The sequence below is a fragment of the Streptomyces sp. NPDC004667 genome (genome assembly GCF_040609475.1).
Classification (GTDB): Bacteria; Actinomycetota; Actinomycetes; order Streptomycetales; family Streptomycetaceae; genus Streptomyces.
The window spans coordinates 1-46,311 of sequence record NZ_JBEXKC010000063.1 but is presented as its reverse complement, the minus strand read 5'-3'; the positions used below and the strand labels follow the sequence as shown (position 1 = coordinate 46,311).

Annotated in this window: 40 protein-coding genes; 28 read left to right on the top strand and 12 right to left on the bottom strand. The window is 72.6% G+C overall.

Annotated features, from left to right (window positions below; translation table 11 throughout):
• Positions 1 to 281: 281 nt before the first annotated feature.
• Genes ABZW32_RS28600 through ABZW32_RS28585 form a run of 4 tightly spaced genes read right to left on the bottom strand, consistent with a single transcriptional unit; the run spans position 282 to position 3,886 of the window.
• Positions 282 to 962 carry a response regulator transcription factor gene (locus tag ABZW32_RS28600; RefSeq protein WP_356221107.1) on the bottom strand — a complete coding sequence of 227 codons (681 nt, stop codon included), beginning with the start codon at positions 960 to 962 and terminating at the stop codon, positions 282 to 284.
• The gene (locus ABZW32_RS28595) at positions 959 to 2,137 is read right to left on the bottom strand and encodes a histidine kinase (RefSeq protein ID WP_356221105.1); all 1,179 of its coding nucleotides are present in this window, start codon (positions 2,135 to 2,137) and stop codon (positions 959 to 961) included. The genes ABZW32_RS28600 and ABZW32_RS28595 overlap by 4 nt, the downstream gene beginning before the upstream one ends.
• Entirely contained in the window at positions 2,134 to 2,823 is a 690-nt protein-coding gene (locus tag ABZW32_RS28590) for a glycerophosphodiester phosphodiesterase (protein ID WP_356221102.1), read from the bottom strand. The genes ABZW32_RS28595 and ABZW32_RS28590 overlap by 4 nt, the downstream gene beginning before the upstream one ends.
• Positions 2,824 to 2,860: 37 nt before the next feature.
• On the bottom strand, positions 2,861 to 3,886 hold the full coding sequence (locus ABZW32_RS28585) for an adenosine deaminase (protein WP_356221100.1): 1,026 nt from the start codon (positions 3,884 to 3,886) through the stop codon (positions 2,861 to 2,863).
• Between the two features lie 108 nt (positions 3,887 to 3,994).
• Here ABZW32_RS28585 and ABZW32_RS28580 point away from each other — a divergent pair, with 108 nt between their 5' ends.
• A complete protein-coding gene (locus ABZW32_RS28580) occupies positions 3,995 to 4,711 on the top strand; it encodes a DUF4190 domain-containing protein (RefSeq protein WP_356221097.1) in 717 nt (238 codons plus the stop codon).
• A gap of 30 nt (positions 4,712 to 4,741) precedes the next feature.
• Here ABZW32_RS28580 and ABZW32_RS28575 read toward each other — a convergent pair whose 3' ends face one another.
• Both ABZW32_RS28575 and ABZW32_RS28570 read right to left on the bottom strand, forming a co-directional pair.
• Positions 4,742 to 5,161, bottom strand: coding sequence for an NUDIX domain-containing protein (locus ABZW32_RS28575; protein WP_356221095.1), 420 nt, complete (start codon positions 5,159 to 5,161; stop codon positions 4,742 to 4,744).
• Entirely contained in the window at positions 5,158 to 5,715 is a 558-nt protein-coding gene (locus ABZW32_RS28570) for an NADAR family protein (RefSeq protein ID WP_356221092.1), read from the bottom strand. The genes ABZW32_RS28575 and ABZW32_RS28570 overlap by 4 nt, the downstream gene beginning before the upstream one ends.
• Positions 5,716 to 5,897: 182 nt before the next feature.
• Between ABZW32_RS28570 and ABZW32_RS28565 the strand changes: the two genes are divergently transcribed.
• The 8 genes from ABZW32_RS28565 (at position 5,898) to ABZW32_RS28530 (ending at position 15,652) form a co-directional block, all read left to right on the top strand.
• On the top strand, positions 5,898 to 7,412 hold the full coding sequence (locus tag ABZW32_RS28565) for a gamma-aminobutyraldehyde dehydrogenase (protein ID WP_356221110.1): 1,515 nt from the start codon (positions 5,898 to 5,900) through the stop codon (positions 7,410 to 7,412).
• Positions 7,413 to 7,458: 46 nt separating this feature from the next.
• Positions 7,459 to 8,709 carry a spermidine/putrescine ABC transporter substrate-binding protein gene (locus ABZW32_RS28560; protein ID WP_356221089.1) on the top strand — a complete coding sequence of 417 codons (1,251 nt, stop codon included), beginning with the start codon at positions 7,459 to 7,461 and terminating at the stop codon, positions 8,707 to 8,709.
• 83 nt (positions 8,710 to 8,792) lie between these two features.
• Positions 8,793 to 9,941 (top strand): ABC transporter ATP-binding protein, encoded by a 1,149-nt coding sequence (locus ABZW32_RS28555; protein ID WP_356221087.1) that lies wholly within the window; start codon positions 8,793 to 8,795, stop codon positions 9,939 to 9,941.
• Positions 9,938 to 10,867 (top strand): ABC transporter permease, encoded by a 930-nt coding sequence (locus ABZW32_RS28550; protein WP_356221084.1) that lies wholly within the window; start codon positions 9,938 to 9,940, stop codon positions 10,865 to 10,867. Before ABZW32_RS28555 ends, ABZW32_RS28550 begins: the two co-directional genes overlap by 4 nt.
• A complete protein-coding gene (locus ABZW32_RS28545; protein ID WP_356221081.1) occupies positions 10,867 to 11,673 on the top strand; it encodes an ABC transporter permease in 807 nt (268 codons plus the stop codon). Before ABZW32_RS28550 ends, ABZW32_RS28545 begins: the two co-directional genes overlap by 1 nt.
• A 30-nt stretch (positions 11,674 to 11,703) precedes the next feature.
• Positions 11,704 to 13,122, top strand: coding sequence for an FAD-dependent oxidoreductase (locus ABZW32_RS28540; RefSeq protein ID WP_356221079.1), 1,419 nt, complete (start codon positions 11,704 to 11,706; stop codon positions 13,120 to 13,122).
• 169 nt (positions 13,123 to 13,291) lie between these two features.
• Positions 13,292 to 13,765, top strand: a complete 474-nt coding sequence (locus tag ABZW32_RS28535) for a hypothetical protein (RefSeq protein ID WP_356221076.1) — start codon at positions 13,292 to 13,294, stop codon at positions 13,763 to 13,765.
• Positions 13,766 to 13,852: 87 nt separating this feature from the next.
• The gene (locus ABZW32_RS28530; RefSeq protein ID WP_356221073.1) at positions 13,853 to 15,652 is read left to right on the top strand and encodes a glycoside hydrolase family 18 protein; all 1,800 of its coding nucleotides are present in this window, start codon (positions 13,853 to 13,855) and stop codon (positions 15,650 to 15,652) included.
• On the opposite strand, the gene ABZW32_RS28525 is transcribed toward ABZW32_RS28530, so the two are convergent.
• Both ABZW32_RS28525 and gabT read right to left on the bottom strand, forming a co-directional pair.
• A complete protein-coding gene (locus tag ABZW32_RS28525) occupies positions 15,637 to 16,182 on the bottom strand; it encodes a phosphatase PAP2 family protein (RefSeq protein WP_356221071.1) in 546 nt (181 codons plus the stop codon). The genes ABZW32_RS28530 and ABZW32_RS28525 overlap by 16 nt on opposite strands.
• 412 nt (positions 16,183 to 16,594) lie before the next feature.
• Positions 16,595 to 17,929, bottom strand: coding sequence for a 4-aminobutyrate--2-oxoglutarate transaminase (gene gabT / locus ABZW32_RS28520; RefSeq protein WP_345174631.1), 1,335 nt, complete (start codon positions 17,927 to 17,929; stop codon positions 16,595 to 16,597).
• A 237-nt stretch (positions 17,930 to 18,166) separates the two neighbouring features.
• Here gabT and ABZW32_RS28515 point away from each other — a divergent pair, with 237 nt between their 5' ends.
• From ABZW32_RS28515 to ABZW32_RS28465, 11 genes are all read left to right on the top strand, one after another.
• Positions 18,167 to 20,533, top strand: coding sequence for an ATP/GTP-binding protein (locus ABZW32_RS28515; RefSeq protein WP_356221068.1), 2,367 nt, complete (start codon positions 18,167 to 18,169; stop codon positions 20,531 to 20,533).
• 109 nt (positions 20,534 to 20,642) lie between these two features.
• Positions 20,643 to 22,223, top strand: coding sequence for a PucR family transcriptional regulator (locus tag ABZW32_RS28510; RefSeq protein WP_356221066.1), 1,581 nt, complete (start codon positions 20,643 to 20,645; stop codon positions 22,221 to 22,223).
• A gap of 167 nt (positions 22,224 to 22,390) precedes the next feature.
• Positions 22,391 to 23,836 (top strand): aldehyde dehydrogenase family protein, encoded by a 1,446-nt coding sequence (locus tag ABZW32_RS28505; RefSeq protein WP_356221063.1) that lies wholly within the window; start codon positions 22,391 to 22,393, stop codon positions 23,834 to 23,836.
• Between the two features lie 169 nt (positions 23,837 to 24,005).
• Positions 24,006 to 25,958: an acyl-CoA dehydrogenase family protein gene (locus ABZW32_RS28500; RefSeq protein ID WP_356221061.1), complete on the top strand. Its 1,953-nt coding sequence runs from the start codon at positions 24,006 to 24,008 to the stop codon at positions 25,956 to 25,958.
• 62 nt (positions 25,959 to 26,020) lie between these two features.
• Positions 26,021 to 27,337 carry a hypothetical protein gene (locus tag ABZW32_RS28495; protein ID WP_356221058.1) on the top strand — a complete coding sequence of 439 codons (1,317 nt, stop codon included), beginning with the start codon at positions 26,021 to 26,023 and terminating at the stop codon, positions 27,335 to 27,337.
• A 12-nt stretch (positions 27,338 to 27,349) separates the two neighbouring features.
• The gene (gene dxr, locus ABZW32_RS28490) at positions 27,350 to 28,612 is read left to right on the top strand and encodes a 1-deoxy-D-xylulose-5-phosphate reductoisomerase (RefSeq protein WP_356221056.1); all 1,263 of its coding nucleotides are present in this window, start codon (positions 27,350 to 27,352) and stop codon (positions 28,610 to 28,612) included.
• Positions 28,609 to 29,910 (top strand): site-2 protease family protein, encoded by a 1,302-nt coding sequence (locus ABZW32_RS28485; protein ID WP_356221053.1) that lies wholly within the window; start codon positions 28,609 to 28,611, stop codon positions 29,908 to 29,910. Before dxr ends, ABZW32_RS28485 begins: the two co-directional genes overlap by 4 nt.
• Before the next feature lie 175 nt (positions 29,911 to 30,085).
• A complete protein-coding gene (gene ispG, locus ABZW32_RS28480; protein WP_356221051.1) occupies positions 30,086 to 31,243 on the top strand; it encodes a flavodoxin-dependent (E)-4-hydroxy-3-methylbut-2-enyl-diphosphate synthase in 1,158 nt (385 codons plus the stop codon).
• Positions 31,244 to 31,380: 137 nt separating this feature from the next.
• Positions 31,381 to 32,226, top strand: coding sequence for a GNAT family N-acetyltransferase (locus ABZW32_RS28475; protein ID WP_356221048.1), 846 nt, complete (start codon positions 31,381 to 31,383; stop codon positions 32,224 to 32,226).
• Between the two features lie 98 nt (positions 32,227 to 32,324).
• A complete protein-coding gene (locus tag ABZW32_RS28470; RefSeq protein ID WP_356221046.1) occupies positions 32,325 to 32,930 on the top strand; it encodes a GNAT family N-acetyltransferase in 606 nt (201 codons plus the stop codon).
• A 9-nt stretch (positions 32,931 to 32,939) separates the two neighbouring features.
• A complete protein-coding gene (locus tag ABZW32_RS28465; protein WP_356221043.1) occupies positions 32,940 to 34,652 on the top strand; it encodes a proline--tRNA ligase in 1,713 nt (570 codons plus the stop codon).
• Positions 34,653 to 34,670: 18 nt separating this feature from the next.
• Here ABZW32_RS28465 and ABZW32_RS28460 read toward each other — a convergent pair whose 3' ends face one another.
• Genes ABZW32_RS28460 through ABZW32_RS28445 form a run of 4 tightly spaced genes read right to left on the bottom strand, consistent with a single transcriptional unit; the run spans position 34,671 to position 37,599 of the window.
• Positions 34,671 to 35,585, bottom strand: a complete 915-nt coding sequence (locus ABZW32_RS28460) for a slipin family protein (protein WP_356221042.1) — start codon at positions 35,583 to 35,585, stop codon at positions 34,671 to 34,673.
• 43 nt (positions 35,586 to 35,628) lie between these two features.
• Positions 35,629 to 36,531 (bottom strand): aminoglycoside phosphotransferase family protein, encoded by a 903-nt coding sequence (locus tag ABZW32_RS28455; RefSeq protein WP_356221041.1) that lies wholly within the window; start codon positions 36,529 to 36,531, stop codon positions 35,629 to 35,631.
• Positions 36,532 to 36,547: 16 nt separating this feature from the next.
• The gene (locus ABZW32_RS28450) at positions 36,548 to 37,006 is read right to left on the bottom strand and encodes a ferritin-like domain-containing protein (RefSeq protein ID WP_356221038.1); all 459 of its coding nucleotides are present in this window, start codon (positions 37,004 to 37,006) and stop codon (positions 36,548 to 36,550) included.
• A complete protein-coding gene (locus ABZW32_RS28445; RefSeq protein WP_356221036.1) occupies positions 37,003 to 37,599 on the bottom strand; it encodes a hypothetical protein in 597 nt (198 codons plus the stop codon). The genes ABZW32_RS28450 and ABZW32_RS28445 overlap by 4 nt, the downstream gene beginning before the upstream one ends.
• 156 nt (positions 37,600 to 37,755) lie before the next feature.
• On the opposite strand from ABZW32_RS28445, the gene rimP reads away from it, so the two are divergent.
• The 8 genes from rimP to ABZW32_RS28405 form a co-directional block, all read left to right on the top strand.
• Positions 37,756 to 38,268: a ribosome maturation factor RimP gene (rimP, locus tag ABZW32_RS28440; protein ID WP_356221033.1), complete on the top strand. Its 513-nt coding sequence runs from the start codon at positions 37,756 to 37,758 to the stop codon at positions 38,266 to 38,268.
• A gap of 2 nt (positions 38,269 to 38,270) precedes the next feature.
• Complete coding sequence (nusA, locus tag ABZW32_RS28435; RefSeq protein WP_356221030.1) at positions 38,271 to 39,353, top strand: transcription termination factor NusA; 1,083 nt, start codon at positions 38,271 to 38,273, stop codon at positions 39,351 to 39,353.
• 143 nt (positions 39,354 to 39,496) lie between these two features.
• Positions 39,497 to 39,784 carry a YlxR family protein gene (locus tag ABZW32_RS28430; RefSeq protein WP_356221028.1) on the top strand — a complete coding sequence of 96 codons (288 nt, stop codon included), beginning with the start codon at positions 39,497 to 39,499 and terminating at the stop codon, positions 39,782 to 39,784.
• A gap of 148 nt (positions 39,785 to 39,932) precedes the next feature.
• A complete protein-coding gene (gene infB, locus ABZW32_RS28425; protein WP_356221025.1) occupies positions 39,933 to 43,043 on the top strand; it encodes a translation initiation factor IF-2 in 3,111 nt (1,036 codons plus the stop codon).
• Between the two features lie 188 nt (positions 43,044 to 43,231).
• Entirely contained in the window at positions 43,232 to 43,525 is a 294-nt protein-coding gene (locus tag ABZW32_RS28420; RefSeq protein ID WP_219671569.1) for a DUF503 domain-containing protein, read from the top strand.
• Positions 43,526 to 43,558: 33 nt separating this feature from the next.
• Entirely contained in the window at positions 43,559 to 44,011 is a 453-nt protein-coding gene (gene rbfA, locus ABZW32_RS28415; protein ID WP_030227571.1) for a 30S ribosome-binding factor RbfA, read from the top strand.
• A complete protein-coding gene (gene truB / locus ABZW32_RS28410; protein WP_356221023.1) occupies positions 44,008 to 44,916 on the top strand; it encodes a tRNA pseudouridine(55) synthase TruB in 909 nt (302 codons plus the stop codon). Before rbfA ends, truB begins: the two co-directional genes overlap by 4 nt.
• A gap of 277 nt (positions 44,917 to 45,193) precedes the next feature.
• The coding region (locus ABZW32_RS28405) for a trypsin-like peptidase domain-containing protein (protein WP_356221020.1) at positions 45,194 to 46,311 on the top strand (1,118 nt) is incomplete at its 3' end.

Below are 46,311 nucleotides of genomic sequence, written 5' to 3'. Positions count from 1 at the left end.
GACCCGGCCGTCCGCGACCGCCGGGGCAGCCGCCGGCGCCCCGGCCGCATGGGCGGCGACCGCCGGGCCGGACACGATGCCCAGCACCAGGGCGGCCGCGATCAGCGTGCGAGTGCGTGTACGTGACTTCATGATGGTGATCCCCCTGTGTGCGAGCCGCGGGACCCGCTGCCCCGACGTCTCCAATGGTGCTGTTCACAGGGGTGGTTGCGGATCACCGATGAGAGGGGTCTTCGCCGGTACGACAACTCACCGGCGCGGGGGAGCCGACACGCCGTCCCTCACTCTCCAGAGGGAGAACCGGCCGCGATCAGACCCGTCTCGTACGCGCAGATCACCGCCTGGATCCGGTCGCGCAGACCCAACTTCCCCAGCAGGTTGCCCACGTGCGACTTCACCGTGTGCTCGCTCACCGTCAGCGCCGCCGCGATCTCCGCGTTCGACAGCCCCCGCCCCAGGTGCAGCAGCGTCTCCCGCTCCCGGGCCGTCAGCACCTCCAGACGGTCCTCCGACAGGGCCCGCGCACCCGCCGGCCGGGCCGTCGCCGCCGTGTACTCCTCGATCAGCCGCCGCGCCACCGAAGGCGCCAGCAGGGACTCGCCCGCCGCCACCACCCGGACCGCGTGCACCAGATCGTCCCGCCGCACGTCCTTCAGCAGGAACCCGCTCGCCCCCGCGTGCAGCGCCTCGTACACGTACTCGTCCGAGTCGAAGGTCGTCAGCATCACCGTCCGGCAGGCACCGCCCGCCGAGATCCTCCGGCAGGCCTCGATCCCGTCCAGCACCGGCATCCTGATGTCCAGCAGTGCGACGTCCGGCGCGAGCCGGGCGACCGCCTCCACCGCCGCCGCGCCGTCCCCCACCTCCGCCACGACCTCGATGTCCTCCTGGACGTCCAGGATCATCGCGAAACCGCTGCGCACCAGCTCCTGGTCGTCGGCCACCACCACACGGATCGTCATGTCCCCACCTCCAGCGGCGAGGTTACAAGGACCACCCGCACCGAGAACCCCCCGTCGGGCCCCGGGCCGCACCGGGCCGTCCCGCCGTGCGCCGCCGCCCGCTCCCGGATCCCGATCAGCCCGTGCCCGCCGCCCGCCGGGCCCGCCGGGCTCCCGGCCGGCCCGCGGCCGTCGTCCGTGACCGTCACCGTCAGGTCCCCCACCCCGTACTCCAGGCGTACGTCCACCGTCGAGGCCCCGGCGTGCTTGACCACATTGGTCAGCGCCTCCTGCACCACCCGGTGCACCGTCGCCTCCAGCGCGGCCGGCAGCCCGCGCACCTCGCCCGTCCGCTCGTAGGAGACCTTCGGCCCGCTCGCCCGGACCCGGTCCAGCAGCGCCGGCAGCCCCGCGATCCCGGGCTGCGGCGCACGCGGAGCCGCCTCGTCCGTCCGCAGGACCCCCAGCATCGCCCGCAGTTGCACCATCGCGTCCCGCCCCGTCTCGGCGATCGCCTCGAAGGCCGCCTCGGCCCGTTCCGGGGCCCGGCGCACCGCCACCGGACCCGCCTCGGCCTGCACGATCATGATGCTGACCGCGTGCGAGAGGACGTCGTGCATCTCCCGCGCGATACGGGCCCGTTCGCGCGCCGCCGCCTGCTCCGCCTCGATGCGGTTCGCCCGCTCCAGCTGCTCCGCCCGCTCCAGGGCCGCCTCGGTGTACGCCTGCCGGGTGGCCTGCAGCCGCCCCAGCGCGAACGCCGCCCCGAACACGAACAGCGCGAACAGCAGCTCCCGCGCCGTCTGCGTGTTGAGCGCGACCGAACCGAAGATCACCACCGTCGCGACCGCGCCCGTGACCAGCCGCACCCGCTCCGGGCAGTGCAGCGCGATCGTGTAGAGGGCGATCAGCCCTGCGTACGGCAGCGGCTGCCCGGGCCCGTCCAGCGCCAGCCGGTACACCGCCCCCGCCGCGACCACCCCGGCCAGCGCCAGGACCGGGGCCCGGCGCCGCCACACCAGCGGCAGGTTGCCGAGCGTGGTCAGCAGGTACGCCGCCCAGGTCGCGGGCGACTCCCGCGGGTCGCGGGGCACCACGAACGGAATGGTCGTGGCCACCTGCACCAGCAGCGTCAGCCCCAGCTCCCGCAGGCGCGGGTCCGCCCTGCGGACCCGCTCCCCCCAGGTCCGTATCACCGGCCGGACTCGGCCCGGACCGCGGTCAGCGCGTCCACCCTGTTCGTGGTGATGGAGTCCACGCCCGCCGCGGCCAGGGCGCGCATCGACCGCTTGGTGTCCGCCGTCCAGGCCGACACCAGCAGCCCGTCCCGGTGCAGGGCGTCCGTGAGCTCCCGGTCGAGAAGCCCGAAGCGGTAGTTGAGCCAGCGGGGGGCGACCGCGTCGATCAGCACCCGGCGCGGGGGCGAGAGGGTGGTCCAGGTCAGGGCGATCTCCGCGCCCGGGTCGGCGGCGCGGACCGCGAGCATGGTGTCCGGCCCGGCGCAGTAGTACGTGCGCTCGCGCGCCCCGCACTCGCGCACCAGGCCCACGACGGTCCGTACGGTCTCGGCCGTGGCGCCCGGCAGGTCCAGCATCAGCCGGCCGGACCCGGCGGTCGTCAGGGCCTCGCGCAGGGTGGGGATCCCGCCCAGCGCGAGCTCCTTCAGCTGTGCGGCGGTGACCTCGTCCAGCCGCAGGTCGTGGCCCCACAGTCGCTGGAGGGTCTCGTCGTGGAGCAGGACCGGCACGCCGTCGCGGGTCAGCCGTACGTCGACCTCCACCGCGTCCGCCCCGCGCGCGAAGGCGGAGCGGACGGAGGCGAGGGTGTTCTCGCGGACTCGGTAGGGATCGCCGCGGTGACCGACGGCAGTCAGGGTGTTCATGCCCCCATTCTCGGGGGACGCCGCGTCCGACGGGACGTCAGCGGGCCAGCCAGTCCGCGGTGTACGCGTCGATCTCCGCGCTGAGCTTCTCCTTGCCGGCCGGGTCCAGGAAGGAGGCCTCGACGGCGTTCTTCGCGAGCTGCGCCAGTCCGCGCTCGTCGAGGCCGAGGAGGCGGGCGGCGACCGCGTACTCGTTGTTGAGGTCGCTGCCGAACATCGGCGGGTCGTCGCTGTTGATGGTGACGAGCACGCCCGCGGCGACCATCTCCTTGACGGGGTGCTCGTCGAGGTCCACGACGGCGCGCGTGGCGATGTTGGAGGTCGGGCAGACCTCCAGCGCGATGCGGTGCTCGGCCAGGTACGCCAGCAGCTCCGGGTCCTTGGCGGCGCTCGTGCCGTGGCCGATGCGCTCGGCGCCCAGCTCCCGGACGGCGTCCCAGACCGTCTCCGGGCCGGTGGTCTCGCCGGCGTGCGGCACGCTGCGCAGGCCGGCGGCACGGGCCCGGTCGAAGTAGGGCTTGAACTGCGGGCGGGGCACGCCGATCTCGGGGCCGCCCAGGCCGAAGGAGACCAGGCCCTCGGGGCGCAGGTCGACGGCGAGGCGGACGGTCTCCTCGGCGGCTTCCAGGCCGGCCTCGCCGGGGATGTCGAAGCACCAGCGCAGGATGACGCCCAGCTCGGTCTCGGCCGCCTTGCGGGCGTCCTCGATGGCCTCCATGAAGGCGTGCTCGTCGATGCCGCGGCGGGTCGAGGAGTAGGGGGTGATGGTGAGTTCGGCGTAGCGGATGTTCTGCCGGGCCATGTCGCGGGCGACCTCGAAGGTCAGCGTGCGCACGTCGTCGGGGGTGCGGACCAGGTCGACGACCGAGAGGTAGACCTCGATGAAGTGGGCGAAGTCCGTGAAGGTGAAGTAGTCCGCGAGGGCCTCGGGGTCGGTGGGGACCTTCGAGTCGGGGTGGCGGGAGGCGAGCTCGGCCACGATGCGCGGCGACGCCGAACCGACGTGGTGGACGTGGAGTTCGGCCTTGGGCAGCCCCGCGATGAAGGGGTGCAGGTCGGGCATGGGGTGCCTCCGGGAGGACTCTGGTGCGGGCAGGTCGGCTTCATCGTAGGCAGCCCGGGGCGTGTCGGTGGCAGCGCTTAGCATGGCCGTACGAGAGGGAGGCGCCGTATGACCGACCAGAGCCCTGAGCCGAGGGACCCGTGGGCCCCGCCCGAGAGGTCCGCGGCGGAGCCGGGCAAGCCGGCCGGGGCGGCGCCGGTGACGCCCCCCGTGCCGCCGGTGTACCCGGGCCCGGCCGCGCCCGCCGTTCCACCGGCCCACGAGCAGGATCCGTCCGTGCGGCCGCCGGGGTTCCAGGGCGCGCCGACCCCGCCCGCGGCGTCGCCGTACGCGCCGCCCCCGATATCCGCGCCGACGGCCACGCCCGCCTACGGCTACCCGGCCCAGCCGGACCCGGCGGCCTACGCGTACCCCGGCCCGCCGCCGCCCGTCCAGCAGGGCTACCCGGGCTATCCGGGCTACCCCGGCTACCCCGGTTATGCCGGGTACCCGGCCTATGCCCGGCCCGCCTCCAACGGCTTCGGCGTCGCCGCCCTGGTGCTCGGCATCCTCGCGGTGGTCGGCTGCGTGACCATGTTCGGGTCGATCGCCCTCGGCATCGCGGCCGTCGTCCTCGGCGCGCTGGGCCGGGGCAAGGCGAGCCGCGGCGAATCCACCAACGGCGGGATGGCCCTGGCCGGGATCATCCTCGGCGGGGTCGGCATCGTGCTGGGCATCGGCATGACCCTGCTGGTCTTCTTCGGCCCCGCCCTGGACGAGTCCGGCGGCGGCCAGGACGGTCCCTCGGTCTCCCGGACCGACGACCAGCCCCGCGAACGCGTCTGACGCCCCGCACCGCCCCGCCGCCCCCGCGGCTCAGGGCGCGGCGGCGGACAGGAGGGTGGGGACCATGTAGGGGCCGTCCGCGCCGGTCCGGGGGAGGGGGACCCAGGTCAGGCCCACCATCCGGGGGCAGTCGCACTCCAGCTCCGGATCCACCCCCAGCACCGGATCGCCGGCCGCCACCTCCACCCGGAAGCAGGTGGTCCAGCCGGAGGGGTACGGGGCCTCGTAGGCGTGGCGCACCGACAGGGCCCGCAGCCCCGTCTCCTCGGCGACCTCGCGCCGCACGGCCGCCTCCAGGTCCTCCCCGGGCTCCACCCCGCCGCCCGGCAGGGTCCAGTACTCCGCCCCGTCGTGCCGGCCGGACGGCCCCCGCCCCCGCTCGCGCACCATCAGCACGCTGCCGCCGCGCACGATGACGGCCGCCACCCGGCGCCGCTCCGCCGCAATCACCGCGCGTCCCCCTCCCGCAGCCGCTCCCGCGCCTCCATCAGCGCGAAGCCCAGCAGGTTCAGCCCCCGCCAGCGTGCCGGATCCAGGGCGCGCTCGTCGTCGGCGGCCAGTCCGATGCCCCAGATCCGGTCCACCGGACTCGCCTCCACCAGCACCCGGTTCCCCGTACCGAGCAGGTACGCACGCAGCGCCGGATCGGAGCCGAACTTGTGCACGCTGCCCTCCACGACCAGCGCGAACCTCTCCCGCTGCCACACGGTCTCGTCGAAGCCGCGCACCAGCCGTCCGGCCTTCTTCGCCGCCCCCGGACTCCCGGCCTCCAGCGCCGCCCGCTCCGCCTCCGCGTCCCCGAACAACCGCGCCTTGCCGGCCATCATCCAGTGCTCGGCCGTGGCGTACCGGACATCACCCACAGTGAAAGCGGACGGCCACCACTGGCTCAGGCAGCTCGGACCGAGCCGTCCGTCGGCCTGCGGCCGGTGCCCCCAGAAGGGCAGGTACTTCAGCCGTTCACCACGGCTGACCTGCCCGATCAACTTGTCGGTCATCTCCATGCACGCGAGTCTTGCAGTCACCACTGACACTTCGTACGGGATTTCGGTCGTGCCTCGACACATGGTCGACCGATTCCGTCGCGTAATCAAAAGGCAACAACGGAATCACTTGGCGGAGGCGAACGCCTCTGCCAGGATCGGCACTCAATTCGAGCTGTAGCTACGGAGAGCGTGAGAGCGTGATGGGTAACCGCTTCCAGGTTAAGGACCGCTTCGCAGACGGCGCGCAGTACATCGACGGCCGGCTCCGCCCCGGTACCTCGGGTCGCTCGCACACGGTGGTCGACCCCGCGACCGGCCAGGAGGTGCTCACCTACGAACTGGCGGGCACGGCGGACGTGGACGAGGCCGTCGCCGCCGCCAAGCGGGCCTTCCCCGCATGGTCGGCCGCGACCCCCGGGGAGCGTTCGGATGCGCTGCACCGGCTGGCCGGCGTGCTGGCCGAGCAGGCGGAGGACTTCGCGTACGCCGAGTCCCTGCAGTGCGGCAAGCCGGTCAAGCTGTCCACGGAGTTCGACGTACCGGGGACCATCGACAACACCGCCTTCTTCGCGGGCGCGGCCCGTCACCTCCAGGGCCAGGCGGCCGGCGAGTACTCCGGGGACCACACCTCCTACGTACGCCGCGAGGCCATCGGGGTCGTCGGCTCCATCGCCCCCTGGAACTATCCGCTCCAGATGGCCGCCTGGAAGATCCTCCCGGCCATCGCCGCGGGCAACACCATCGTCCTCAAGCCCGCCGAGCTGACCCCCCTGACCTCCCTGATGTTCGCCCAGGCGGCCAAGGAGGCGGGCATCCCCGACGGCGTGGTCAACATCGTCACGGGCGCCGGGCGGGACGCGGGCGAGCACCTGGTCGGCCACCCCGACGTGGTCATGACCTCCTTCACCGGCTCCACCGCCGTCGGCAAGCGGGTGGCCGAGATCGCCACCGCCACCGTCAAGCGGCTCCACCTGGAGCTCGGCGGCAAGGCCCCCTTCCTCGTCTTCGACGACGCCGACCTGGAGGCCGCCGCCCACGGCGCCGTCGCCGCCTCGCTCATCAACACCGGCCAGGACTGCACCGCGGCCACCCGCGCCTACGTCCAGCGCCCCCTGCACGACGCGTTCGTCGCCCGGGTCGCCGAGCTGATGGAGAGCGTCCGGCTCGGTGACCCCTTCGCGCCCACCACCGACCTCGGCCCGCTGGTCTCGCACGCCCAGCGCGACCGGGTCGCCGCCTTCGTCGAGCGCGCCCGCGCGTACGCCACGGTGGTCACCGGCGGCGAGATCCCGGGCGGCGAGCTGGCGGGGGGCGCCTACTACCGGCCGACCCTGATCTCCGGCGCCGCGCAGGACAGCGAGGTCGTCCAGTCCGAGATCTTCGGCCCGGTCCTGGTCGTCCTGCCCTTCGACACCGACGACGAGGGCCTCGCGCTGGCCAACGACACCCCGTACGGGCTCGCCGCCTCCGCCTGGAGCCGGGACCTCTACCGGGCGAACCGCGCCACCCGAGAGCTCAAGGCCGGCTGCGTGTGGGTCAACGACCACATCCCGATCATCAGCGAGATGCCGCACGGCGGCTACAAGGCCAGCGGCTTCGGAAAGGACATGTCCACCTACTCCTTCGAGGAGTACACGCAGGTCAAGCACGTGATGTTCGACAACACCGCGGTGGCGGCCAAGGACTGGCACCGCACCATCTTCGGGGACCGATAACAGCCACCGCCCGACCAGCGGCACACCTCCCGAAAGGCCACAGCCAATGGAGCAGCTCGACCCCGACCGCCTCTCCGCGGCGCAGCTCGCCGCGATGCGGCGCAGTCTCACCAGCGGGCGCGGCGCCCTCACCCGCCGCTCGCTGCTGCGCGCTTCCGGCATCGGGGCGCTCACCCTCGGCGGCCTCTCCGCCCTGACCTCCTGCGGCATCCCGCCCGCCCGGCGCGAGGACGGCGCCGCGGCCGCCTCCGCCGACCACTCGGAACAGGAGAAGGTGCTCAACTTCTCCAACTGGACCGAGTACATGGACACCAGCGAGGACGAGAAGTCGCGTCCCACGCTGGAGGAGTTCGGCAAGCGCACCGGCATCGAGGTCAAGTACACCGAGGACATCAACGACAACGTCGAGTTCTTCGGCAAGATCCGCCCGCAGCTGGCCGCCGGCCAGGACACCGGGCGCGACCTGATCGTCGTCACCGACTGGCTCGCCGCCCGGATCATCCGCCTCGGCTGGGCGCAGAAGCTGGACCCCTCCCGCCTTCCGCACGCCTACGCCAACCTCTCGCCGCAGTTCCGCAGCCCCGACTGGGACCCGGGCCGCTCCTACAGCTATCCCTGGACCGGCATCTCGACCGTCATCGCCTACAACTCCAAGGCCACCGAGGGCAGGAAGGTCGATTCCGTCACCCAGCTGCTCGACGACCCCTCCCTCAAGGGCCGCGTCGGCTTCCTCACCGAGATGCGCGACAGCGTCGGCATGACCCTGCTCGACCAGGGCAAGGACCCGGCGAACTTCACCACCGCGGACTTCGACGGCGCCATCGGCCGCCTCCAGAAGGGCGTGGACACGAAGCAGATACGCCGCTTCACCGGCAACGACTACACCGCCGACCTCGACAAGGGGGACCTCGCGGCCTGTCTGGCCTGGGCGGGCGACGTGATCCAGCTCCAGGCCGGCAACCCCGACATCAAGTACGCGGTCCCGGCGGCCGGGTACATCACCTCCAGCGACAACCTGCTGGTCCCGGCCCAGGCCCGGCACAAGGCCAACGCCGAGAAGCTCATCGACTACTACTACGAGCTCCCGGTGGCCGCCCGGCTGGCCGCGTTCATCAGCTACGTCTGCCCCGTCGACGGCGTCAAGGACGAGCTCGCCAAGATCGACCCCGCGCTCGCGGAGAACACGCTGATCGTCCCGGACAAGGCGATGACCGCCAAGTCCCACGCCTTCCGCTCCCTCAGCAGCGAGGAAGAGACGGCGTACGAGGAGAAGTTCACCAAGCTCATCGGAGCCTGACCCACCGCTCCGCCCCTCCGCCAGACCCCTCCACCCCCCGCGCTCCCGCACCCTTCCGACGACACCACCGAAGGCCGCGACCCATGACTGACAAGACCGCGAGCGGCGACGTCCGCCTCGCCGGGATCAGCAAGCACTACGGATCGTTCACCGCCGTGCACCCGCTGGACCTCACCATCCCCCAGGGCTCCTTCTTCGCCCTGCTCGGCGCCTCGGGCTGCGGGAAGACCACCACCCTGCGCATGATCGCCGGTCTGGAGGAGCCCTCCACCGGCACGGTCAGCCTCGGCGACCGCGAGGTCACCCACCTGCCGCCGTACAAGCGCCCGGTCAACACCGTCTTCCAGAGCTACGCGCTGTTCCCGCACCTGAGCATCTACGAGAACATCGCGTTCGGGCTGCGCCGCCGCGGCATCAAGTCCGTCAAGAAGCAGGTCGACGAGATGCTGGAGCTGGTCCAGCTCGGCCAGTTCGCCCAGCGCAAGCCCCACCAGCTCTCCGGTGGCCAGCAGCAGCGCGTCGCCGTCGCCCGCGCCCTGATCAACCACCCCCAGGTGCTGCTCCTCGACGAGCCGCTGGGCGCCCTCGACCTCAAGCTGCGCCGCCAGATGCAGCTGGAGCTCAAGCGGATCCAGACCGAGGTCGGCATCACCTTCGTGCACGTCACGCACGACCAGGAGGAGGCCATGACGATGGCCGACACGGTCGCGGTGATGAACGGCGGCCGGGTCGAGCAGCTGGGCGCCCCCGCCGAGCTGTACGAGAACCCGCGGACCACCTTCGTCGCGAACTTCCTCGGCACCTCCAACCTGATCCAGGCCTCGGTCGAGTCCGCGGGCACCGACATCGTCGTCTCGGCCTCCGGCAGCACGCTGCGCCTGCCCGGGCAGCGATGTTCGACCACGCCCCGCGCGGGCGGAAAGCTGCTGGTCGGAGTGCGCCCCGAGAAGATCTCCCTGGTCCACGCGGACGAGGAGCACACCATCGCGGCAGGCCGGAACAAGATCACGGGCCGGATCGCCGACTCCTCCTTCATCGGCGTCTCCACCCAGTACGTCATAGACAGCCAGGTCTGCCCGGAGCTGGAGGTGTACGCCCAGAACATCGAGCGCGACGCCCGCCTCGTCCCCGGCGCCGAGGTCGTACTCCACTGGAACCCGGAGCACACCTTCGGCCTGGACGCCGCCATGGACATCGACGCCGGCGTCGAGACCGTCGAGGAGAGCGCGTGACCGCCGTCTCCGCGCCGCCCCGGGAGGCCGCCGAGGCCGAACCCCCGGTGCACAGGGCGTCCCTGCGCAAGCGCCTGATCCCGTACTGGCTGCTGCTCCCCGGCATCCTGTGGCTGCTCGTGTTCTTCGTGCTGCCGATGATCTACCAGGCCTCCACCTCGGTGCAGACCGGTTCGCTCGAAGAGGGCTTCAAGGTCACCTGGCACTTCCAGACCTACTGGGAGGCCTTTGGCGACTACTACCCGCAGTTCCTGAGGTCCCTGCTCTACGCGGGCACCGCGACCGCGCTGTGCCTGCTGCTCGGGTACCCGCTGGCCTATCTGATCGCCTTCAAGGCCGGCCGCTGGCGCAACCTCCTGCTGGTGCTGGTCATCGCCCCGTTCTTCACCAGCTTCCTGATCCGCACCCTGGCCTGGAAGACGATCCTCGCCGACGGCGGTCCGGTGGTCGGCGCCCTCAATGCCGTCGGCTTCCTCGACGTCACCAGCTGGCTCGGCATGACCGAGGGGGACCGGGTCCTGGCCACGCCGCTCGCGGTGGTCTGCGGCCTGACGTACAACTTCCTCCCCTTCATGATCCTGCCGCTCTACACCTCGCTGGAGCGCATCGACACCCGCCTCCACGAGGCGGCCGGGGACCTGTACGCCCGGCCCTCCACGGTGTTCCGCAAGGTGACCTTCCCGCTGTCGATGCCGGGCGTGGTCTCCGGGACCCTGCTCACCTTCATCCCGGCGAGCGGTGACTACGTCAACGCCGAACTGCTCGGCTCGACGGACACCCGGATGATCGGCAGCGTCATCCAGTCGCAGTACCTGCGCATCCTCGACTACCCGACGGCGGCCGCGCTGTCCTTCATCCTCATGGCCATCGTGCTGATCATGGTGTCCATCTACATCCGCCGTGCGGGGACGGAGGACCTGGTCTGATGAACAAGCCCCTTGGCTGGCTCCGCCGCAACTTCGTGGTCATCGCGGGACTCGGCACGCTCGCGTACCTGATCCTGCCCAACGTCGTCGTGACGGTCTTCTCCTTCAACAACCCCGCCGGGCGCTTCAACTACGCCTGGCAGGAGTTCTCGCTCGACGCCTGGAAGGACCCCTGCGGGGTCGCCGACCTGTGCGGCTCCCTGTCGCTCTCCCTCCAGATCGCCTTCTGGGCCACCATCGGCGCGACCGTGCTCGGCACCGCGATAGCCTTCGCGCTCGTGCGCTACCGGTTCCGGGCGCGGGGCGCGGTCAACTCGCTGATCTTCCTGCCGATGGCCATGCCCGAGATCGTGATGGCGGCGTCCCTGCTCGCCCTCTTCCTCAACATGGGCATCCAGCTGGGCTTCTGGACCATCCTGATCGCCCACGTGATGTTCTGCCTCAGCTTCGTCGTCGCCGCGGTCAAGGCGCGCGTACTGTCGATGGACCCGAGGCTGGAGGAGGCCGCGCGCGACCTCTACGCCGGACCGGTGCAGACGTTCCTGCGGGTCACCCTGCCGATCGCCGCCCCCGGTATCGCGGCGGGTGCGCTGCTGTCCTTCGCGCTCTCGTTCGACGACTTCATCATCACCAACTTCAACTCGGGCAACACCGTCACCTTCCCCATGTTCGTGTGGGGATCGGCCCAGCGCGGTACGCCCGTCCAGATCAACGTCATCGGTACGGCGATGTTCGTCATCGCGGTCCTGGTGGTGCTCGCCGGCCAGTGGGTCGGCAACCGCCGCAAGAAGGCACAACCGAACTAATCAGTTCAGTTCCGTAGGGAGTTGGAAGCCATGGCCCCAGTCGCCATGCGTAGTGTTGCGAAATCCCTCTCCGAGGCGAAGCCGGTCGCGTACTGGCTGGACGACCCCGGCAAGCCGGCCGCCGAGCCGGCGCTCACCTCCGACGAGCGCTGCGACCTGCTCGTCGTCGGCGGGGGCTACAGCGGGCTGTGGACCGCTCTGATCGCCAAGGAGCGCGACCCCGGCCGGGACGTGGTCCTGATCGAGAGCAAGGAGGCGGGCTGGGCCGCCTCCGGCCGCAACGGCGGCTTCTGCGCGGCCTCCCTCACCCACGGGCTCGCCAACGGCATGGCCCGCTGGCCCGGCGAACTCGCCAAGCTGGAGGAGCTGGGCGCCCGCAACCTCGACGAGATCGAGGCGGCGGTCGCCCGCTACGGCATCGACTGCGACTTCGAGCGCACCGGTGAGATCGACGTGGCCACCGAGCCGCACCAGGTCGAGGAACTGCGCGAGCTCCACGAGGAGGCGCGCAGGCTCGGCCTCGCGGACGGCTCCGAATGGCTGGACCGGGAGGCGCTGCGTGCCGAGATCGACTCCCCGACCTTCCTCGCGGGCCTGTGGGACCGCGAGGGCGTCGCGATGCTCAACCCGGCGAAGCTCGCCTGGGGCCTCAAGCGGGCCTGCCTGGAGCTGGGCGTGCGGATCTACGAGAACACGCGCGGCCTGAAGATGTCCTCCGTCGGCGCCGGGATGGCCGTCACCACCCCGTACGGCACGATCCTCGCCCGCCGGGTCGCGCTGGGCACCAACATCTTCCCCTCGCTGGTCAAGCGGATCCGTCCCTTCACGGTCCCGGTGTACGACTACGCGCTGATGACGGAGCCGCTGAGCGAGGAGCAGCTGGCCTCCATCGGCTGGAAGGGGCGCCAGGGCCTGGGCGACAGCGCCAACCAGTTCCACTACTTCCGGATCACCAAGGACCACCGGATCCTCTGGGGCGGCTACGACGCCATCTACCCGTACCGGGGGAAGCTCGACTCCGAGTACGACCACCGGCCCGAGACCTACCTCAAGCTCGCGGAGCACTTCTTCACCGCGTTCCCGCAGCTGGAGGGTCTGAAGTTCAGCCACGCCTGGGGCGGGGCCATCGACACCTGCTCCCGCTTCTCGGCCTTCTTCGGCACGGCCCACTCGGGCCGGGTCGCCTACGCGGCCGGTTTCACCGGGCTCGGCGTCGGCGCCACCCGCTTCGGGGCCGACGTGATGCTGGACCTGCTGGACGGGGTGTCCAGCGAGCGGACGCGGCTGGAGATGGTGCGCAGCAAGCCGATGCCGTTCCCGCCGGAGCCGTTCGCCTGGACCGGGATCACCCTCACCAAGTGGTCGCTGGCCCGGTCCGACGCCCGGGGCGGCCGCCGCAACCTCTGGCTGCGCACCCTGGACCGCTTCGGGCTCGGCTTCGACAGCTGACGCCCGGACCCGCCGCACGCCCCCGGCGCACGCCCCGGCGCACATCCGCGCGCACCGTGTGACCCGCTTCACCATGACGGAGTAACGGAACTCGCGTCATACCGTCGCCCGGCCCCGCTCTCTCCCGGTGAGAACCCTTCACCGAGCAGGAGAGAACGGAGGCCGGGCGATGACGTTCCCGGGGGCCAAGGCGGCAGTGGAATGGCTGGTATCGGTGGCGCCGGATCCCGACGCCTGCCGGTGGGAATGGGAGCGGGGCCCCCTCGGCGTCGCACTCCTGCCCGCCGGACGGAGCTGGGACGTGCTGATCCTGCCGGGGGAGCTGGGCCGGGCCACCCTCGACGTACTGCACCTGCTCACCGGCCGGCCCGGTCCGGTGCTCGCGGACCGCGACGACGCCCGGGTGGGCTTCTTCGTACCCCCGGGGACGGCGTCGCGCTGGCTCGGCACGGGCGTGCGCGGCGCCGGACGCGGGACCTGGATCGCGGTCCCGCACCCGGTCCGGGAGGCGGACGGAGTGCGCTGGCTGGTGGTCCCGGACGGGGAGGGGACGCTCACCGACCCGGTGGTGCTGGAGCTCGCGATGCACGAGGCGGTGGGGCGGGTCCTGGCGGGGGAGGGCGGTGAGGACCGTACCCCTTGACAAGGGGATTGGTCTGGACCATCTTGGGCGCCGCCGTCGCTCCCCGCCAGGGGCCCGGCTCCGTCCCCCCATGTTCCGGAGGCAGTTGTGCGCAGAGTGCTCCCCCTCCTCACGGCCGCCGCCCTGGCGGTGGCCGGACTCCTCACCTCGGGCCCGCCCGCCGCGGCCGCCGACGCCGACCTCGTCCGCAACGGCGGCTTCGAATCCGGCCTCGACGGCTGGAGCTGCTCCGGCGCGTCCGGAGCCGTCGTCACCGCACCCGTCCACGGCGGGAGTTCCGCCCTCAGGGCCACCCCCGCCGGGCAGGACAACGCCCGCTGCTCCCAGACCGTCACCGTCAGGCCCGACTCCGCGTACACCCTCTCCGCCTGGGTGCAGGGCGCGTACGTCTACCTCGGCGCGAGCGGCACCGGCACCACCGACGTCTCCACCTGGACCCAGACCCCCGGCGTCTGGAAGCAGCTCACCACCGGCTTCCGCACCGGCCCCGCCACCACCTCCGTGACCGTCTACACCCACGGCTGGTACGGCCAGGGCGCCCACCTCGCCGACGACCTCACCCTGATCGGACCCGACCCCGGCCAGCCCCGGCCCCCGGCCGCCCCCACCGGCTTCACGGGCTCCGCCGCCTCCGCCTCCACGGTGGCCCTGTCCTGGACGGCGGCCACCGGCGCCACCTCGTACCGGGTCCACCGGGACGGCGCCGCCCCGCTGACCGTCACCGCCACCTCGGCCACCGTCACCGGCCTCGCCGCGTCCACCCCGTACACCTTCCGGGTCGCTGCCGTGAACGAGGCGGGCGAATCCCCCGTGAGCGCCCCGGTCACCGTCACCACCGGCAGCGGCGGCGGGAACCCGGGCAACCCCGGCCTGCCCGCGCACGCCCTCGTCGGCTACCTCCACAGCAGCTTCGCCAACGGCTCCGGCCACCTCCGCATGGCCGACGTCCCCGACTCCTGGGACGTCATCGACCTCGCCTTCGGCGAGCCCACCTCGGTCACCTCCGGCGACATCCGCTTCTCCCTCTGCCCGGTCTCCGAGTGCCCCGGCGTCGAGACCCCGGCCGAGTTCAAGGCGGCCATCAAGGCCAAGCAGGCCGCGGGCAAGAAGGTCCTGATCTCCATAGGCGGCCAGAACGGCCAGGTCCAGCTCGCCACCACGGCCGCCCGCGACGCCTTCGTCTCCTCCGTCGGCAGGATCATCGACGAGTACGGGCTGAACGGCCTCGACATCGACTTCGAGGGCCACTCCCTCTCCCTCGCCACCGGCGACACCGACTTCCGCGCCCCCACCACCCCCGTGATCGTCAACCTGATCTCCGCCGTGAAGACCCTCAAGGCCAGGTACGGCCCGGACTTCGTCCTGACCATGGCTCCCGAGACCTTCTTCGTGCAGCTCGGCCACCAGTACTACGGCTCCGGCCCCTGGGGCGGCCAGGACCCGCGCGCGGGCGCGTACCTCCCCGTCATCCACGCCCTGCGCGACGACCTCACCCTGCTGCACGTCCAGGACTACAACTCCGGGTCCGTCATGGGACTCGACGGCCAGTACCACTCCATGGGCGGCGCCGACTTCCACATCGCCATGACGGACATGCTGCTCACCGGGTTCCCGGTCGCCGGCGACGCCACCCGGTTCTTCGCGCCGCTGCGCCCCGACCAGGTCGCCATCGGCCTGCCGGCCACGACCAACGCGGGCAACGGGTACACCGCCCCCGCCGAGGTGAACAGGGCGCTGGACTGCCTCACGAAGAAGCTGAACTGCGGCGCGTACCAGACCCACGGCACCTGGCCCGCCCTGCGCGGCCTGATGACCTGGTCGGTCAACTGGGACCGCTTCGGCGGCTGGGAGTTCAGCCGCGGCTTCGACGCCTACTTCGGCGGCTGACCCGCCGCCGCCCGTCCGCCCCGACGGCGGTCCGCCCGTACGGGGCGGACCGCCGCACGGCGCACGGCCAGCAGGAGGGGGGTGCACAGCAGGAGGCTGGCCAGGACGTCCAGGGGCCAGTGGAAGCCGCGCAGGACCAGGCCGGACGCAGTGAGGGCCGTCAGCAGGGCCGCGAGGGCCGGGGGCCAGGGGCGGCGGGTGTACGGGGCGATCAGCAGGGCGGCCGCCGTGTAGGCCGTCAGGGCCGTGGCCGTGTGCCCCGAGGGGAAGTAGCCGGCGGCCCAGGGCTCCAGGGGGCCGGGACGGGCGGTCCACTCCTTGAGCGGCACGATCAGCGCCGGCACCAGGGCCATCGCCAGGCCGGCCGTCAGCGCGGCGCGGGCCCGGCCGCGCCGGGCGGCGTAGAGCATCGCGAGGACCAGGACGGGCACGGCGACCTGGACGTTCCCGAGGTCGGCGAGACGTTCGGTGACGGCGTCGGGGACGGTGCGCACCACGGCGCGGCTCAGCGCGTGATCCGGGGTCAGCAACGGTCCGGACGTGCGGACCTGCCAGGTGATCAGGGCGAAGAGGACGGCGCAGAGGGCCGAGAGGGCCGCGGCGGCCGAGAGGATGGCCGGCCGTCCCGGAACAGGGGGGATGGTTCCGGGACGGCCGCCCGGATCGGGTTGCCGTGCGCCCCGGGGGGTTTGGGGCGGACGGCCGTCCGATCTGAGAGGAGTGTGCGCGAACGCATGCCCAGTACGGCGCTGGGGAAGCCCGGTACCGGAATCGTTCCCGGTCGCCCGGGAACGGTCTGTCTCACTCATCTGCAGAAACCGTACGCCAACGCGAGGGGGGCCGACAGCGGGAACGCGCTCCCGCCATCGGCCCCCCACACCTTCTTCACAGTGCCCGACCGTTACCCGCGGTAGGGACGGGCGCCTGTGTTCGGGCGTTCGCTCAGATGCCCGCGAAAGCGGCCTCGATGACGTCCAGGCCCTCGTTCAGCAGGTCCTCGCCGATGACGATCGGGGGCAGGAAGCGGAGCACGTTGCCGTAGGTGCCGCAGGTGAGGACGAGCACGCCCTCGGCGTGGCAGGCCTTGGCGAGCGCGCCGGCGGCCTCCGGGAACGGGGTCTTGGAGACCGGGTCCTTGACGAGCTCGATCGCGATCATGGCGCCGCGGCCGCGGATGTCGCCGATGATGTCGTACTTCTCCTGCATGGCCGTCAGGCGGGTCTTCATGACCGACTCGATCTTCTTCGCCGCGGCGTTGAGGTCGAGCTCCTTCATGGTCTCGATGGAGCCGAGCGCACCGGCGCAGGCCACCGGGTTGCCGCCGTAGGTGCCGCCCAGGCCACCGCCGTGCACGGAGTCCATCATCTCGGCGCGGCCGGTCACGGCGGCGAGCGGCAGACCGCCCGCGATGCCCTTGGCGGTGGTGATGAGGTCCGGGACGATGCCCTCGTCCTCGCACGCGAACCACTGGCCGGTGCGGCAGAAGCCGGACTGGATCTCGTCGGCCACGAAGACGATGCCGTTGTCGTTGGCGAACTTGACGATCGCCGGGAGGAAGCCCTTGGCCGGCTCGATGAAGCCGCCCTCGCCGAGGACCGGCTCGATGATGATCGCGGCGACGTTCTCGGCGCCGATCTGCTTGCTGATCTGGTCGATCGCCTGGGCGGCGGCCTCGGGGCCACAGTTCTCGGCGCCGGTCGGCCAGCGGTAGCCGTAGGCGACCGGGACGCGGTAGACCTCGGGGGCGAACGGACCGAAGCCCTGCTTGTACGGCATGTTCTTCGAGGTCAGGGCCATCGTGAGGTTCGTACGGCCGTGGTAGCCGTGGTCGAAGACGACGACGGCCTGGCGCTTGGTGTACGAACGGGCGATCTTGACGGCGTTCTCGACGGCCTCGGCGCCCGAGTTGAACAGGGCCGACTTCTTGGCGTGGTCACCGGGGGTCAGCTCGGCGAGGGCCTCGCAGACCTCGACGTAGCCCTCGTAGGGGGTGACCATGAAGCAGGTGTGGGTGAAGTCGGCGAGCTGCGCGGAGGCGCGGCGCACGACGGCCTCGGCGGAGGCGCCGACCGAGGTCACGGCGATGCCGGAACCGAAGTCGATCATGCGGTTGCCGTCGATGTCCTCGATGATGCCGCCGCCCGCGCGGGCCGTGAAGACGGGCAGCACGGAGCCCACGCCGCCGGCCACCGTCGAAAGGCGACGGGCCTGCAGCTCCTGCGACTTGGGGCCGGGGATCGCGGTGACGATGCGGCGCTCCTGCGGGACAGCGGTCATAGGGGGCTCCTGGGGGGTGTTTTCGGACGCACTTGTGTCTTTGTCCGCAGGCTAGGCCCGGGGGAGGGGGTAAGGCATGCTCCGTTCGGGAGTGGTGCCCGCGTGTCCTTGTCCGCGGCGGCCATAGGAAGGAACGGGGACGCGTCGCGCGGAACCCGGTGGGCCACGGGTCGCGGGGCCGTACCGGGCACTAGATTGAGCGCCGCAGCGCTGGGCACGGTCAGGGGGCAGGGGTTCATGGACACCGAAGGCACGCACGACGGACAGACGGCCCGCGCCGGGCACGTCCCCCGCCCGGCGGGCCCCCCACCGGGACCCGCGGGGCCGCCGCTCCCCCCGAAGCCGTCCCACGCCCCGGCGGTGGGCTCCCCGCTGGCGGCCTGGATCCGCACCCCTCGCCCGAGGGCGGAGCCGGGGGTCTGGCGGTTCGGGTACCAACCGAAGCGGGCAGACCAGGCGGAGCAGGGCACGGACCGGTCGCTGCTGAGTGGGGCGGTCATCTCGTTTCTGGCGTGCGTACTGATGTGGTCGCTGCTGACCAACGGCTACATCCCCTACATCCAGGTACCGCTCAAGCTCTTCACGCCCCGGGACTGGTGGGAACTGGGCGGGGGCCCCACCGATCACCGCGGCATGGCCGCCCTGCAGGTTTACGAGCTGTTGCTGACCGGAGGACTCGTCTTCTGGTTCAGCCGCCTCGGTTCGTGGGGTCTGGCCTTCGAGCGGCTCGTCGCGGCCCGAGGCCCGCGGGCGCGGGCGGCGGGGGCGGCCGCCGGCGCCCTCTTCGTGATGATGCTGATCTGGACCGGCACCGTGCCCGCGGAGGCCCTGCTGCTCCAGCACCTGCCGCTCAAGGACATCCCTCCGACAGAGGGACTCCTGATCACCCAGCTTCTGTACGCGGTGCTCTACGTGCCCGTCCTCGTGTACTACGCCCGCCTCGGCGGATGGCGTCGACGCGGGCATGAGGGCAGGGCGGGGACTGCCGCCGCGGCGGCCTCCCCCGCCCCGCCCGTCGTCCCCCAGGACGGCGCCGATCCCGCCCAGTGGCCCCAGCTCCGCGCCGCCGGGCTCGGGGAGGTGGCCGAGCGGCTCGGTGGGGAGGTCGTCGGGGGGCGGATGAACGACGTGGACTACGCCCGCATCCGCCGCGCCTGGGACTCCGTCCAGGCCGACCCCGCCCGCGTGCGGGCCTTCGCCGACTCCGTGCGGGACAAGGGCGCCGCCGCCTGCCTCCACCCCTCCGGCGACCGGGACCTGCCCGTGCGCGCCGCCCGGCACGACCTGCTCGCCCGGCAGGTGCTGCTCGGCAGCGTCGAGGACCAGGAGCGCAACCCCTACGCCCGCCGCGGCACCCCCCTCGCCCTCGACCCCGAGGTGCTCGGTACCTCCCTGCTCGCCGTCGGGCCGTCCGGGACCGGGAAGACCGCCCGGCTGGTGCGGCCCGTCGTCGAGTCCCTCGCGCTGCAGGCGCTGGCCGGCCAGGCCGCCGTCATCGCCGTCGGTTCCGCCGGCGCCGGGCTCGGCCCCGACGGCGGCTACGACATCGTCGTCCGCGTCGGCGACCCCGACTCCGTCCACGACCTCGACCTGTACGGCGGCACCGCCGACCCCGACGAGGCCGCCACCCTCCTCGCCGAGGCCTTCGTCGGAGACGTCCCCGGCATCGACGTGCGCCGCGCCGCGACCGCCCTCGCGCAGCTGCTCGGCCCGTACCGGGCGGCGTACGGACGCTTCCCCGCCGTGCCGGAGCTGCGCGAGCTCCTCGACGGGCTGCCGCCCGCCCTCGACGCGCTGCGCCACGCGCTGGAGGACGCCGGACAGCAGGCCATGCTCCGCGAGCTCGACGCGCGCACGCGCCAGCACGGCGCCCCCGCCGACACCGGCCCCGCACTCGCCGACCGGCTCGCCCTGCTGGACCGGCCCGCCTTCGCCGGGTTCTTCGACACCACGGGCCGGGGCCGTCCCTTCTCCATGCGCGCCCTGGAACACCCCGTCCGGGTCCGGATCGACCTCCCCGAACGGGGCCACGCCGACGCCTCCCGGATGCTGGCCCGGCTGCTCCTCGCCCAGTTCAACGCCTGCGCCACCGCCCGCGCCGACCGCTCGCTCTTCGCCTTCCTCGCCCTCGACGACGCCTCGCACACCCTGACCCCCGAGACGGTCCGCGGGGTGCAGCGGCTGCGGTCGGCGAACGCCGGGGTGCTGCTGACCCTGCGCGCGCTGGACGACGTACCGGAGGCCCTGCGCACCCCGCTGCTCGGCGCCGTCGGCTGCCGGATGGCCTTCTCCGGCGTCACCACCTGGGACGGGAAGCGCTTCGCCGAGGCCTGGGGCACCGAATGGGTCGAGACCCGGGACGTCACCCACCGGACCGTCTTCGCCGACCAGCCGCTCACCCGGGCCATCCACGCCTTCCGCAAGATGGTCACCGGCAAGGCGGTCACCACCGACGCCGTCACCGTGCGCCAGGTCGAGCGCGAGCGCTGGTCGGCCTCCGAGCTGGCGCACGCCGTACCGCCCGGCTGCGCGGTGCTCTCGCTGACCTCGGTCCGCGGGGAGCGGGCGGCGCCGCTGCTCGTCCGGTTGGCCGGAACGGGCTGAGCCGACCCGTACGGGGTGGCAGAATCGAGGAGGGCCGTTCATACGACACGGCGAAATCCCGAAGGCCCCGCAGTCTCCCTCCCCTCCCGCCGAAGGCCCCTGGTACCCGATGCCGCTCACCCTTGCCTCGCTCGTCCAGCACTCGGCGCTGAAGCTCAGCGTCCGGGCCGGGGAGACGCGCCTCGACACCCCCGTGCGCTGGGCCCACGTCAGCGAGCTCGCCGACCCGGTCCCCTACATGGAGGGCGGCGAGCTGCTGCTCGTCACGGCCATGAAGCTGGACGCGGAGGACCCCGAGGAGATGCGCCGCTACGTAAGGCGCCTCGCGGCCGCCGGGGTCGTGGGGATCGGCTTCGCCGTGGGCGTCAACTACGAGGCGGTACCGCAGGCACTGGTCGACGCGGCCCGCGAGGAGGACCTGCCGCTGCTGGAGGTGCCCCGGCGCACCCCGTTCCTCGCCATCAGCAAGGCCGTCTCGGCGGCCCTCGCCGCCGACCAGTACCGGGCCGTGACGGCCGGTTTCGAGGCGCAGCGGGAGCTGACCCGGGCCGCCCTCTCCGCCGACGGCCCCGCCGACCTGCTGGCGAAGCTGGCCGCCCACGTGCACGGCTGGGCCGCGCTGTACGACACCTCCGGCGCGGTCGTCGCCGCCGCCCCCGAGTGGGCCGCGCGCCGGGCCGCGCGGCTCACCCCCGACGTGGAGCGGCTGCGGGAGCGGCCCGCGCCGGCGAGCGCGGTCGTCGGCGGCTCGGAGGACCGCGTCGAGCTCCAGTCCCTGGGCACCGGACGGCGGCCCCGGGGCGCGCTGGCCGTCGGCACGGCGGCCCCGCTGGGCACCGCCGAACGGTACGCGGTGCACTCCGCCGTCGCCCTGCTCACCCTGACCACCGAGCGCTCCCGGTCGCTGCACGACGCGGAGTCCCGGCTGGGCGCGGCCGTGCTGCGGATGCTGCTGGAGGGGGAGGCGGAGCACGCCCGGGCGGTGGCGGGGGACCTGTACGGGGCCCTACTGGAGACGCCGTTCCGGATCGTGGTCGCGGAACCGGCGCTCGCGGGCACCGCGCAGCCGGAGGGGCTGGCGCTGCTGGCCGACGCGGTCGAGTCGGCGGCCGCGCGGACCGGCGAGGCGCTGCTGGTGGTGCCGGAGGAGGGCCGGCTGGTGGTGCTCGCCGCCGACGGGGGTTCGGCCGTCCAGGCGTGCGCGGACCACGCCGAGGCACTGGAGACCCGGCGCGGCCGGGACGCTACGGGGCCCGAGCCGGACGAGCTGGTGGTCGGCCTGTCGGCGCCCGCGGCGGCGGCGGGCGTGGCCGCCGCCTTCAAGCAGGCCGACCAGGCCCTCGCCGTGGCCCGCCGCCGCGGACGGCCGCTCGTCGAGCACGAGGACCTCGCGGCGGGCTCGGTCCTGCCGCTGCTGGCCGACGACGCCGTACGGGCCTTCGCGGACGGCACCCTGCGGGCCCTGCGCGAGCACGACGCGACCGGCCGGGGCGATCTCGTGGCCTCCCTCCAGGCCTGGCTCTCGCGCCACGGGCAGTGGGACGCGGCGGCGGCCGACCTCGGCGTGCACCGCCACACGCTGCGCTACCGGATGAAGCGGGTCGAGGAGATCCTCGGGCGCTCCCTGGACGATCCGGACGTACGGATGGAGCTGTGGCTCGCCCTGAAGGCCGGTACGACGCACCCGTAGCCCCCGCCGGCACCCCACCGCACGGGAGGTCCCGGCCGCGACAGTGACAAAGCGGCGCAGGGCGGGAGGGCGGCGCTCCATGCCGGATAAACACCGAAAGCCCCGCGGAGTCCTACGGTGGTGTGGACAAGGACCCCACCGCACACACCCGAAGGGCCGGGATTCGCATGACTTCCACCCACGCCTTCTGGCTCGCCGGCCGCCAGGCCACCGGCGAGGACAGCTTCGACGTCCACAACCCGTGGGACGGCCGTCTGGTCGGCACGGTCAGCGTGCCCACCGACGCCCAGGTCGAAGAGGCCGTGGCCGCGGCGCACGCCGTGACGGCGGAGTTCTCCGCGACCCCCGCCCACGTACGGGCCGCCGCCCTGGACCACGTGTCCAAGCGGCTCACCGAGCGCACCGAGGAGATCGCCCAGCTGATCTCCGCCGAGAACGGCAAGCCGATCAAGTGGGCGCGCGGTGAGGTCGGCCGTGCGGTGTCCGTGTTCCGCTTCGCCGCCGAAGAGGCCCGCCGCTTCAACGGCGGAGACGCCCAGCGCCTGGACACCGACGCCGGTGGCGTCGGCCGCCTGGCCCTGACCCGCCGCTTCGTCAAGGGCCCGGTCCTCGGCATCGCGCCGTTCAACTTCCCGCTGAACCTGTGCGCCCACAAGGTGGCCCCGGCCATCGCCGTCGGCGCGCCGATCATCCTGAAGCCGGCCCCGGCCACCCCGCTCTCCGGTCTGATCCTGGGCGAGCTGCTGGCCGAGACCGACCTCCCGGCCGGCTCCTGGTCCGTGCTGCCCGTCGCCAACGACAAGATGCCGGCCCTGGTGAAGGACGAGCGCCTGCCCGTCATCTCCTTCACCGGCTCCGACACCGTCGGCTACGCCATCCAGCAGTCGGTGCCCCACAAGCACTGCACCCTGGAGCTCGGCGGCAACGCCGCGGCCGTCGTCCTCGCCGACTGGTCCTCCGAGGCCGACCTCGACTGGGCCGCGACCCGTATCGCGACCTTCTCGAACTACCAGGCCGGCCAGTCCTGCATCTCCGTGCAGCGCGTGATCGCCGACGCCTCCGTCTACGACCGCCTCGTCGAGAAGGTCGTCGCGAAGGTCCAGGCCCAGGTCACCGGCGACCCGGCGGACGACGCCACCGACGTCGGCCCGCTGGTCTCCGAGGACGCCGCCAAGCGCGTCGAGTCCTGGGTGGACGAGGCCGTCTCCGCCGGTGCCAAGCTGCTCACCGGCGGCAAGCGCGACGGTGCCACGGTCGAGCCGACCGTCCTCGCGGAGATCCCGGCGGGCGTCAAGCTCGCCACCGAGGAGGTCTTCGGCCCGGTCCTGACGATCACCCGGGTCGAGAACACCGACGAGGCCTTCGCCGCCGTCAACGACTCGAAGTTCGGCCTGCAGACCGGCGTCTTCACCCGCGACATCCAGGTCGCCTTCCGCGCCCACCGCGAGCTCGAGGTCGGCGGTGTGATCGTCGGCGACGTGCCGTCCTACCGCGCCGACCAGATGCCGTACGGCGGCGTCAAGCAGTCCGGCGTGGGCCGCGAGGGCGTCCGTTACGCGATGGACGACTACACGTACGAGCGCGTCCTGGTCCTCACGGGCCTCGACATCTGACCGACTCGTACGGTCATGGACCGACGGCCGGAGCCTACTGTGCGGGGGCTCCGGCCGTCTCCCATTTCCCCGCCACCCGCACGGGCCTTTTCCCGGGTGCCCGCAGCGGGTACGACTCACAGGTAGCACCGATCGGTAGTCCCCCCGATACGGCGAGGTGAGCACCCGGATGTCAGCGACGCAGCCCGTACAGCCCGTACAGCCCAAGGTGACCGAGCGCGAGGCGCGGCAGGTCGCGGAGGCGGCCAGGGAACAGGACTGGCGCAAGCCCAGCTTCGCCAAGGAGCTGTTCCTCGGGCGGTTCCGGCTCGACCTGATCCACCCCCACCCGCTCCCCGCCGACGAGGACGTCCGGCGCGGGGAGGCCTTCCTGGCCCGGTTGCGGGTCTTCTGCGAGAACGAGATCGACGGAGCCCGCATCGAGCGCGAGGCGCGGATCCCCGACGAGACGGTGCGCGGGCTCAAGGAGCTCGGCGCCCTCGGGATGAAGATCGGCACCGAGTACGGGGGCCTGGGGCTGACCCAGGTCTACTACAACAAGGCGCTCGCCCTCGTCGGCTCGGTCAGCCCGGCCATCGGAGCCCTGCTGTCCGCGCACCAGTCGATCGGCGTCCCCCAGCCCCTGAAGATGTTCGGCACGAAGGAGCAGAAGGACGCCTACCTGCCCCGCTGCGCCACCTCCGCGATCAGCGCCTTCCTGCTCACCGAGCCCGACGTCGGCTCCGACCCGGCCCGCCTGGCCACCACGGCCGTGCCGGACGGCGAGGACGCCTACGTGCTCGACGGGGTGAAGCTGTGGACCACCAACGGGGTCGTCGCCGACCTCCTCGTGGTCATGGCCCGGGTCCCCGCGAGCGAGGGGCATCGCGGCGGGATCACCGCCTTCGTCGTGGAGGCCGACTCGCCGGGGATCACCGTCGAGCACCGCAACGCCTTCATGGGCCTGCGCGGCCTGGAGAACGGCGTCACCCGCTTCCACCGGGTCCGGGTGCCCGCCGCCCAGCGGATCGGCGCCGAGGGAGCGGGCCTCAAGATCGCGCTGACCACGCTCAACACCGGCCGCCTGTCGCTGCCCGCCATGTGCGTCGGCGCCGGCAAGTGGTGCCTGAAGATCGCCCGCGAGTGGAGCGGCGTACGCGAGCAGTGGGGCCGCCCCGTCGCCCGGCACGAGGCCGTCGGCGCCAAGATCTCCTTCATCGCGGCCACCACCTTCGCCCTCGAAGCGGTGGTCGACCTGGCCTCCCAGATGGCCGACGAGAACCGCAACGACATCCGCATCGAGGCGGCCCTCGCCAAGCTCTACGGCTCGGAGATGGCCTGGCTGATGGCCGACGAGCTGGTCCAGATCCGCGGCGGCCGCGGCTTCGAGACGGCCGAGTCGCTCGCCGCGCGCGGCGAGCGGGCCGTACCCACCGAGCAGATGCTCCGCGACCTGCGCATCAACCGGATCTTCGAGGGCTCGACGGAGATCATGCACCTGCTGATCGCCCGCGAGGCCGTCGACGCCCACCTCTCGGTCGCGGGGGACCTCATCGACCCCGACAAGGCCCTGGCGGACAAGGCCAGGGCCGGAGCCCGCGCCACCGGCTTCTACGCCCGCTGGCTGCCCAGGCTGGCCGCCGGCCCCGGCCAGGTCCCCGGCACCTACCGGGAGTTCCACCCGGCGGGCCACCCCGACCTCGCCACCCACCTGCGCTACGTCGAACGCGGCTCGCGCAAACTCGCCCGCTCCACCTTCCTGGCCATGGCGCGCTGGCAGGGCCGCATGGAGACCAAGCAGGGGTTCCTCGGCCGGATCGTCGACATCGGCGCCGAACTCTTCGCCATGAGCGCCGCCTGCGTCCGCGCCGAGCACCTGCGCGCCACCGGCGACCACGGCCGCGAGGCGTACCAGCTCGCCGACGCGTTCTGCCGGCAGTCCCGGCTCCGCGTCGAGGAGCTCTTCGGCCGCCTCTGGTCCAACACCGACGACCTCGACCGCAAGGTCGTCCAAGGCGTCCTCGGCGGCGCCTACACCTGGCTGGAGGAAGGGGTCCTCGACCCCTCGGGCGACGGCCCGTGGATCGCGGACGCGGCCCCCGGCCCCTCCGTACACAAAAACGTGCACCGCCCGCTCCGCTGACCTGCGATCATCGCCGCACGGCAGGGAACCGGACAGGCGTACGAGCGGCACGGAGCAAGGCAATGGACGGACACAGGGACAGCCGGCGGCGGGCCTGGTGCGTGGCGCTCGTACTGCGCCACGCACCAGAGCACATCGCCGCCGACCTGATCGGCCGGCTCGACCCCGACACCCGCGACCACCTGTGCCGCGACGAACGCCTGCCCGCCTCCGCCGTCACCCTCCTCGTGCGCGACGGTACCGACCGCGACCGGCACTTCGTCGCCCGCAACCCCTACGTGCGCGGCTGCCCGCTGCCCGGCCTGCCGGGCCCCGCCCGCTACGCGGCCCGCCGCACCCCCGAGGCGCTGCTGCCGCTGCTGCGCGCGGAACTCGGCCGCGACCCGGCCGACGGCCCGCTGAGCGGCGAGGAGCTCATCGGCCTGCTCCGCCGCCACGGCACGCACCACCCCAGGGTCCCGCTCGACATCCTGGCGCTCCCGCACACGGCGGACCCGGAGCTGCCGGCCTCCGAGCACCTGCGCCGGCCCCTGCCGCCCGGCTCCGTAGAGGCCCTGCTCATGCGCGCGCGGCCGTCCCGGGAGACCGTGCGCACGCTCCTGACGACCACGGGCACCGCCCCGTACGGCAGGGCCTGGCACCGTCCGTTCGTCCGCGCCGTCCGGATGGGCCTGCTCACCCCCGCCGAGCTGGTCGCCCACACCGCCCCCGCGCACCGCGCCCTGCTGCTGTGCCGCCCGAACGGAACCCGCGGCCTGCGCTGGAACCTGTCCGAGCAGGCGGAGATACGCACCGCGGCCACCCGCGCGCTGGAACCCCTGGGGGACGACCCGCGGCTGTGGGCCGAACTGCTGAGGCAGGCCCCGTCCTTCCCGGGAGCGCTGACCGCGCTCGCCCACGGTGTGGCGAACGGCGCCCTGCCTGGGCCCCCGCCCGGTCCGCCTGTCGACGGCCTCGCCGAGGCCGTGCGCGCCCTGGCCCCGGCCGCCCTGGAACCGACCGGGGGAGTGGAGCGGGAGCTGGCCCTGACCAGCCTCGCCGTGCCGATGGAGACCGTCGACGAGGACATCCGCTGGGTCCGGGACTGCCTGGACCGCGGGTTGCTGACCGGAACCGACGTGATCCGGCACAAGCTTCCGGCCTGCTGGGCCCTGGACGAGGACCAGTGGCTCGGCGACGTGGACCACCCCGACCGCTACGACCGGCCGGAGGCCGTGCTCGCCGCGCGCGCCGAGGCCGCCCGGCTGTTCGCACTGGCCCTGGACGGGGATCCGGACGCCTGGTGGGAGGCGGCCCGGACCCTCCCGGACTTCGCCGGAACGCTTCCGCACCTCCTCCTGCGGGTCGCGGACGGGGACTCCCTGTCCGAGCGCCCCTGAGTTGCGGCAACAATGGTGGGCATGAGCGACAGTCCAGCCCCCCTCGCCGACCCGCACCTCCTCTTCGACGCCTCGGCCGGCCGCCGGGACATCGTCATCCTCGGGTCGACCGGGTCCATCGGCACCCAGGCCATCGACCTCGCCCTGCGCAACCCGGACCGTTTCCGGGTCACCGCGCTGTCCGCCGCCGGCGGACGCGTCGGGCTGCTGGCCGAACAGGCCAGGCTGCTGCGGGTCGAGACGGTGGCCGTCGCCCGCGAGGACGCCGTACCGGCCCTCAAGGAGGCGCTGAGCGAGCAGTACGGCGCCTCCGAGTCGCTGCCGGAGATCCTCGCCGGACCCGACGCGGCGACCGAACTCGCCGCCTCCGCATGCCACACCGTCCTTAACGGCATCACGGGTTCCATCGGCCTGGCGCCCACCCTGGCCGCGCTGCGCGCGGGCCGCACCCTGGCCCTGGCCAACAAGGAGTCGCTGATCGTCGGCGGCCCGCTGGTCAAGGCCCTCGCGAAGCCCGGCCAGATCATCCCGGTGGACTCCGAGCACGCGGCCCTCTTCCAGGCACTGGCCGCCGGCACCCGCGCCGACGTCCGCAAGCTCGTCGTCACCGCCTCCGGCGGCCCCTTCCGCGGCCGCACCCGCGCGGAGCTGGCCTCCGTCACGGTCGAGGACGCCCTCGCGCACCCCACCTGGGCCATGGGCCCGGTGATCACGGTCAACAGCGCCACCCTGGTCAACAAGGGCCTGGAGGTCATCGAGGCCCACCTGCTCTACGACATCCCCTTCGACCGCATCGAGGTCGTCGTCCACCCGCAGTCCTACGTGCACTCCATGGTCGAGTTCACCGACGGCTCCACCCTCGCCCAGGCCACCCCGCCGGACATGCGCGGCCCGATCGCGATCGGTCTGGGCTGGCCCGTGCGGATCCCGGACGCGGCCCCCGCCTTCGACTGGACCAAGGCGTCGAGCTGGGAGTTCTTCCCGCTGGATACCGAGGCCTTCCCGTCCGTGGGCCTGGCCCGGCACGTCGGCACCCTGGGCGGCACCGCGCCCGCCGTGTTCAATGCGGCGAACGAGGAGTGCGTCGAGGCCTTCCTGGCCGGTCGGCTGCCGTTCACAGCAATCATGGATACCGTCTCTGCGGTGGTCGACGAGCACGGGACGCCGGAGTCGGGAACTTCCCTGACCGTGGCGGACGTCCTCGAAGCGGAGACCTGGGCCAGGGCCCGGGCACGGGAGATGGCGGCGCGGGCCGCCCTGGAGGCGAGCGCATGACGCTGGTGCTGAACCTGATCGGTGTACTCGTCTTCGTGGGCGGACTGCTGTTCTCGATCGCCTGGCACGAGCTGGGCCACCTCTCCACGGCCAAGCTCTTCGGCATCCGCGTGCCCCAGTACATGGTCGGCTTCGGCAAGACCATCTGGTCGCGCAGGAAGGGCGAGACCGAGTACGGGATCAAGGCCATCCCCATGGGCGGCTACATCCGCATGATCGGGATGTTCCCGCCCGGCGAGGACGGCAAGGTCACGGCCCGCTCCACCTCCCCGTTCCGCTCCATGATCGAGGACGCCCGCTCGGCGGCCTACGAGGAGCTCCAGCCCGGGGACGAGTCGCGGCTCTTCTACACGCGCAAGCCCTGGAAGCGCGTCATCGTGATGTTCGCGGGCCCCTTCATGAACCTGGTGCTCGCCCTGGCGATCTTCTTCGGCGTCTGGATGACCTTCGGGATCAACCGGACGACCACCCAGATCGCGAGCGTCTCGCCCTGCGTCATCCAGCAGAGCGAGAACCGCGAGGTCTGCAAGGCCGGTGACCCGGTGGCCCCGGCCAAGCAGGCCGGACTGCGGGCCGACGACAAGATCGTCGCCTTCGGCGGGCGGCCGGTCTCCGACTGGTCCGAACTGCAGAAGCGGATCCGCGACACCATCGGCGCCACCACCGTCACCGTCGTGCGCGACGGGCAGCGGGTGGTCGTCCCCGTGAACCTCATCGAGAACCGGGTCGCCAAGACCGACGGCCACGGCGGCTACGTCAAGGGCGAGTACGTGACGGCCGGCTGGCTCGGCTTCAGCCCGAAGAACGAGATCGCGGCCCTGTCCTTCGGTGAGTCCGTGGACCACATGGGCGAGATCGTCGACGGCAGCATCCAGGGTCTGGTCAAGCTCCCCGCCAAGATCCCCGCCCTGTGGAACGCCGCCTTCGACGGCGCCGAGCGCGAGCCCGACTCCCCGATGGGCATCGTCGGGGCCGCCCGCATGAGCGGGGACATCGCCGCCCTGGACCTGCCGAGCGAACAGAAGTTCTCGATCCTGCTCAACGTCCTGGGCATGTTCAACCTCTCGCTGTTCCTGTTCAACATGCTGCCGCTGCTGCCCCTGGACGGCGGACACATCGCCGGCGCCCTGTGGGAGTCCCTGCGCCGCAGCGTCGCCAAGCTCTTCCGGCGCGCCGACCCCGGCCCCTTCGACGTGGCCAAGCTGATGCCCGCCGCGTACGTGGTCGCCGGTGTCTTCGTCTGCTTCACCCTGCTGGTGCTCGTCGCGGACGTGGTGAACCCGATCAAGATCACCTAGCTGCGGAGCGCGGTACAGGACGGACCGGGGAGCCGGGCACGCATCGTGCCCGGCTCCCTACGTTCGGGTGGCGCACCCCCTCGGATGCGGGGGGACCGTGTGGATTGGCGTAATCTCGAAGGCTGGAGCCCGCCGATCTCGGGACCTTGATCCACACCTTGGGGTTGCACAGCAGATGACTGCCATCTCTCTCGGAATGCCGGCCGTGCCGACGAAGCTTGCCGACCGCAGGGTCAGCCGCAAGATCCAGGTCGGCAAGGTGGCCGTCGGCGGTGACGCACAGATCTCCGTCCAGTCGATGACCACCACCAGGACCTCCGACATCGGGGCGACGCTCCAGCAGATCGCCGAGCTGACCGCCTCCGGCTGCGACATCGTCCGCGTCGCCTGCCCGACCCAGGACGACGCCGACGCGCTGGCCGTCATCGCGAAGAAGTCGCAGATCCCGGTCATCGCCGACATCCACTTCCAGCCGAAGTACGTGTTCGCCGCGATCGACGCCGGCTGCGCCGCCGTCCGCGTGAACCCGGGCAACATCAAGCAGTTCGACGACAAGGTCAAGGAGATCGCGCGGGCCGCCAAGGACACCGGCACCCCGATCCGCATCGGCGTCAACGCCGGCTCCCTCGACGCGCGGCTGCTGAAGAAGTACGGCAAGGCCACCCCCGAGGCGCTGGTCGAGTCCGCGCTGTGGGAGGCCTCCCTCTTCGAGGAGCACGGCTTCGGCGACATCAAGATCTCGGTCAAGCACAACGACCCGGTCGTGATGGTCAACGCCTACCGCCAGCTGGCCGCCGCCTGCGACTACCCGCTGCACCTCGGCGTCACCGAGGCCGGCCCCGCCTTCCAGGGCACCATCAAGTCCGCCGTCGCCTTCGGCGCGCTGCTCTCCGAGGGCATCGGCGACACCATCCGCGTGTCGCTGTCCGCGCCCCCGGTCGAGGAGATCAAGGTCGGCATCCAGATCCTGGAATCGCTGAACCTCAGGCCGCGCCGCCTGGAGATCGTCTCCTGCCCGTCCTGCGGCCGCGCCCAGGTCGACGTCTACAAGCTGGCCGAGGAGGTCACGGCGGGCCTGGAGGGCATGGAGGTCCCGCTGCGCGTCGCGGTCATGGGCTGCGTCGTCAACGGCCCCGGCGAGGCCCGTGAGGCCGACCTCGGCGTCGCCTCCGGCAACGGCAAGGGCCAGATCTTCGTGAAGGGCGAGGTCATCAAGACCGTCCCCGAGTCGAAGATCGTCGAGACCCTCATCGAAGAGGCGATGAAGATCGCCGAGCAGATGGAGAAGGACGGCATCGCCTCCGGCGAGCCCACCGTCGCCATCGGCGTCTGACCCGAAGAAGCGGCCCCGGCCCCGTTCCCGCAGTTCGGGGGCGGGGCCGGGGTCTTTTCGTGACCCGTGGGACAGGGCATCCGCAAGCGACGCCGGGTACAGTGCGGAGATCAGCAGACCTGCACGGTGAGGCCCCAGTGTTGACGCAGACCACCACCCGGGTCCTTGAGCCCAGTGATCTCGACGCCGCGCTCGACATCCTCGGACGCGAGCCGGTCGAGAACGCCTTCGTCACCTCCCGGGTCCAGGTCGCGGGGCTCGACCCCTGGCGCCTGGGCGGGGAGATGTGGGGCTGGTACGCCGACGGCGAGCTCCGCTCGCTCTGCTACGCCGGCGCCAACCTCGTCCCCGTCTGCGCCGGACCCGACGCCGTACGGGCCTTCGCCGACCGGGCCCGCCGCACCGGCCGCCGCTGCTCCTCCATCGTCGGGCCCGCCGAGGCCACCCGGCTGCTGTGGAAGCTCCTGGAACCCAGCTGGGGACCGGCCCGCGACGTGCGCGCCCACCAGCCCCTCATGGTCATCGAGCAGCCGTCCGCGCAGGTCGCCGCCGACCCGCTGGTGCGCCGCGTCCGCAAGGACGAGATGGACCTGATCATGCCCGCCTGCGTGGCCATGTTCACCGAGGAGGTCGGCATCTCCCCGCTCGCCGGCGACGGAGGCCTCCTCTACCAGGCCAGGGTCGCCGAGCTGGTCGGCACCGGCCGCTCGTTCGCCCGCGTCGAGGACGGCAGGGTCGTCTTCAAGGCAGAGATCGGCGCCGCCACCCCCCGCGCCTGCCAGATCCAGGGCGTCTGGGTCGATCCCGAGTTCCGCGGACGCGGCCATTCCGAGACCGGCATGGCCGCCGTGGTCGAGTACGCCCTGCGCGACGTCGCCCCCGTCGTCAGCCTCTACGTCAACGACTTCAACACCGCGGCCCGCGCCTCCTACCGCAGGGTCGGCTTCCGCGAGGTCGGCGCGTTCATGAGCATCCTGTTCTGAGCGTCCCCTCCCGGCCCCGCTCCCTCCCCCGTCCCGAGCTCCCCCTTTCCTCGCGGAAGCCGTACCCGAGCGGCACTACCCCGCAGTAAGGTCGCCGCATGCTGCCTACCCCCGGGGGCGACGACCCCGCACGGCCCGCCGGACTCCGCATCGGGCCCCTCGACCTCGCCGGCCGCGTGGACGAGGCGCTGCGCGTCCAGGCCGTGGCCTTCGGGCTCAGCGAGGAGGAGGTCGGCATCCGGCGCTACATCGTCCAGCGCCACATGACCTGCCCCGGCGCCCGCGCGCTCGGCGCGTACACCGATGACGGCACCCTCGCCGGTTTCGTCTACGGAATGCCCAACGACCGCGCCCACTGGTGGTCCACCATCGTCGAGCCGTACCTGCGCGCCGGCGGCGTCGACGGCTGGCTCGACGGCTCCTTCGTCATCACCGAGCTCCACGTCCACCCCGGCTTCCAGGGGCACGGCGTCGGCCGTGCCCTCATCACCCGGCTCACCGACGCGGCGAGCGAACCCCACTCGATCCTCTCCGCCATCGACACCGACAGCCCCGCCCGGGGCCTCTACACGGCCCTCGGCTACCGGGACCTGGCCCGCCGCGTGCACTTCCCGAGCGCGAGCCTCCCGTACGCCGTCATGGGCGCGCGGCTCCCGCTGCTCGGCCCGCGAAACGGTTTCCGGGAGCCGCACCCGCCCCGGTAGCCTCCGGACATGTCAACGCAACACGTGCAGCGCATGTCCCGCCTCATGGCCAAGACCCTCCGTGAGGACCCGGCCGACGCCGAAACCCTCAGCCACCGCCTCCTCGTGCGCGCCGGCTACGTCCGCCGCAGCTCGGCGGGGGTGTGGACCTGGCTGCCGCTCGGCAAGCGCGTCCTGGACAACGTCTCGCGCATCGTCCGCGAGGAGATGGACGCCATCGGGGCGCAGGAAGTGCTGCTCCCGGCCCTGCTGCCGAAGGAGCCCTACGAGGTCAGCGGCCGCTGGTCCGAGTACGGCGACCTGCTGTTCCGGCTCAAGGACCGCAAGGGTGCCGACTACCTCCTCGGCCCCACCCACGAGGAGATCTTCACCCTCGTCGTGAAGGACCAGTGCACGTCCTACAAGGACCTGCCGGTCATGCTCTACCAGATCCAGACCAAGTACCGCGACGAGGCCCGCCCCCGCTCCGGCGTGCTGCGCGGGCGCGAGTTCCAGATGAAGGACTCCTACTCCTTCGACGTGTCCGACGAGGGCCTGGCCGAGTCCTACCGGCTCCACCGCGAGGCCTACGTACGGATCTTCGAGCGGCTCGGCCTGGACCACCGGATCGTCTCCGCCGTCTCCGGGGCGATGGGCGGATCGGCGTCCGAGGAGTTCCTGGCCCCGGCCGCGGCCGGCGAGGACACCTTCGTGGACTGCCCCTCCTGCGACTACGCCGCGAACACCGAGGCCGTCACCTTCGCGCTGGCGCCCGTGACCGCCGAACACCCGGCGATCGAGGAGGTGGACACCCCCGACACCCCCACGATCGAGACGCTGGCGGCGCACCTGGGCGTCCCCGCGTCGGCGACCCTGAAGAACCTCCTCGTCAAGGTCGACGGCGAGATCACGGCAGTCGGCGTCCCCGGCGACCGCGAGGTGGACCTCGGCAAGCTCGGCGAGCACCTCGCCCCGGCCGTGGTGGAGCTGGTGACGGCGGAGGACTTCGCCGGCCGGCCCGACCTCGTACGCGGCTACGTCGGCCCGCAGGGCCTGGACAAGGTGCCCTACATCGCCGACCCGCGCGTGGCTCCCGGCACGGCCTGGGTCACCGGCGCCAACCGGGCGGACACCCACGCCCGCAACGTGGTCTGCGGCCGGGACTTCGAGGTCGACCGCCACCTCGACGTGGTCGTCGTCGAGCCGGGCGACCCCTGCCCCTCCTGCGGGGCCGGACTGCGCCTGGACCGGGCCATCGAGATCGGGCACATCTTCCAGCTCGGCCGCAAGTACGCCGACGCCTTCGGGCTCGACGTCCTCGGCAAGGAGGGCAAGCCCGTCCGGGTCACCATGGGCTCCTACGGCATCGGCGTCTCCCGCGCCGTCGCCGCGCTCGCGGAGCAGACCGCCGACGACCGGGGCCTGTGCTGGCCCGCCGCCGTCGCGCCGGCCGACGTCCACGTCGTGGCCGCCGGCAAGGCCGTCCCGCTGGCGCTCGCCGAGGAGGCCGCCGAAGCGCTGGCCGCCGCCGGACACCGGGTCCTGCTCGACGACCGGCCCGGACTCTCCCCGGGCGTCAAGCTCACCGACGCCGAACTCATCGGCGTGCCCCGGATCCTGGTGGCGGGCCGCCGCTCGGGCGACCGCGTGGTCGAACTCCAGGACCGTGCGGCCGGCACCCGCGAGGAACTCCCCCTGGACGAGGCCCTCGCCCGCCTGAACGCACCGGCAGGCCAGGCCTAGGCAGGCCTGGGCGAGGCCCTAGGCAGGCTCCGCCCGCCGCCCCTCCGGCAGCCCCTCGGGCCGTGCCGGAGGCGGCGGCGACGCGACCGGCGTCAGCCCGCCCGGAGCCCGGCCCCGGGTGACGGTGTCCGGCGCGGGCGCCGCCGCCGGGGTGTCCGGGGCCGTCGCGGGGGCCGGGGCCGCCCGTTCCAGGAAGCGCAGCAGCTCCACCGGGAACGGCAGCACCAGGGTGGAGTTCTTCTCCGCCGCGACCGCCACCACCGTCTGGAGCAGCCGCAGTTGGAGGGCGGCCGGCTGTTCCGACATCACGGCCGCTGCCTCCGCCAGCTTCCTCGACGCCTGGAGCTCCGCGTCCGCGTTGATCACGCGGGCCCGCCGCTCACGGTCGGCCTCCGCCTGCCGGGCCATCGACCTCTTCATGGTCTCCGGCAACGACACGTCCTTGATCTCGACCCGGTCGATCTGCACGCCCCAGCCCACCGCCGGACTGTCGATCATCAGCTCCAGCCCCTGGTTGAGCTGCTCCCGGTTGGACAGCAGGTCGTCCAGATCGCTCTTGCCGATGATCGAACGCAGCGAGGTCTGCGCCATCTGGGAGACCGCGAACCGGTAGTCCTCCACCTCGATGATCGCGTTGGCCGGGTCCACGACCTTGAAGTACACGACCGCGTCGACCCGCACCGTGACGTTGTCCCGCGTGATGCCCTCCTGGGCCGGCACCGGCAGCGTCACGATCTGCATGTTCACCTTGCGCAGCCGGTCCACGAACGGCAGCACCATCGTGAACCCGGGCCCGCGGACGCCCTCCCGCAGCCGACCGAAGCGGAAGACCACGCCCCGCTCGTACTGCTTCACCACCCGGGCCGCCACGCCCGTGTACACCATCACACCCGTGGCGGCGGCCACCGCCGCTGTCAGCAGTTCCTCGACCATGACGGCCCCCTGCCGGATTCATACCTCTTACCTACGGTATGCCCTACAACCAGGCGGCGAACTCCAGCAGCAGCTCCGCGTCCCCGCGCCGCCCGGCGGCCAGCGCCCGCACCCCGGACTCCACCGCCCGGAACACCGTCCAGCCCCGCAGCCGCTCGCGGTCCACCTCCAGCGAGTCCGCGAGCCGGTGCACCCGCCGCCGGGCCCCGGCCGCCCCCGCCGAGGTGGCCATCTGGTCCTCCAGCCGGTCCCGCACCAGCCGGGCCAGGTCGTAGGCCCGCTCGCCCACCAGCGGGTCCGGGCCCACCGTCAGCCACGGCGCCCGCTCCCCGGCCAGCACCTTGCCCTGCCGGAAGTTCCCGTGCAGCAGCAGCTCCTCGCCCGGCAGCGCCGTCAGCTCCGCGCGCAGCGCCAGCGCCGAGTCCGCGAGCGCCCGCACCTCCGCGGGCGCGGCGCGCAGAGCCTCGCCCTGGCGGGCCGTGCGCTCGGCCACCGTCTCGAAGGGGTGACCGGGCGGCGGCTCCACCCACAGCCGCCGCAACGTGCCGCACGCCTCCAGCAGGGCCTTGGCGTCCGGCAGCGAACGCAGCGAGACCTCCGCGTGCAGCCGCTCCAGCAGCAGGGCCCCGTCCGCCTCGTGGTGGCGGGAGTCGAGGACCCGTACGGCCCCGAAACCGCCCCAGTGGGCGAGCGCCGCCAGCTCCCGGTCCGGCCGGGCCCCGGGCGGGGCCAGCTTGAGGGCGGCCGGGGTGCCGTCGGCGTACCGGACGAGGATCACCAGGCTGCTGCGGCCGCCCGGTGCCTGGACCCGCTGGGCCACGACCTGCCGCCGGTGCAGCGCCTCCTCGGTGAGCTCGGGCAGGTGCCCCAGCCACTGGGTGGCCCGCTCCTCCTCCGGCAGCTCGCCGAGCGCCCGTACAAGCCGCTGCGGCGGTTCGAAAGCCATGCGTGCGTGATCCCTTTCAGCTGGTGGGAGCTCGGTCGGAGCGTTCCGTGAGCCCAGGGAAGGCTACGCCGCTGCCGCGCCAGCGTGCCGCCCGGACGGCCGCGGCGCTCAGCGCGTCGGCCGCCTCGCGGCGCAACCGGCCGTCCGCCGCCCGCACCAGATCGGAGTACGCGCCCGCCACCCGGTCCTCGATCACGGCGGCCAGCCGCGTGGTGTCGTCGGGGGTGCGCAGCTCGAAGGGCAGCGCGTACGCCGCCTCGGCGGCCACGGGCGCGCCGCCCATCTCGCGCACCGTACGGGTGAGCGCGTCACGCCGGGCCACATGGGCGCCGTAGGCCTCCCGGGCCTCGGTCGCGCGGTCCGCCACGACCCGGGCGCCGATCACCCCGTACCCGTACGCCGCCGCGTGCTCGGCGGCCAGGGCGGCCTGGGCGGCCTGCAGCGCACGGCCGGCGGGGGAGGGTTCGGGCTTCACGAGGCGGCTCCGGGGGTGGAGGTGAGCAGGTACGCGTGGACGGCGCCGCAGGCGGCGACGGAGGCCAGCAGCCGGGCCAGTTCCCCCGGCGCCCCGGCCAGCGCGATGGTCCGCGCCTCCGACAGGCTCCGCTCGGCGTCGGCGAGGGAGCTCAGCGCCTCGGCGGGCTTCGGCGGGACGGCCTCACGGCTCGCCGCCGGGGGCGCGGACGCCGTGGCGGCGGCCGCGGAGGCGGAGGCGGATGCGGAGGGTGAGGGCGAGGGCGAGGCGGACCGGGCGGCCGGGGTGCGGCCCCCGGCGTCCGGGGCCGGGAAGGCCAGGGCCGCCGAGTGCGCCGCGACGGCGGCCCGCAGCGGTGCGAGCCGCTCCGCCAGCGCGGGATGGACGGCGACGGTGGCGTCGTAGCGTTCGAGCAGCCGCGCACTGTCACGAACGGCGCCCTCCCGCATCCGCCGTTCGAGTGGAATCCCGGTGCCGTCCCCGGACGGGCCGCCCCCGCCGGTGCATCCGGCGAGCAGGGCGGCCCCGGCCGCGCCGGCGGCTCCGGTGAGCAGGCTCCTTCGGGAGGGCCGGGGGGGCAGGGTCCAGGGCACGGCGCCGTCCTCGGGGGTGGTGTCTGGGCAGGGTGTGATCACGGTACCCGGGGGCCCGTCGGGAGAGCGGACGGCAACACCCTCCGCGACCGGATACCCTTTGACCTGACACGCGACGAAAACCACAACAGCACACGCGGCCGAGGAGTCACCCGGATGAGCACCACCCAGAGCGACAGGCTGCGCGGATTGCTGGAGCCGCTCGTCACCGCCAAGGGACTGGACCTCGAAGAGATCGAAGTCTCCAAGGCGGGCAAGCGCCGCATGCTGCGGATCGTCGTGGACTCCGATGAGGGCGTGGAGCTGGACGCCTGTGCCGAGCTGAGCCGTGAGGTCTCCGACCTGCTCGACGCTTCCGACGTGATGGGTGAGGACGAGTACGTCCTCGAAGTCAGTTCCCCGGGTGCGGACCGGCCGCTCAGCGAGCACCGTCACTACGTTCGGGCGACCGGTCGTCTCGTGAAGTTTCAGCTGTCCGCCGACGGTGAAAAGGGTGCCGGTGAACTGGTCGCCCGCATCCTCGGCGTCGACGACGAGGGCCTGGACCTCGAAGTACCGGGTGTGAAGGGCCGCAAGGCGACCACCCGCCGCATCGCGTTCACCGACATCGCCAAGGCGCGTGTCGAGATCGAGTTCAACCGCAAGGACAAGAAGGAAGAGGAGGCGTAGCCGTGGACATCGACATGAGTGCCCTGCGGGGTCTGGTCCGGGAGAAGGAGATCTCCTTCGACCTGCTCGTCGAGGCGATCGAGTCGGCCCTCCTCATCGCGTACCACCGCACCGAGGGCAGCTTCCGGCGTGCCCGCGTCGTGCTCGACCGCACCAACGGTCACGTGGTCGTGTGGGCGAAGGAGGACCCGAGGGACCTCGAAGAGGGCCAGGAGCCCAAGGAGTTCGACGACACCCCGTCGGACTTCGGGCGGATCGCCGCGACGACCGCCAAGCAGGTGATCCTCCAGCGTCTGCGCGACGCCGAGGACGACCTGACCTTCGGCGAGTTCGCCGGCCGCGAGGGCGACGTCATCACCGGCGTGGTCCAGCAGGGCAAGGACCCCAAGAACGTCCTGGTCGACATCGGCAAGCTGGAAGCCATCCTGCCGGTGCAGGAGCAGGTCCCGGGTGAGGAGTACACGCACGGGCTCCGTCTGAAGACGTACGTCGTGCGCGTGGCGAAGGGTGTCCGCGGGCCTTCCGTGACCCTGTCGCGCACCCACCCCAACCTGGTGAAGAAGCTGTTCTCGCTGGAGGTCCCCGAGATCGCCGACGGCAGCGTCGAGATCTCCGCGATCGCCCGCGAGGCCGGTCACCGCACCAAGATCGCCGTCCGGTCCACCCGTTCGGGTCTGAACCCGAAGGGCGCCTGCATCGGCCCGATGGGTAGCCGCGTGCGCAACGTGATGGCCGAGCTGCACGGCGAGAAGATCGACATCGTCGACTGGTCGGACGACCCGGCGGAGATGGTCGCGAACGCCCTGTCACCCGCTCGGGTGAGCAAGGTCGAGGTCGTCGACTGGGACTCGCGTTCCGCGCGGGTGACCGTGCCCGACTACCAGCTGTCGCTCGCCATCGGCAAGGAGGGCCAGAACGCCCGCCTCGCCGCGCGGCTCACCGGCTGGCGCATCGACATCCGCCCGGACACCGAGGAGACCCCGGACCGGGACGGCGAGGGTGACGGCGGCCGCGGCCAGGAGCGGACCCAGGAGCGGACCCAGGATCGCGGTCACGACCGTGGCCAGGGCCGGGGCCGGGAATAAACCAGTACCGGCCGGAGGTTCCCGGCCGGTAGACAGGGACACGGAGCGGGCCCGCAAGTGGAGGACCGCTCGTGGATCACAACAACGTCCGTTCGATTTTTCACCTGAAGGGGTGAGGTCGGTACGGGGAGGTAGACTTAGGCGTGTCTGGCCGGACGCAAGCCCGCGCATGCCCCGAACGCACCTGTGTGGGGTGTCGGGAGCGAGCGGCCAAGAGCGATCTGCTGCGCATCGTGGCGGTCGGGGACGAATGCGTCCCCGATCCACGCGGTACGCTGCCCGGCCGGGGTGCCTACGTGCACCCTGCCGCGGTCTGCCTCGACCAGGCGGTCCGCCGCAGAGCGTTCCCCCGGGCCCTACGGTCCGCAGGAGCGCTCGACACGGCGGCACTGCGCACAGCCCTGGCCGCACCGGCCGAGGCGACACCGTAAGAAGAAGTACGGCACGGACATCCCGTGCGGTCAGGTACCTCGCGAGTTGGAAGTAGGTCGAGATTGCGATGAGCACTCGATGAGTACGCGATGAGTACGCCCATGAAGTAGCGACGGTCCGGCGTAACCCGGACCTAAAAGGAGCGAAGTGGCTAAGGTCCGGGTATACGAACTCGCCAAGGAGTTCGGGGTGGAGAGCAAGGTCGTCATGGCCAAGCTCCAAGAACTCGGTGAATTCGTCCGTTCGGCGTCCTCGACGATCGAGGCGCCGGTTGTACGCAAGTTGACTGACGCACTGCAGGGGCCCGGCGGCAACGCCGGCAAGTCCGCTGCGAAGCCCGGCGCGCCCCGCAAGGCCGCGCCCGCCAAGCCCGCGGCGCCCTCCCCGGCCGCCGCGGCACGTCCTGCTGCCCCGAAGCCCGGTGCGCCGGTGGCCCCCAAGCCGCCCGTCGCCGAGGCTCCGGCCGTCAGCGCCCCGGTGACCCCGGCCACCCCCGGCCCGCGTCCCGGTCCCAAGGCTCCGGCCGCCCCGAAGCCCGCTCCGGCGGCTCCCGTGGCGACCGAGTTCTCCGCGCCTCCGGCGGCCCCGGCCGCCCCGGCGCGCACCGAGCGTCCCGCCGCGGCCCCCGGCCCCCGTCCGGCGCAGCAGCGTCCGGCCCAGGGTCAGGGCCAGGGCGGTGCCCGTCCCGGCGCCCCGCGTCCGGCCGGCGCCACCCCCGGTGGCCAGGCCCCGCGCCCCGGTGGCGCTCAGGCCCCGCGTCCCCAGGGCGCCCGTCCGGCCGGTCCCCGTCCGGGCAACAACCCCTTCACCTCCGGCGGCTCCACCGGCATGGCGCGCCCGCAGGCGCCCCGTCCGGCCGGCGCTCCCCGTCCCGGTGCCCCCGGCGCCGGCGGCGGCCAGGGTGCTCCGCGTCCGCAGGGCGGCCCCGGTGGCGCTCCGCGTCCGCAGGGTCCCGGCGGCGCCCGTCCGACCCCGGGCGGCATGCCCCGTCCGCAGGGCGGCGCCCCGCGTCCGGGTGGTGCTCCCGGCGGTAACCGTCCGAACCCGGGCATGATGCCGCAGCGTCCCGCTGCCGGTGGTCCCGGTCCCCGTCCCGGTGGCGGCCCCGGTGGCCGTGGTCCCGGTGCGGGCGGTCCCCGTCCCGGTGGCGCCGGTCGTCCCGGCGGCGGCTTCGCCGGTCGTCCGGCCGGTCCGGGCTCGCGTCCGGCGGGCGGCGGCTTCGGCGGTCCGCGTCCGGGTGGCGGCGGCTTCGGCGGCGGTCCGGCCGGTGCCGGTGGCGGCGGTCGTCCCGGCTTCGGCGGGCGTCCCGGTGGTCCCGGTGCCCGTGGTGGCACGCAGGGTGCCTTCGGCCGTCCCGGCGGTCCGGCCCGTCGTGGCCGCAAGTCCAAGCGTCAGAGGCGCCAGGAGTACGAGGCCATGCAGGCCCCGTCGGTCGGCGGCGTGATGCTGCCCCGCGGCAACGGCGAGACCGTTCGCCTGTCGCGCGGTGCGTCCCTCACCGACTTCGCGGAGAAGATCAACGCCAACCCGGCGTCGCTCGTCGCCGTGATGATGAACCTCGGCGAGATGGTCACGGCCACGCAGTCCGTCTCCGACGAGACCCTCGAAATGCTGGCCGGCGAGATGAACTACGAGGTTCAGATCGTCAGCCCGGAGGAAGAGGACCGCGAGCTCCTCGAGGGCTTCGACATCGAGTTCGGCGAGGACGAGGGCGGCGAGGAATACCTCATGCCGCGTCCGCCGGTCGTCACCGTCATGGGTCACGTCGACCACGGTAAGACCCGCCTGCTCGACGCCATCCGCAAGACGAACGTCGTCGCGGGCGAGGCCGGTGGCATCACCCAGGGCATCGGTGCCTACCAGGTGGGCACCGAGGTCAACGGCGAAGACCGCAAGATCACCTTCATCGACACCCCGGGTCACGAGGCGTTCACCGCCATGCGTGCCCGTGGTGCGAAGTCGACCGACATCGCGATCCTCGTGGTCGCGGCCAACGACGGCGTCATGCCGCAGACGATCGAGGCGCTCAACCACGCCAAGGCCGCCGGCGTCCCGATCGTCGTCGCGGTCAACAAGATCGACGTCGAGGGTGCCGACCCGGTCAAGGTGCGCGGTCAGCTCACCGAGTTCGGTCTGGTCGCCGAGGAGTACGGCGGCGACACGATGTTCGTCGACATCTCCGCCAAGCAGGGTCTGCACATCGACTCCCTGCTGGAGGCCGTCGTCCTCACCGCCGACGCCTCGCTCGACCTGCGCGCCAACCCCGAGCAGGACGCTCAGGGTATTGCGATCGAGTCCCACCTCGACCGTGGCCGCGGTGCCGTCGCCACCGTCCTCGTCCAGCGCGGTACCCTCCGCGTCGGCGACACGATGGTCGTGGGCGACGCCTACGGCCGTGTGCGCGCCATGCTCGACGACAAGGGCAACAACATCGAGGAAGCGGGTCCGTCGACCCCCGTCCTGGTCCTGGGTCTCACCAACGTCCCCGGCGCCGGCGACAACTTCCTCGTCGTCGACGAGGACCGCACCGCCCGTCAGATCGCCGAGAAGCGTGCTGCGCGTGAGCGCAACGCCAACTTCGCCAAGCGCGTCCGCCGGGTGTCCCTGGAAGACCTCGACTCGGTCCTCAAGGCCGGTCTGGTCCAGGAACTCAACCTCATCATCAAGGGCGACTCGTCCGGTGCGGTCGAGGCCCTGGAGTCCTCGCTGCTCCAGCTCGACGTCGGCGAAGAGGTCGACATCCGCGTCCTGCACCGCGGTGTGGGTGCGGTCACCGAGTCGGACATCTCGCTGGCGATGGGCTCCGACGCCATCGTCATCGGCTACAACGTCCGCGCTGTCGGCCGTGCCGCGCAGATGGCGGACCGCGAGGGCGTCGACGTCCGCTACTACTCGGTGATCTACCAGGCCATCGAGGAGATCGAGGCGGCCCTGAAGGGTCTGCTCAAGCCGGAGTACGAAGAGGTCGAGCTCGGTACGGCGGAGGTCCGCGAGATCTTCCGCTCGTCCAAGCTGGGCAACATCGCGGGTGTCCTCATCCGCTCCGGCGAGGTCAAGCGCAACACCAAGGCGCGGCTCCTGCGCGATGGCAAGGTCATCGCCGAGAACCTCACCATCTCCGGTCTGCGCCGCTTCAAGGACGACGTCACCGAGATCCGCGAGGGCTTCGAGGGTGGTATCAACCTCGGTTCCTTCAACGACATCAAGATCGACGACGTCATCGCGACGTACGAGATGCGCGAGAAGCCCCGCGCGTAAGCGCGAGGCGGTTCGCACCGTGTCGTAGTCAGCTGTAACACCGGGGCCGGTCGGCGGAATATCCGTCGATCGGCCCCGGCCGTTGCGTGTACGGTTCTGGTGACCGGCCGCTCGCGCGACCGGGAGATCCCTCCGGGCGACGGCCCGGCGGGCCACCTAACCCGCACCGGCGGGACATCCGGAACTGCATGTACGTGGGGACTCTGTCCTTCGATCTGCTCCTCGGCGACGTCCACTCGCTGAAGGAGAAACGCTCCGTCGTCCGGCCCATCGTCGCCGAGCTCCAACGCAAGTTCTCCGTGAGCGCGGCCGAGGTGGGCGACCAGGACCTGCACCGCAGGGCCCGTATAGGGGTCGCCCTGGTGAGTGGGGACGCGGGGTTCGTATCGGACGTGCTCGACCGCTGTGAGCGGCTGGTCGCGGCGCGTCCGGAAGTGGAGCTGCTGTCCGTGAGGCGGCGGCTCCACGGTGATGAAGACTGATTGCTTGTCTGCAAGGAAGAAGGAGACGGACCAGTGGCCGACAATGCGCGGGCGAAGAAGCTGGCGGACCTCATCCGGGAGGTGGTGGCCGAGAAGCTGCAGCGCGGCGTCAAGGACCCCCGCCTCGGTACGCACGTGACCATCACGGACACCCGGGTCACCGGCGACCTGCGGGAGGCCACGGTCTTCTACACGGTCTACGGCGACGACGAGGACCGGGCCAGCGCGGCCGCGGGTCTCGAAAGCGCCAAGGGCGTACTGCGCTCCGCGGTCGGCCGGGCGGCGGGAACCAAGTTCACGCCCACCCTGACCTTCGTCGCGGACGCCCTCCCGGAGAACGCCAAGACCATCGAGGACCTCCTCGACAAGGCGCGCGCCTCCGACGCCCAGGTGCGGGAGGTCTCCTCCGGCGCCCAGTACGCCGGTGACGCCGACCCGTACAAGAAGCCGGGCGACGAGGACGACGAGGACGCAGCCGCGGAATGAGCACCAACGCAGGGAAGACTCCGGACGGCCTTGTCATCGTCGACAAGCCGTCCGGCTTCACTTCGCACGACGTGGTCGCCAAGATGCGCGGGATCGCCAAGACCCGTCGGGTCGGCCACGCCGGCACCCTCGACCCGATGGCGACGGGCGTCCTCGTCCTCGGCGTGGAGAAGGCCACCAAGCTCCTCGGCCACCTCGCCCTGACCGAGAAGGAGTACCTCGGGACCATCCGTCTCGGGCAGTACACCCTCACGGACGACGCCGAGGGCGAGATCACGTCGTCCGCCGATGCCTCCGGGGTGACCCGCGAGGCGGTGGACGCGGGCATCGCCAAGCTGACCGGCGACATCATGCAGGTCCCGTCGAAGGTCAGCGCGATCAAGATCAAGGGCGTGCGCTCCTACAAGCGCGCACGCGACGGCGAGGACTTCGAGATCCCGGCCCGCCCGGTGACCATCTCGTCGTTCCAGGTGTACGACATGCGGGAGGCGGAGGCCGAGGACGGCACCAAGGTCGTCGACCTCGTCGTCTCCGTGGTCTGCTCCAGCGGTACGTACATCCGCGCCCTCGCCCGCGACCTGGGCGCCGACCTCGGCGTGGGCGGCCACCTCACGGCGCTCCGGCGCACGCGGGTGGGCCCGTACAAGCTCGACCGCGCGCGGACCCTGGACCAGCTCCAGGAGGAGCTGACCGTGATGCCGATCGGCGAGGCGGCGGCCGCCGCCTTCGCGCGCTGGGACCTGGACTCCCGGAGGGCCTCGCTGCTCGCCAACGGGGTCCGGATCGACATGCCGGACGAGTACCAGGACGGCCGGACGGTCGCCGTCTACGGTCCCAAGGGGCAGCTGCTCGGGCTCGTGGAGAGCAAGAACGGCAAGGCGAAGTCCCTCGCGGTCTTCGTCTGACCCGGTCTTCGTCCGACCCGGGTCTTTCGACCCGCCTGCGCGCCGACCGCGCGTTGTCGTGGAGCGGTGAGCGCACAGGGACTGCCGCTCACCGCTCCACGACCCCCCTCGGGTAGGTCTCTATCCACCCGGAGCCCCGTATTCACCCGTCCGAGCAGGCGCTCGGAGTGAATGCGGGGAGCGTAAGGGGGCGCTTTCACCCCGCGTGCTTTTCGTGCTGATCTTCACTTGCCTACCGTCGTGACCAGGGGTCCCGCGGCAGGGGAGTGGTGCGGCGATGGCGGACGAGGTCACCGGCGGTGCGAGGAGTTGCGGGGCCGAGCCCCGGACGGACTCCGGCGCGGGCTTCGACGCGGGCTTCGGCACGCGCCCGGGGTCGCGCCTCGCCACGGACGTCCCCGGGGGCCCCGCAGGGGGCTTCCTCGCGGACGTCGACGTCGACGTCGACGGGGCGGGACCGGGGGCAGGTGGCGCGGGTCGCGCGGTGGAGCTCGTGCTGGTCTGCGACGAGGCCGGGCGGCCGCACGGCAGCGGCTTCGTGGCCGACGACCGGGGCACGGTGATCACCAGCCACGCGGCCGTATGCGGACCGGCCCGGGTGGTGCTGCACGGCCCCGGGGGCCGGAGCTGGTCCGCCGGCCCGCAGGACGTGACCGCCCTGCCGGACCTCGGGCTGGCCCTCGTACGGACCGACGGGCTGGGGCTGCGCCCGCTGCCGGTCGCGATGCGCGAGGTGATCCCTCCGGGGACGTACGTACGCCTCCCCGCGCGGGGCTGGCGCCAGGCGCGGGTGCTCGCGGCCGGTGCGGAGGTCACCTACACCGCGGCCGGCCGCGCCCATCTCCTCCCCGCCGCCGTCGAGTTGGCGATCGGCACGGACGGCCGGGACGCCCTCGCGCGGGGCGCGGAGACCTGCGGGGGGCCGGTCCTGGACGCGGAGACCGGAGCGGTGCTCGCGGTCCTGGGCACCGCTCTCGGCACGGAGCACCGCTCCGCAAGCTTCGCCGTCCCCCTGCGCGCCTGCGCCGCAACGGCGCCCGACGGCCCCCTCGCGGCCCTGCTGGCACGCAACTCCGCCACCGTGCCGGGGTACGGAGCCGACCTCAACCTCGCCGGCGTGCTGGAGCTGACCGCGATCACCCTCGGCTCGGCTTTTCCTCCGGCTCCTGGGTCTGCGCCTGGGTCTGCGTCTGCGTCCGGGTCCGGGTCTGCGTCCGGGTCCGGGTTCGGGTCCGGCCCCGGATTCGCGCCTGGCACTGCCCCCGGCCCCGGGTCCGCGCCTGGCACTGCCCCCGGCCCCGGGTCCGCGCCTGGCACTGCCCCCGGCCCCGGGTCCGCGCCTGGCCCCGCCGACGGCTACTACGAGTGGGTCACCGCCCACGACGAGCGGCAGCT

Bases quoted from the DNA above. Each gene is read 5' to 3' on its own strand.
- ABZW32_RS28600 (WP_356221107.1), bottom strand. From the start codon at position 962: ATGACGATCCGTGTGGTGGTGGCCGACGACCAGGAGCTGGTGCGCAGC.
- ABZW32_RS28590 (WP_356221102.1), bottom strand. From the start codon at position 2,823: ATGAACACCCTGACTGCCGTCGGTCACCGCGGCGATCCCTACCGAGTC.
- ABZW32_RS28585 (WP_356221100.1), bottom strand. From the start codon at position 3,886: ATGCCCGACCTGCACCCCTTCATCGCGGGGCTGCCCAAGGCCGAACTC.
- ABZW32_RS28580 (WP_356221097.1), top strand. From the start codon at position 3,995: ATGACCGACCAGAGCCCTGAGCCGAGGGACCCGTGGGCCCCGCCCGAG.
- ABZW32_RS28570 (WP_356221092.1), bottom strand. From the start codon at position 5,715: ATGGAGATGACCGACAAGTTGATCGGGCAGGTCAGCCGTGGTGAACGG.
- ABZW32_RS28565 (WP_356221110.1), top strand. From the start codon at position 5,898: ATGGGTAACCGCTTCCAGGTTAAGGACCGCTTCGCAGACGGCGCGCAG.
- ABZW32_RS28560 (WP_356221089.1), top strand. From the start codon at position 7,459: ATGGAGCAGCTCGACCCCGACCGCCTCTCCGCGGCGCAGCTCGCCGCG.
- ABZW32_RS28555 (WP_356221087.1), top strand. From the start codon at position 8,793: ATGACTGACAAGACCGCGAGCGGCGACGTCCGCCTCGCCGGGATCAGC.
- ABZW32_RS28545 (WP_356221081.1), top strand. From the start codon at position 10,867: ATGAACAAGCCCCTTGGCTGGCTCCGCCGCAACTTCGTGGTCATCGCG.
- ABZW32_RS28540 (WP_356221079.1), top strand. From the start codon at position 11,704: ATGGCCCCAGTCGCCATGCGTAGTGTTGCGAAATCCCTCTCCGAGGCG.
- ABZW32_RS28535 (WP_356221076.1), top strand. From the start codon at position 13,292: ATGACGTTCCCGGGGGCCAAGGCGGCAGTGGAATGGCTGGTATCGGTG.
- gabT (WP_345174631.1), bottom strand. From the start codon at position 17,929: ATGACCGCTGTCCCGCAGGAGCGCCGCATCGTCACCGCGATCCCCGGC.
- ABZW32_RS28515 (WP_356221068.1), top strand. From the start codon at position 18,167: ATGGACACCGAAGGCACGCACGACGGACAGACGGCCCGCGCCGGGCAC.
- ABZW32_RS28510 (WP_356221066.1), top strand. From the start codon at position 20,643: ATGCCGCTCACCCTTGCCTCGCTCGTCCAGCACTCGGCGCTGAAGCTC.
- ABZW32_RS28505 (WP_356221063.1), top strand. From the start codon at position 22,391: ATGACTTCCACCCACGCCTTCTGGCTCGCCGGCCGCCAGGCCACCGGC.
- ABZW32_RS28500 (WP_356221061.1), top strand. From the start codon at position 24,006: ATGTCAGCGACGCAGCCCGTACAGCCCGTACAGCCCAAGGTGACCGAG.
- ABZW32_RS28495 (WP_356221058.1), top strand. From the start codon at position 26,021: ATGGACGGACACAGGGACAGCCGGCGGCGGGCCTGGTGCGTGGCGCTC.
- dxr (WP_356221056.1), top strand. From the start codon at position 27,350: ATGGTGGGCATGAGCGACAGTCCAGCCCCCCTCGCCGACCCGCACCTC.
- ABZW32_RS28485 (WP_356221053.1), top strand. From the start codon at position 28,609: ATGACGCTGGTGCTGAACCTGATCGGTGTACTCGTCTTCGTGGGCGGA.
- ispG (WP_356221051.1), top strand. From the start codon at position 30,086: ATGACTGCCATCTCTCTCGGAATGCCGGCCGTGCCGACGAAGCTTGCC.
- ABZW32_RS28470 (WP_356221046.1), top strand. From the start codon at position 32,325: ATGCTGCCTACCCCCGGGGGCGACGACCCCGCACGGCCCGCCGGACTC.
- ABZW32_RS28465 (WP_356221043.1), top strand. From the start codon at position 32,940: ATGTCAACGCAACACGTGCAGCGCATGTCCCGCCTCATGGCCAAGACC.
- ABZW32_RS28460 (WP_356221042.1), bottom strand. From the start codon at position 35,585: ATGGTCGAGGAACTGCTGACAGCGGCGGTGGCCGCCGCCACGGGTGTG.
- ABZW32_RS28455 (WP_356221041.1), bottom strand. From the start codon at position 36,531: ATGGCTTTCGAACCGCCGCAGCGGCTTGTACGGGCGCTCGGCGAGCTG.
- rimP (WP_356221033.1), top strand. From the start codon at position 37,756: ATGAGCACCACCCAGAGCGACAGGCTGCGCGGATTGCTGGAGCCGCTC.
- ABZW32_RS28420 (WP_219671569.1), top strand. From the start codon at position 43,232: ATGTACGTGGGGACTCTGTCCTTCGATCTGCTCCTCGGCGACGTCCAC.
- truB (WP_356221023.1), top strand. From the start codon at position 44,008: ATGAGCACCAACGCAGGGAAGACTCCGGACGGCCTTGTCATCGTCGAC.